50 protein-coding genes, 2 tRNA genes and 1 pseudogene (1 of these 53 running past the window's edge) are annotated in these 57,671 nt (G+C 59.3%); 22 read left to right on the top strand and 31 right to left on the bottom strand.

The features are described 5' to 3' along the window. On the bottom strand, positions 1-660 hold the 5' portion of the coding sequence (xerC, locus tag KBY02_RS24350; RefSeq protein ID WP_129450881.1) for a tyrosine recombinase XerC. The gene continues 306 nt to the left of window position 1, outside the view; the window shows 660 of its 966 coding nt (coding positions 1-660); its start codon is at positions 658-660; its stop codon lies off the left edge, out of view. 223 nt (positions 661-883) lie between these two features. Here xerC and KBY02_RS24345 point away from each other — a divergent pair, with 223 nt between their 5' ends. Then, on the top strand, positions 884-1,348 hold the full coding sequence (locus KBY02_RS24345) for an antitoxin Xre/MbcA/ParS toxin-binding domain-containing protein (RefSeq protein WP_060401043.1): 465 nt from the start codon (positions 884-886) through the stop codon (positions 1,346-1,348). A gap of 5 nt (positions 1,349-1,353) precedes the next feature. On the opposite strand, the gene KBY02_RS24340 is transcribed toward KBY02_RS24345, so the two are convergent. Next, positions 1,354-2,337, bottom strand: coding sequence for an MDR family oxidoreductase (locus KBY02_RS24340; protein WP_003400957.1), 984 nt, complete (start codon positions 2,335-2,337; stop codon positions 1,354-1,356). Positions 2,338-2,386: 49 nt separating this feature from the next. After that, positions 2,387-3,046 carry a TetR/AcrR family transcriptional regulator gene (locus KBY02_RS24335; protein WP_225650826.1) on the bottom strand — a complete coding sequence of 220 codons (660 nt, stop codon included), beginning with the start codon at positions 3,044-3,046 and terminating at the stop codon, positions 2,387-2,389. 135 nt (positions 3,047-3,181) lie between these two features. Between KBY02_RS24335 and KBY02_RS24330 the strand changes: the two genes are divergently transcribed. The 9 genes from KBY02_RS24330 to KBY02_RS24290 all read left to right on the top strand — a co-directional run bounded on the left by KBY02_RS24330 (position 3,182) and on the right by KBY02_RS24290 (position 11,668). Further along, positions 3,182-4,261: an NAD(P)H-dependent flavin oxidoreductase gene (locus KBY02_RS24330; protein ID WP_225650825.1), complete on the top strand. Its 1,080-nt coding sequence runs from the start codon at positions 3,182-3,184 to the stop codon at positions 4,259-4,261. A gap of 101 nt (positions 4,262-4,362) precedes the next feature. Continuing rightward, positions 4,363-5,130 (top strand): molybdate ABC transporter substrate-binding protein, encoded by a 768-nt coding sequence (gene modA / locus KBY02_RS24325; RefSeq protein WP_225650824.1) that lies wholly within the window; start codon positions 4,363-4,365, stop codon positions 5,128-5,130. Continuing rightward, entirely contained in the window at positions 5,131-5,811 is a 681-nt protein-coding gene (gene modB, locus KBY02_RS24320; RefSeq protein WP_054091338.1) for a molybdate ABC transporter permease subunit, read from the top strand. A gap of 3 nt (positions 5,812-5,814) precedes the next feature. Next, positions 5,815-6,903 carry a molybdenum ABC transporter ATP-binding protein gene (gene modC / locus KBY02_RS24315; protein WP_225650823.1) on the top strand — a complete coding sequence of 363 codons (1,089 nt, stop codon included), beginning with the start codon at positions 5,815-5,817 and terminating at the stop codon, positions 6,901-6,903. Between the two features lie 89 nt (positions 6,904-6,992). Further along, positions 6,993-8,063: a DNA topoisomerase IB gene (locus KBY02_RS24310; RefSeq protein ID WP_024660821.1), complete on the top strand. Its 1,071-nt coding sequence runs from the start codon at positions 6,993-6,995 to the stop codon at positions 8,061-8,063. A gap of 167 nt (positions 8,064-8,230) precedes the next feature. Continuing rightward, positions 8,231-8,316, top strand: a tRNA-Leu gene (locus tag KBY02_RS24305). Positions 8,317-8,730: 414 nt separating this feature from the next. Further along, complete coding sequence (locus KBY02_RS24300) at positions 8,731-9,075, top strand: hypothetical protein (protein ID WP_024659482.1); 345 nt, start codon at positions 8,731-8,733, stop codon at positions 9,073-9,075. Between the two features lie 554 nt (positions 9,076-9,629). After that, positions 9,630-10,613 (top strand): DUF1852 domain-containing protein, encoded by a 984-nt coding sequence (locus KBY02_RS24295; protein ID WP_024651074.1) that lies wholly within the window; start codon positions 9,630-9,632, stop codon positions 10,611-10,613. Between the two features lie 23 nt (positions 10,614-10,636). Continuing rightward, on the top strand, positions 10,637-11,668 hold the full coding sequence (locus KBY02_RS24290; protein ID WP_225650822.1) for a methionine synthase: 1,032 nt from the start codon (positions 10,637-10,639) through the stop codon (positions 11,666-11,668). Between the two features lie 158 nt (positions 11,669-11,826). Here the strand turns inward: KBY02_RS24290 and KBY02_RS24285 are convergent, their stop codons facing one another. From KBY02_RS24285 to KBY02_RS24270, 4 genes are all read right to left on the bottom strand, one after another. Beyond that, positions 11,827-12,600 carry a lytic polysaccharide monooxygenase auxiliary activity family 9 protein gene (locus tag KBY02_RS24285; protein ID WP_003400932.1) on the bottom strand — a complete coding sequence of 258 codons (774 nt, stop codon included), beginning with the start codon at positions 12,598-12,600 and terminating at the stop codon, positions 11,827-11,829. Positions 12,601-12,747: 147 nt separating this feature from the next. Beyond that, positions 12,748-13,134 carry a VOC family protein gene (locus KBY02_RS24280; RefSeq protein ID WP_024638614.1) on the bottom strand — a complete coding sequence of 129 codons (387 nt, stop codon included), beginning with the start codon at positions 13,132-13,134 and terminating at the stop codon, positions 12,748-12,750. A gap of 1 nt (position 13,135) precedes the next feature. After that, positions 13,136-14,149 carry an isopenicillin N synthase family dioxygenase gene (locus tag KBY02_RS24275; protein WP_003400928.1) on the bottom strand — a complete coding sequence of 338 codons (1,014 nt, stop codon included), beginning with the start codon at positions 14,147-14,149 and terminating at the stop codon, positions 13,136-13,138. A gap of 227 nt (positions 14,150-14,376) precedes the next feature. Further along, positions 14,377-15,015, bottom strand: coding sequence for a cysteine hydrolase family protein (locus KBY02_RS24270; RefSeq protein WP_024638612.1), 639 nt, complete (start codon positions 15,013-15,015; stop codon positions 14,377-14,379). Between the two features lie 179 nt (positions 15,016-15,194). Between KBY02_RS24270 and KBY02_RS24265 the strand changes: the two genes are divergently transcribed. Next, on the top strand, positions 15,195-15,572 hold the full coding sequence (locus tag KBY02_RS24265) for a YceK/YidQ family lipoprotein (protein WP_225650831.1): 378 nt from the start codon (positions 15,195-15,197) through the stop codon (positions 15,570-15,572). A 100-nt stretch (positions 15,573-15,672) separates the two neighbouring features. Here KBY02_RS24265 and KBY02_RS24260 read toward each other — a convergent pair whose 3' ends face one another. Further along, positions 15,673-15,963 carry a hypothetical protein gene (locus tag KBY02_RS24260; RefSeq protein WP_003400922.1) on the bottom strand — a complete coding sequence of 97 codons (291 nt, stop codon included), beginning with the start codon at positions 15,961-15,963 and terminating at the stop codon, positions 15,673-15,675. 314 nt (positions 15,964-16,277) lie between these two features. On the opposite strand from KBY02_RS24260, the gene KBY02_RS24255 reads away from it, so the two are divergent. Beyond that, on the top strand, positions 16,278-17,084 hold the full coding sequence (locus KBY02_RS24255) for a c-type cytochrome (RefSeq protein ID WP_225650821.1): 807 nt from the start codon (positions 16,278-16,280) through the stop codon (positions 17,082-17,084). A 156-nt stretch (positions 17,085-17,240) separates the two neighbouring features. Here the strand turns inward: KBY02_RS24255 and KBY02_RS24250 are convergent. The 5 genes from KBY02_RS24250 to KBY02_RS24230 all read right to left on the bottom strand — a co-directional run bounded on the left by KBY02_RS24250 (position 17,241) and on the right by KBY02_RS24230 (position 25,130). Next, positions 17,241-17,314, bottom strand: a tRNA-Cys gene (locus KBY02_RS24250). 200 nt (positions 17,315-17,514) lie between these two features. Beyond that, on the bottom strand, positions 17,515-19,254 hold the full coding sequence (locus KBY02_RS24245; protein WP_225650820.1) for a tannase/feruloyl esterase family alpha/beta hydrolase: 1,740 nt from the start codon (positions 19,252-19,254) through the stop codon (positions 17,515-17,517). Positions 19,255-19,372: 118 nt separating this feature from the next. After that, a complete protein-coding gene (locus KBY02_RS24240; protein ID WP_011268044.1) occupies positions 19,373-20,779 on the bottom strand; it encodes an efflux transporter outer membrane subunit in 1,407 nt (468 codons plus the stop codon). Then, the gene (locus tag KBY02_RS24235) at positions 20,779-23,925 is read right to left on the bottom strand and encodes an efflux RND transporter permease subunit (protein WP_225650819.1); all 3,147 of its coding nucleotides are present in this window, start codon (positions 23,923-23,925) and stop codon (positions 20,779-20,781) included. The genes KBY02_RS24240 and KBY02_RS24235 overlap by 1 nt, the downstream gene beginning before the upstream one ends. A gap of 2 nt (positions 23,926-23,927) precedes the next feature. Then, on the bottom strand, positions 23,928-25,130 hold the full coding sequence (locus KBY02_RS24230) for an efflux RND transporter periplasmic adaptor subunit (RefSeq protein ID WP_225650818.1): 1,203 nt from the start codon (positions 25,128-25,130) through the stop codon (positions 23,928-23,930). 144 nt (positions 25,131-25,274) lie between these two features. Here KBY02_RS24230 and baeS point away from each other — a divergent pair, with 144 nt between their 5' ends. Both baeS and KBY02_RS24220 read left to right on the top strand, forming a co-directional pair. Beyond that, positions 25,275-26,666: a sensor histidine kinase efflux regulator BaeS gene (gene baeS, locus KBY02_RS24225; RefSeq protein WP_225650817.1), complete on the top strand. Its 1,392-nt coding sequence runs from the start codon at positions 25,275-25,277 to the stop codon at positions 26,664-26,666. Continuing rightward, a complete protein-coding gene (locus KBY02_RS24220) occupies positions 26,663-27,346 on the top strand; it encodes a response regulator (RefSeq protein WP_024661122.1) in 684 nt (227 codons plus the stop codon). Before baeS ends, KBY02_RS24220 begins: the two co-directional genes overlap by 4 nt. 131 nt (positions 27,347-27,477) lie before the next feature. Here the strand turns inward: KBY02_RS24220 and KBY02_RS24215 are convergent, their stop codons facing one another. Genes KBY02_RS24215 through KBY02_RS24205 form a run of 3 tightly spaced genes read right to left on the bottom strand, consistent with a single transcriptional unit; the run spans position 27,478 to position 30,553 of the window. Then, positions 27,478-28,878, bottom strand: a complete 1,401-nt coding sequence (locus KBY02_RS24215) for an LLM class flavin-dependent oxidoreductase (protein WP_225650816.1) — start codon at positions 28,876-28,878, stop codon at positions 27,478-27,480. Positions 28,879-28,882: 4 nt separating this feature from the next. Then, entirely contained in the window at positions 28,883-29,323 is a 441-nt protein-coding gene (locus KBY02_RS24210) for an acyl-CoA dehydrogenase (RefSeq protein ID WP_225650815.1), read from the bottom strand. A 15-nt stretch (positions 29,324-29,338) separates the two neighbouring features. Further along, positions 29,339-30,553, bottom strand: coding sequence for an SfnB family sulfur acquisition oxidoreductase (locus KBY02_RS24205; protein ID WP_003400903.1), 1,215 nt, complete (start codon positions 30,551-30,553; stop codon positions 29,339-29,341). Between the two features lie 426 nt (positions 30,554-30,979). Here KBY02_RS24205 and KBY02_RS24200 point away from each other — a divergent pair, with 426 nt between their 5' ends. Beyond that, complete coding sequence (locus tag KBY02_RS24200; RefSeq protein WP_148194108.1) at positions 30,980-32,218, top strand: acyl-CoA dehydrogenase family protein; 1,239 nt, start codon at positions 30,980-30,982, stop codon at positions 32,216-32,218. 7 nt (positions 32,219-32,225) lie between these two features. Here KBY02_RS24200 and KBY02_RS24195 read toward each other — a convergent pair whose 3' ends face one another. The 6 genes and pseudogenes from KBY02_RS24195 to KBY02_RS26670 all read right to left on the bottom strand — a co-directional run. Continuing rightward, on the bottom strand, positions 32,226-33,212 hold the full coding sequence (locus tag KBY02_RS24195; protein ID WP_024651084.1) for an ABC transporter permease: 987 nt from the start codon (positions 33,210-33,212) through the stop codon (positions 32,226-32,228). Further along, positions 33,209-34,213, bottom strand: coding sequence for an ABC transporter permease (locus KBY02_RS24190; RefSeq protein WP_011268052.1), 1,005 nt, complete (start codon positions 34,211-34,213; stop codon positions 33,209-33,211). Before KBY02_RS24190 ends, KBY02_RS24195 begins: the two co-directional genes overlap by 4 nt. Further along, positions 34,200-35,771 carry a sugar ABC transporter ATP-binding protein gene (locus tag KBY02_RS24185; protein ID WP_225650814.1) on the bottom strand — a complete coding sequence of 524 codons (1,572 nt, stop codon included), beginning with the start codon at positions 35,769-35,771 and terminating at the stop codon, positions 34,200-34,202. The genes KBY02_RS24190 and KBY02_RS24185 overlap by 14 nt, the downstream gene beginning before the upstream one ends. Before the next feature lie 15 nt (positions 35,772-35,786). Next, positions 35,787-36,791, bottom strand: a complete 1,005-nt coding sequence (locus tag KBY02_RS24180) for a sugar ABC transporter substrate-binding protein (protein ID WP_116830921.1) — start codon at positions 36,789-36,791, stop codon at positions 35,787-35,789. Between the two features lie 244 nt (positions 36,792-37,035). Continuing rightward, positions 37,036-37,743: a methyl-accepting chemotaxis protein gene (locus KBY02_RS26675; protein WP_412548795.1), complete on the bottom strand. Its 708-nt coding sequence runs from the start codon at positions 37,741-37,743 to the stop codon at positions 37,036-37,038. A gap of 393 nt (positions 37,744-38,136) precedes the next feature. After that, positions 38,137-38,664 (bottom strand): annotated as a pseudogene (locus KBY02_RS26670) (MCP four helix bundle domain-containing protein); the annotation flags it as partial. Positions 38,665-38,873: 209 nt separating this feature from the next. On the opposite strand from KBY02_RS26670, the gene KBY02_RS24170 reads away from it, so the two are divergent. Then, entirely contained in the window at positions 38,874-39,305 is a 432-nt protein-coding gene (locus KBY02_RS24170) for a VirK family protein (protein ID WP_011268056.1), read from the top strand. 434 nt (positions 39,306-39,739) lie between these two features. Here the strand turns inward: KBY02_RS24170 and KBY02_RS24165 are convergent, their stop codons facing one another. Continuing rightward, a complete protein-coding gene (locus KBY02_RS24165) occupies positions 39,740-40,192 on the bottom strand; it encodes a DUF3237 family protein (RefSeq protein WP_225650813.1) in 453 nt (150 codons plus the stop codon). A gap of 401 nt (positions 40,193-40,593) precedes the next feature. On the opposite strand from KBY02_RS24165, the gene KBY02_RS24160 reads away from it, so the two are divergent. Beyond that, positions 40,594-41,361, top strand: a complete 768-nt coding sequence (locus KBY02_RS24160; protein ID WP_024643203.1) for a C1 family peptidase — start codon at positions 40,594-40,596, stop codon at positions 41,359-41,361. A gap of 5 nt (positions 41,362-41,366) precedes the next feature. Here the strand turns inward: KBY02_RS24160 and KBY02_RS24155 are convergent, their stop codons facing one another. Further along, positions 41,367-42,566 carry a XylR family transcriptional regulator gene (locus KBY02_RS24155; RefSeq protein ID WP_011268059.1) on the bottom strand — a complete coding sequence of 400 codons (1,200 nt, stop codon included), beginning with the start codon at positions 42,564-42,566 and terminating at the stop codon, positions 41,367-41,369. Between the two features lie 169 nt (positions 42,567-42,735). Here KBY02_RS24155 and xylA point away from each other — a divergent pair, with 169 nt between their 5' ends. The 4 genes from xylA (at position 42,736) to KBY02_RS24135 (ending at position 47,983) form a co-directional block, all read left to right on the top strand. Beyond that, entirely contained in the window at positions 42,736-44,052 is a 1,317-nt protein-coding gene (gene xylA / locus KBY02_RS24150) for a xylose isomerase (RefSeq protein WP_225650812.1), read from the top strand. 133 nt (positions 44,053-44,185) lie between these two features. Continuing rightward, complete coding sequence (gene xylF / locus KBY02_RS24145; protein ID WP_011268060.1) at positions 44,186-45,187, top strand: D-xylose ABC transporter substrate-binding protein; 1,002 nt, start codon at positions 44,186-44,188, stop codon at positions 45,185-45,187. Between the two features lie 102 nt (positions 45,188-45,289). Further along, the gene (gene xylG, locus KBY02_RS24140) at positions 45,290-46,846 is read left to right on the top strand and encodes a D-xylose ABC transporter ATP-binding protein (protein ID WP_011268061.1); all 1,557 of its coding nucleotides are present in this window, start codon (positions 45,290-45,292) and stop codon (positions 46,844-46,846) included. Next, entirely contained in the window at positions 46,847-47,983 is a 1,137-nt protein-coding gene (locus KBY02_RS24135; RefSeq protein ID WP_003400873.1) for a sugar ABC transporter permease, read from the top strand. A gap of 33 nt (positions 47,984-48,016) precedes the next feature. Here the strand turns inward: KBY02_RS24135 and KBY02_RS24130 are convergent, their stop codons facing one another. The 7 genes from KBY02_RS24130 to KBY02_RS24100 form a co-directional block, all read right to left on the bottom strand. Beyond that, positions 48,017-48,451: a RidA family protein gene (locus KBY02_RS24130; protein WP_024638593.1), complete on the bottom strand. Its 435-nt coding sequence runs from the start codon at positions 48,449-48,451 to the stop codon at positions 48,017-48,019. A gap of 69 nt (positions 48,452-48,520) precedes the next feature. Further along, positions 48,521-50,104, bottom strand: coding sequence for a flavin monoamine oxidase family protein (locus KBY02_RS24125; protein ID WP_024651090.1), 1,584 nt, complete (start codon positions 50,102-50,104; stop codon positions 48,521-48,523). A 22-nt stretch (positions 50,105-50,126) separates the two neighbouring features. Continuing rightward, on the bottom strand, positions 50,127-51,056 hold the full coding sequence (locus tag KBY02_RS24120) for an ABC transporter substrate-binding protein (protein ID WP_053275825.1): 930 nt from the start codon (positions 51,054-51,056) through the stop codon (positions 50,127-50,129). Between the two features lie 28 nt (positions 51,057-51,084). After that, positions 51,085-51,870, bottom strand: coding sequence for an amino acid ABC transporter ATP-binding protein (locus tag KBY02_RS24115; protein WP_225650811.1), 786 nt, complete (start codon positions 51,868-51,870; stop codon positions 51,085-51,087). Next, positions 51,863-52,852, bottom strand: a complete 990-nt coding sequence (locus KBY02_RS24110; RefSeq protein WP_003400867.1) for an amino acid ABC transporter permease — start codon at positions 52,850-52,852, stop codon at positions 51,863-51,865. Before KBY02_RS24110 ends, KBY02_RS24115 begins: the two co-directional genes overlap by 8 nt. A gap of 42 nt (positions 52,853-52,894) precedes the next feature. Then, positions 52,895-55,342: a TonB-dependent receptor plug domain-containing protein gene (locus KBY02_RS24105; RefSeq protein WP_225650810.1), complete on the bottom strand. Its 2,448-nt coding sequence runs from the start codon at positions 55,340-55,342 to the stop codon at positions 52,895-52,897. Between the two features lie 571 nt (positions 55,343-55,913). Next, positions 55,914-56,582 carry a DUF3313 domain-containing protein gene (locus KBY02_RS24100; RefSeq protein ID WP_011268068.1) on the bottom strand — a complete coding sequence of 223 codons (669 nt, stop codon included), beginning with the start codon at positions 56,580-56,582 and terminating at the stop codon, positions 55,914-55,916. 496 nt (positions 56,583-57,078) lie between these two features. On the opposite strand from KBY02_RS24100, the gene KBY02_RS24095 reads away from it, so the two are divergent. Next, positions 57,079-57,537 (top strand): thiol-disulfide oxidoreductase DCC family protein, encoded by a 459-nt coding sequence (locus KBY02_RS24095; protein WP_011268069.1) that lies wholly within the window; start codon positions 57,079-57,081, stop codon positions 57,535-57,537. The last annotated feature ends 134 nt before the right edge of the window (positions 57,538-57,671 follow it).

Genomic DNA, 57,671 nt, shown 5'->3' with positions numbered 1-57,671 from the left:
CGACCGGCGCAACGCCAGCCAGTCGTTCAGCGCCTTGAAGGCCCATTCGGGGGCGTATTTGATCAATTGCTTGTTGCCTTTGCCCAGCACCCGCAGGCTGCGCTCGGCGAAGTCGATCTGGGAAAGGTCGAGGTTGACCGACTCGGACTTGCGCATCCCCGAGCCATACAGAATGGCAATGATCGCGGCATCGCGACGCCCTTGCGGCCTGGGGTCGGCAGCACAGGCTTCCATCAGCTCACGAATCAGCGTGCGACGGATGTTGCGGCCCTTGACCAATCGCGTGCCGCTGACCGGTTTGATCGAGCGGATTTTCAGCAGTTGATCGTGGCTGATCAGGTCGTGTCGCCAGGCTTCGTTCATCACGCCGCGAATGGCGTTCACATACAGCGAGGTGGTGTTGGGCGCGTAGTCATCCTGACGCAGCGTTGCGACCAGCGCGGTAACGTGGCCAGGTTGCAGGGTGTGCCAGGGAACATCATGAATATCGACGTCAGCCATGCCCAGCCGGTCTGCTGCATCCTGCAGAACGTAGGTCATGGTCAGGCGGCTTGAAGGTGCCAGGCGATCGAGGTAGAGGCGCAGCGGCTTGTTGACGTCGGGCAGCGAAGGCTGGCTGACGATGCGTGCGTCCTGGTCGGTGTGAGGGTCGTGCGGCATAGGGAGCGACGCCTTTTCTGGTGCAAGCGCGTGCCAACAGCCACGGCGCTTTTCATTCGCATTCAAGCGAGCGACTTTAGCACGAGGGCTCTGGTGCGACACCTGCGCTGCAGCGCACCACCTGCCCCGTCAGGCAACGCCCGGTAACATCCTGCCGCTTGAACGACGCGTCACCTGGGATAGCCTTGGCCGTCCTTTCCGCCATCGAAGGCCGGCACGCACCTTGATTCCGCCCTCTGCCCGCAAAACACCTGGCCGCGGTGACGCGGCGGCCAGTTTCTGGTTGCTGACCCACCAGCTCAGTCAGCGCAGCGAAGCTGAACGCCTGACGAACATTCAGGCGGGCTTTGCACCGCGCTGGATCCGTGCAGTGCGGGACGCGCTGGCCCTTGCCCCCAGGCAAATGGAAGCGCTGTTCAACGCATCGGTTTCAACCCTCGAACGGCGCCAGCGCCAGCAACAGTCACTGGACCTGGTAGCCTCCGAACGCCTAGACCGTGTGGCGATGATTGCCAGCCACGCCCTGCAGGTGTTTGCAACGCCCGAGCGTGCCAGCCAATGGCTGGTTGCCCGCAACACGTCATTCGGCGGTCGCACGCCGTTGCAATTATGCGAAACCGGGCTCGGCACGACGCAGGTGCATCGCGCACTGATCGCGCTTGAGTGTGCCAGTGTCGACGCCCTCTGATTCACTCAACGTGCGGTATCCACCACAATCCGGCCACGAACCTGCCCTGCAATCAATTGCGGCGCGAGGTCGATCACCTCGCTCAAGCCGACTTCACGGCTGATCAGTGGCAGCAACGACATGTCCAGGTCGCTCGCCAGCCTCGACCAGGCTTCCAGCCGATCCGCGCGCGGGCGAGTCACGCTGTCGATACCCGCCAGCGTGACACCGCGCAGAATGAACGGCGCAACCGACCCCGGAAACTCCATGCCCTGCGCCAGGCCACAGGCCGCCACCACACCCCGATAACGAATACCGGCGCACACGTTGGCCAATGTATGGCTGCCGACAGAGTCGACTGCCGCCGCCCATTGCTCCTTGGCCAGCGGTCGCCCAGGCTGCGAGAGGGTTTGCCGGTCAACGATCTGTGCCGCGCCGAGTTGCTGCAGGTAGTCGCTTTCCGAGGCCCTCCCGGTGGAAGCAATGACCCGATAGCCGAGCCTGGCCAGGATGGCGATGGCAAAGCTGCCGACCCCACCATTGGCGCCGGTGACCAGCACATCACCGTGGTCCGGGGTCAAGCCGTGCTTTTCCAATGCCAGGACACTGAGCATCGCGGTGTAGCCCGCCGTGCCGATGGCCATCGCCTGCGCCGGCGTGAAGGCCTCTGGCAAAGGAATGAGCCATTCGCTCTTGAGCCGGGCCTTTTGCGCCAGCCCGCCCCAATGCCCTTCGCCTACGCCCCAGCCATTGAGCAGAACCTTGTCCCCGACCTTGAACTCAGGGGTATCGCTGGCTTCAACCGTACCGGCCAGGTCAATACCCGGGACCATCGGGAAGCTGCGCACGATCGGGCTCTGACCGGTGATCGCCAGCGCGTCCTTGTAGTTGAGCGTGCTGTGCGACACGTCGATCGTCACGTCGCCCGAGGGCAGCCGCGCTTCGTCGATGTCGGTCAGATTGACGTGGTAGCCCGCCTCATCCTTGTCGATCAAGATGCCCTTGAACATATGCGCCTCCAATTTAGACTGATCGTCTTTAAATAGTTCTGAAGAGAAATCATTGCGGCAAACCGCGAAGGTAGCCGGCAAGGAACGTGTTCAATGGTGTAGCGCTTTTAACCAGCCGGGCACGCAGCACTGCGCCCTCCCAGCCGATCCAGAAAAACGCGGCCAGCTCATCGCAATCAGCGTCTGCAGCCAGCTCGCCCATTGATTGCGCAGCCCTCAGACAACCCGCCAGTTTCGACTGCCAGTCCAGCAGCGTCTGTTCCAGTACCTCGCGAAATCCGTCCGGTAACAGACTGATTTCCTGGCCCAGATTGCCGACCATGCAACCGCGTCGATAGTCGTGTCGCGCCATACCGCCCTTGGCGCTCTGCACAAAGCCGACAAGTCGCTCCAGTGGCGAAAGCGCTTCATCCAGCAGCCAGCGGTCCAGCCGCTGCGCAAAATAGCGCGCGTACTCATCCAGCACCGCCCGGCCAAAGGCTTCCTTGCTGGGGAAGTAGTGATAGAACGACCCTTTGGGAATGCCGACTTCCTTGAGGATGTAATCAAGCCCTGTGGCCGAAAAACTCTGTTCGGTGAGCACTTCCAGACCGCGGCGCAGCAGCGCCTCGCGGGTCTCGAGATTATCGCGATCAACCTTTGGCGGCCGGCCGGGACGCCGGGGCCTGGCGAGTGAGGGAGTGGGTAGCGAGGTGGTTGGCTGAGTCATACCCGAATAGTAGACCGATCGTTTTTTATGTCAACCGAGTGGCCCTGCCGGCTTGTCGACGCTCGACGTGGCGTTTGCCATTCCCGCCATTCGCGCGCTCAATGAGCATTGCCTGAATGCCTGCCGGAGAAACACATGAGTCAATGGCCAGATAGCCGCATCACTGAACTGTTTGCCGTCGAACTGCCGCTGTTGCAAGCCCCCATGGCGGGCGCCAGCGGATCGCAGATGGCCATTGCTGTGGCTCAGGCTGGCGGCTTGGGGGCATTGCCCTGCGCCATGCTCACCCCTGAGAAAATCGAACAGGAAGTAGCGACTTTCAGGCAGCAGACCGGTAACGCTCCGCTGAACCTGAATTTCTTCTGCCATCAGCCTCCGGCCCACGATGCCGAGCGCGCCGAACGCTGGAAGCAGTCGCTCAAGCCCTATTACGAGGAATTGGGTGCCGATTTCGATGCGCCGACACCAGTCTCCAACCGCGCGCCCTTCGACAGCGACAGCTGCACATTGATCGAGCGCTTGAGGCCGGAAGTGGTGAGTTTCCATTTCGGCCTTCCGCAGCCATCGTTACTGGATCGGGTCCGGGCCACGGGTGCAAAGATCATCTCGTCAGCCACCACGGTCGAGGAAGCGATCTGGCTGGAGCAACACGGCTGCGACGCGGTGATTGCCATGGGCTACGAAGCAGGCGGCCATCGGGGGCTGTTCCTCAGCGATCAACTGCACACCCAGGTCGGTACCTTTGCATTGGTCCCGCAAATGGCTGACGCCACAAGCATCCCGGTCATCGCCGCAGGAGGTATCGCAGACGGACGCGGTGTCGCGGCAGCATTTATCCTGGGCGCTTCGGCGTTACAGGTCGGGACCGCGTATCTGTTCTGCCCGGAAGCCAGCGTCAGCGCCCTGCACCGTCAAGCGCTGCACGATGCCACGGGCAGCCAGACCGCTCTGACCAACCTCTTCACCGGGCGTCCGGCGCGAGGCATCGTCAATCGGATCATGCGCGAAGCCGGCCCCATCAGCCCGCTCGCCCCGGCGTTTCCGCTGGCGGGCGGTGCCTTGATGCCGCTGCGCGCCCAGGCGGAGAAACTGGGCAGCAGTGACTTCGTGAACCTCTGGGCAGGCCAGGCAGTCGGTATCAAACATCAGCTGGGGGCCACCGAGCTGACGCGGCAACTGGCTGAAAATGCGCTGAAAATTCTGTCTCCGCGATAAAACAGTGCTTTCAGAACGACAGGCTGACGCTATATATTTATCTATATAGCGAAACGCCCTTACCCCGATGGCGTGCGTTTTCATCATCAAGGAGCTGTTTCATGCGAACGACCACGCTGCGCGCCATTCTCAAATTCTCCGTGCTGGCCTTTGCTGCCTCTGCCGCAGCCTATGCGTCTGCCGACGAAGTGCAAGTCGCCGTGGCGGCCAATTTCACCGCGCCGATCCAGGCGATCGCCACTGACTTCGAGAAGGACACCGGCCACAAGCTCGTCGCTGCGTTTGGCGCTACCGGTCAGATCTATACGCAGATCAAAAATGGCGCGCCGTTCGAGGTATTCCTCTCGGCTGACGACACCACGCCGGCAAAACTCGAGCAGGAAGGCGACACCGTCAAGGGTTCGCGCTTCACCTACGCGGTCGGCACACTGGCGTTGTGGTCGGCCAAGGATGGTTACGTCGACAGCAAGGGCCAGGTACTCAAGGCCAATCAGTATCAACATCTGTCCATCGCCAACCCCAAAACCGCCCCCTACGGTCTCGCGGCGACTCAGGTACTGAGCAAACTGGACCTGACCGAGGCCACCAAAGCCAAGATCGTCGAAGGTCAGAGCATTACCCAGGCCTACCAGTTCGTGTCCACCGGCAATGCCGAGCTGGGTTTCGTGGCCCTGTCGCAGATCTACAAGGATGGCAAGCTGACCAGCGGCTCGGCGTGGATCGTACCGGATGACCTGCATGACCCGATCAAGCAGGACGCGGTCATCCTCAACAAAGGCAAGGACAGCGCCGCTGCCAAGGCGCTGGTCGAGTACCTCAAGGGCCCGAAAGCCGCCGCGATCATCAAGTCCTTCGGATACCAGCTGTAAATGCCGCTGGGGAGTGCCGACATCGCGGCGATCTGGCTGACGCTGAAACTGGCGTCGCTGACCACTGTCATCCTGCTGATCATCGGCACGCCCGTTGCGCTGTGGCTGGCGCGCACTGATTCATGGCTAAAGGGGCCGATTGGCGCAGTCGTCGCCCTGCCCCTGGTCTTGCCGCCAACCGTTATCGGTTTTTACCTGTTGTTGCTGCTCGGCCCCAACGGTGCGGTGGGTCAGCTTACGCAAGGCCTGGGACTGGGCACACTGACCTTCAGCTTTGCCGGCCTGGTGATCGGCTCGGTTCTGTACTCGATGCCTTTTGTCGTGCAGCCGCTGCAGAACGCGTTTGCAGCGATCGGCACTCGCCCTCTGGAGGTCGCAGCTACCTTGCGGGCGGGCCCTTGGGACACCTTTTTCCACGTGATTCTGCCCCTGGCCAAGCCGGGCTTTATCACCGCGGCCATCCTCGGGTTCGCGCACACGGTCGGCGAGTTCGGTGTGGTCCTGATGATCGGCGGCAATATTCCCGAGAAAACCCGTGTGGTGTCAGTGCAGATCTTCGATCACGTCGAATCCATGGAGTACGTGCAAGCGCACTGGCTGGCCGGCGCGATGCTGGTCTTTTCCTTTCTGGTGCTGCTGGCGCTGTATTCCAGCGGCAAATCCAGAACGGGATGGAGCTGAGTCATGGCATCGCCGATTGAAGTCCGCCTGCAGATGGCCTACCCGGATTTCACCGTCCGTACCGACCTGAGCCTGCCGGGATCAGGCATTACCGCGCTGTTCGGGCCTTCCGGCTCGGGCAAGACGACCTGCCTGCGCTGCATCGCCGGCCTGGAAAAAGCCGATCAGGGCTTCATCCGCGTTCACGATGAAGTCTGGCAGGACACCGAAAAAGGTATTTTCCTGGCTCCGCACAAGCGGGCGATCGGCTACGTGTTTCAGGAAGCCAGCCTGTTCCCGCATCTGTCGGTGCGCGACAATCTGGAGTTCGGCATGAAACGTATCCCGCGCCAGCAGCGCCGCATTCAACTGCCGCAGGCCAGCGAACTGCTCGGCATCGATCACCTGCTGCAGCGTAACCCTGACAAGCTGTCCGGTGGCGAGCGCCAGCGCGTGGGCATCGCCCGCGCCCTGCTGACCAGCCCGCGGCTGATGCTGCTCGATGAGCCGCTGGCGGCGCTGGACACCCGGCGTAAAAGTGAAATCCTGCCGTACCTGGAGCGCCTGCACCGCGAGCTGGACATCCCCATGCTGTACGTCAGCCATGCTCAGGATGAAGTCGCACGCCTGGCGGACCACCTGGTGCTGCTCGAGGCAGGCACCGTGCTGGCCAGCGGTCCGATCCACGAAACCCTGGCGCGGCTGGACCTTCCTCTGGCGATGGGCAGTGATGCAGGCGTGGTCATCGAAGGCACGGTCAGCGCCTATGATCAGCATTACCAGTTGCTCACCGTAACCCTGCCCGACAGCAAACTGAGCATGCGCGTCGCCCACGCGCAGATGCAGGTCGGCACCCTGCTGCGCATCAAGGTCCAGGCCCGGGATGTCAGCCTCAACCTGCAACCCGATTACCAGAGCAGCATCCTCAACCGCTTGCCGGTCACGGTGATCGAGGAAGCGCTGGCCGACAATTCGGCACACGTTCTGGTGAAGCTGGACGCTGGCGGCACGCCGCTGCTCGCACGCATCACTCGCTATTCCAGCGACCAACTGAACCTGCACAGAGGCCAGTCGCTCTGGGCGCAGATCAAGGCGGTCGCGGTGCTGGCCTGACCTTTCGAAAAAAACAGCCACGCAGCAAATAAACGGCACCACCGTAAAAGCCCGAGGTCAGTGTTTTTAACTGCCTTTGGAACTTAGCCATGCCTGACTCGACTGCCATCAGCCAGCCCGCCAGTGAACTGCATTACGTAGACGACACTCAACCGGGCCTTACGCGCAAGGTACTGCGCGGCAAATTCGCGTACTTTGACACCAAGGGTCAGCGCATCAAGGACGAGTCGGAGATCAAGCGCATCAACGCACTGGCAGTCCCGCCCGCCTACACCGAAGTGTGGATCTGTGCCGATCCGCTGGGCCACCTGCAGGCCACCGGCCGCGATGCCCGCGGGCGCAAGCAGTATCGCTACCATCCGCGCTGGCGCGAAATACGTGATCAGGACAAATACTCGCGGCTGATCGAGTTCGGCCATGCGCTGCCCAAAGTGCGCAAGCAGATCGAAGCACAGCTCGCTCAGCCGGGCATGGGCCGGGAAAAAGTCATGGCGACGGTCATTTCATTGCTGGACGCAACACTGATCCGCATCGGCAACAGCCAGTACGCCAAGGAAAACCGCTCGTACGGCCTGACCACCCTGCGCAACAAGCACGTTGAAGTCAAAGGCGGCCAAATCCTCTTCGAGTTCCGCGGCAAGAGCGGCGTCGAGCATAAAGTCAGCGTCAAGGATCGACGTCTGGCCAACGTGATCAAACGCTGCATGGAACTGCCCGGACAAAACCTCTTCCAGTACCTGGACGAAGACGGCGTGCGCCACGCGGTGACCTCTTCCGACATCAATGCCTACCTGCAAAGCCTCACCGGCTCGGACTTCACCGCCAAGGACTACCGAACCTGGGCTGCCAGTGCGCTGGCACTGGCAACGCTGCAAAAACTGCACTGGGAGCCAGAGGCCGACGCCAAACGGCACATCGTCGACATGGTCAAGGCAGTCTCGAAACAACTGGGCAACACCCCTGCCATCTGCCGAAAATGCTACATCCACCCGGCGGTTCTGGAAGGCTTCCTGCTCGGCAACCTGGCCAAACTCCCCCGCTCCCGACAACGCAAAGGCCTGCGCCTGGAAGAAGTCGCCCTGGCAAGCTACCTGCGAATACTGGCTGACAAGGTCGAGGCCGTGGTGAAGGATACGGTGGTGAAAGACAGCAAAGCCTGAGTCGCCGGATCACGGCACGTCAGCCTTTGCACCAATAAAATTTCGTAGCCTCATGATTTGCCAAGCATTTCTGACAGGCAAAAAAGCAGCGTCTTGTACCGTTCGGGACGCTTTCAAGCTTGCTTCATAGGGGCCGGGTGTATATATTCCCTGCTCTTGGCGCTACCGCCCCGATGGCGAAATTGGTAGACGCAAGGGACTTAAAATCCCTCGTCCTTTGGACGTGCCGGTTCGACCCCGGCTCGGGGCACCACATATATAAAGGGCTTACCGGGCATTTTGCCGGGTAGGCCCTTTTTGTTTTGGTTCGCAAAAACAGTCATGGTCCGCAATTCTCGTTTCAATGCTGCTGCGGTCTTCAGCCCGCAGACACCACTCGCCAAATCTGAAGCACTCCACCAATGCACGCCCTCATAGCAATTGGGGATCACTCTGCGCACATCGAACACGCCGAATTGACCTTGATCTCGAGCAGCGGCCAACGATGTAGAAGGGACAAACGCACGATAGCCGTAATGGCCGCAGCACAGAGCATTGTTTGCCCAATTGAACACGCTCAGCACTCCCCCCCGACGTAATTGCCCTGAGCACTGTCACACCTTCGAGCTTGAATGAGTGATCGGATGCCGGTATTAACAGCGGATCAGAAAGCATATGGGGTTAGCGCATGGAGCAAGGAACGTGCATTTTTGAGTTAGCGGGATTCGCGTTGATTACGCTGGTAGTCGTCATCTTGAGAGTGCGCGGAGGTAGCCAGTGGGAAACCGGAATCAATGCAGACTTCCAGGCGGCGTTGAAGAACCTGCACATCGTCAGCTATGAATTGCTTGTAGACCGAACCATAGCCCCTGGCTCGAACGCGTATGCAGAGGTTTACCGGATATTGCGCGATCAGGACGACCGATACTTTCTGTACATACTGCTTGATGATGCCAAGGGGGTGATGAAGCCACTTACGAAGGAGCGAGCGCTTTTAGCGGTAAAGATGAGTCCCTACCAAAAGCAAACTTGACTTGTGGCGGCACAGGGTTTTCTACAAAAGTACTACCGAAGGTTACTTCACGGCGGATGCTTTAATTGCGGCAGCGTTAGTAGCACTGGAGTGGGTTGTGACGGCATGGATCACCGACATTCGGATGCTCTCGACACCGCATCGCCCACATCGAGCCCATACCAGATAACCCAATGTCAGCCACGTATGCGGCAAGAGCGACGTCATGCCTTTTATAACGCTCTGCGCGACTCACGCGCCGAAGCCATTTGGCCCAATATGAGTGGAGCGTGACAAGGATGATTCTGAAAATCATCGTTGTGTCCGACCAGATATTACCGTGGATGGCCCCCCCTTCCAGAGACCTGCCTACCCTTAGGTCAATCATGAGCGTGACTAATGATTTATTGAAATCAATTCGTTTTTGTTCATGTAGGCAACCGGCCTAAAATCCCTACAGCTCTTCACCGTCAACAGAATAATGGTCGCTGATTGAAGAGACAGACACCGGTCAAAGCTGAAGGGGCAAGAAGCCTGTTCGGGCGTTGCCCCATAAGAAAGGATGCCAAGCCAAGATGAAAAAAGAATTCACATTTTCTGTCAAGTGCACTCGTTTTGATGAGAATTATTCACCCTCAGACACGACACGAGTCACGACGAATTTTGCGAACCTGGCCAGGGGGGAAAGTCGCCAGGAGAATGTGCGTAATACGTTGACGATGATCGACAATCGCTTCAATGCGTTGGTGCACTGGGACAACCCCAAAGGAGATCGTTATACGGTGGATCTGAATATTGTCTCTGCAGAAATGCATATCGATACTGAAGGCAATCACCCTGCTATTCCATTAATTGAGATTTTAAAAACCACGATCATTGATCGAAAAACCGATGAGCGCATTAATGGAATGGCAGGAAATAATTTTTCCTCTTATGTGCGAGACTATGATTTCAGTGTGCGATTGCTGCAGCACAATAAGAGTCAGTCCGGGCTCAGCACGCCAGAAAACTTCGGAGACTTGCACGGAAAACTCTACAAATGTTTCGTCAATTCAAGTAGCTACAAAGCCCATTTCGACAAGCCACCTGTTATCTGCCTGAGTGTATCGAGCGCCAGGACCTACCACCGGACCGGGAATCAGCATCCGGTATTAGGGTTCGAGTACCAGCAGGACGAATACTCGTTGACGGATGAGTACTTCAGGAAGATGGGATTAAAGGTTCGCTATTTCATGCCCCCGAACAGCGTTGCGCCTTTGGCTTTCTATTTTTCAAACGACTTGCTTGGTGACTACACCCCTCTGGAGCTTATTAGCACCATCAGCACGATGGACACTTTTCAGAAAATTTATCGACCTGAGATCTATAACGCGAACTCAACGGCAGGAAAACTCTACCAGCCCAGCTTGCAAAATCAAGATTACTCACTGACTCGCATTGTGTATGACCGCGAGGAACGCAGTCAGCTGGCTATCGAGCAAGGAAAGTTCGCTGAAGAGCACTTTATCAAACCTTACCAGACCGTTCTGGATCAGTGGTCCGCTAGCGACGCCCTTTGATCATCTAAACCAAGGCTATTTTTATGAAAAAGCTGTTGCCTACCTCTACCGCTGGCAGTTTGCCTAAACCTTCCTGGCTTGCACAACCTGAGACGCTCTGGTCACCTTGGAAATTGCAAGGCGAAGCACTGGTTGAAGGCAAGCAGGATGCGTTACGTTTGTCGCTGCAAGAACAACAACTGGCCAATATTGATATCGTCAGCGACGGTGAACAAACGCGCCAGCATTTTGTAACTACATTTATTGAGCATCTCGACGGCGTCGATTTTGAACAGCGCGAGACCGTTAGAATTCGTGACCGCTACGATGCGAGCGTGCCAACGGTCGTGGGCGCTGTCGCTCGCCGAGCGCCGGTTTTTGTTGAAGACGCAAAATTTCTACGCCAGCAAACCAGGCAGCCTATCAAGTGGGCCTTGCCCGGGCCAATGACGATGATTGACACCCTCTACGATGCTCATTACAGAAATCGTAAAAAACTGGCTTGGGAGTTTGCCAAAATTCTCAACCAAGAGGCCAAAGAACTTGAGGCTGCCGGGGTTGATATCATTCAGTTTGATGAGCCTGCATTCAACGTGTTTTTTGATGAGGTGAACGACTGGGGCGTCGCCACCTTGGAAAGGGCAGTTGAAGGGCTTAAATGTGAAACGGCCGTGCATATTTGCTATGGCTACGGCATCAAGGCGAATACCGACTGGAAAAAAACGCTGGGTTCGGAATGGCGGCAGTACGAAGAGGCCTTTCCCAGACTGCAGAATTCCAGCATCGACATCATCTCATTGGAATGTCACAACTCGCGCGTCCCTATGGATCTGCTGGAACTCATCCGAGGCAAGAAAGTGATGGTAGGGGCCATTGATGTGGCAAGCCATACCATTGAAACGCCTGAGGAAGTCGCCAACACGCTGAGGAGAGCGCTTCAATTCGTCGATGCCGACAAACTCTATCCGTGCACCAACTGCGGAATGGCCCCCCTCCCTCGTCATGTCGCCAGCGGCAAGCTGCGCGCGTTAAGTGCGGGGGCAGACATCGTGCGCAAAGAACTCTTGAGCCAGTGATCGGCTACGTACGCAAGTCAGTAGGCGATACTCAGGCCTGGCTTGCACAAAAAAGCCCGGCGCTGAAGCCGGGCTTTCTGATCATCTATTCCTTATGCAGAACAAGCATGGGCAACGCTTCGCTGGACGCTTGCACCCTGCCCTTCACATCTACCGCCTCATTTTCCAGATACGGGCACATCAAAATCGACATCAAACGCCTGATAAAACGCTTTATCGGTTTCGGCGACGATCCAGGCAAGAAGAATGACATGATGTCCGTGTTTATCGCTGGGTAATGTTGCTTTTGTAATCTCTGCGGGCTGAAGCTCATCCCGGTGTTTATCAAAAGGACTCAACGGCGAGATATCGCTCCACATCAATCCGTCTTGACCGTCCGCTTTGAAGTGGTTATCACTGACGTAGTTCTTTCCCTGGAAGGCTTCCCGCGTAATGGGTTTGCTTTCATCCCAGCCGTCTTTGGTAATAAACCACCGGTAGCCGCGTGTGACATGTACGGCATGGTACGCCCATCTAACTTCAAACTCGTCTCCACCCGCAACGCTCAACCGAGGCCACTTTTCAGCCGCACCATGACCTTTTTGCGTTATTTCCTCAATGATCCCGACATCCGTCAGGTTCAAGCATTTACGCCGATCATCTTGCCCCCCGCTCAGTATGAGTCCGTCTGGTGGCGGGTTGGCAAGCGGCGGCGCTGACGCAGGCGGATCGAGATTAATAGGCTCATCGACGCCAGGGAAGTCGTGCGCAAGACCAAATGTCTCGTCTGGAAAGTTTTTGCCTCCTTCCATAGCGACCACCTCCCACTCCAGCAACAGCCCTTTGGATATGGCATAAGAACCACGGGATTCGGGACTGGTTACCATACCGTGTCTGGGTTGTGCGCTAGCAGATTCATTCATGTCCATATCCTCAATTATTGAATCAGGCATGCCTTGCCTGTTGCACAATTGAAGACCTGCTTTCACGGACGGGATAGCTAGCAGTTCAGCCAGTAGATTTTTCGATAAATGTCTGAAACAGAGGAGCCTGTCTGGCCGCGCCAGCCCCCTCTCCACTCCATGCTCGACAGCAACTTTTCAGCGCATCACGTTAATGCGAAAGACATTCTGCTCGGGGTCCAGCAGCACGGCCTGATACCAGTTGTAATAGGTCAAGTACGGTTCCTTGACCAGTGTTGCGCCCTGCGCCACCGCCAGCGGCACCAGTCGGTCCACCTCGGCCTGGTCGGACACGTCGATGTTGAGCAAGAACCTGCCCCCCGTGCTGCCTGCAAACGCCTCCAGGCCAAGCAGCTCGTACGCATCCAGTGCGTTGAAACCAATACAGGACTTGCCGGTGTCCAGTCCGCGAAAGATCGGTGACCTGATGGCCTCGATTTCGCGAAAGCCGAACAGGTTCGAGTAGAAGGTGCTCAGGCGGACGATGTCCTGCGCGAACACGTTGACGTATGAAAGTGTGCTCATGTCAGGCCACCTTGCTGCCGCCAAAAGTGGTCTGCTTGACGAACTTGGACAGCAAATGATCGCCTGATGTAACCGGCGCATGCCGAGGCTTGGCGCCAGGCTGCAGGCAACCTGGCAGGCATTGAATCAACGTGTCGTAGTTCGGTTGGTGGAAGAACACCAGAGACTGTCGGCGGTTGTCCTGCTCGCTGGTCATCGGCGGGTTGACCACTCGATGCAGTGTGGAAATCCACTGGTCGTTGGTCCACTGCATCATCAGGTCGCCAATGTTGACCACAAAACCATTCTCGACATACGGCACATCGACCCACTCGCCCTGACGATTACGTACTTGCAAGCCGCCCAGCGCGTTATCAGGGCGAACTATAGTCAGACTGCCGTAGTCGGTATGCGCACTGGCGCGTAACTGGCCAGCCTCGACTTCAGTCTTGATATCCGGATAACTCAGGCTGCGGAACATACTGATATGCCGGTCGATCTTGTCATCGAAAAAACACTCATCCAGTTCCAATGCCAGGGCAAACAGGCGCATCAACGATTGAGCCAATTCGCTCATGGCATCGAAATAGGCCTGGTAAGCCTCCTTGAATCCGGGCAGCAGGTCTTGCGCAGGCCAGACATTCGGTGCGAAGTGCGACCCGGCCTGGGCATTGTGATAATAATCTTCATCCGGCACATCGCTCGGCCCGATGGAGAAAGACTCCTTGAGATCCCCCGGCGCACTTTCCTCCAGAGAATAGGAAAGGCTCTCCTCGGCCACCGCGCTGTAACCACGCACCATTTCCGGGCTGGGCCGATCAACCTTGCGCTTTTCCGCCAGCGGCAAATCAAAAAATTGCCGGGTCAAACACGAGACCCTTTCGATAAGTTCTCCGGGAATCTGGTGCTCGGTGATGACCAGAAACCCGATATCCCGACACGCCTGATTGACTGCCCTGGCTACGGCAGCCTTGCCGTCCGGGTCTTCTGAAAAATAGGGAGCCAGGTTGATAATGGGCACATAGTGCAGAGTCATACGGCTGTTTCCTCTCGCTGAAACGCTGCTGGAAAGGCTCACCGACAAGGGTGAAGGTCAGCGAGGCAGGAGCAGAAAGCATGCCACTGGAAGAATTCATCGTTCATACAAGCAGTTAGCTGTTTCGACGGTCAAAGCCGGATCAAACGGTCTGAAACAGAACGCATGGTTTGAATGCACAGGTATGACAAAACGGGCCAGGATTGCGCACATTCGCCCCGCTTTTTTCAGGCGCTTGCAATACGCTGGATGACGTCGGCGGTCGTCGTTACTTCACCGAACTCATAGGCAATCGTCGTCAGGGATATTCGCTGAACTTCTTCAGCTGAAACAGCGCCGAACCCGACGTCCGGGTAGTCCATCGCAGCATTGGCGTCGCTCAGCGCGATGACTTTGTACTCACGATGCACGCCGTCTCTGATCGTGGTTTCACAACACACATTGGTGACCGTACCGCAGACGATGATGGTGTCGACATCCCGCGCACGCAGCACAGTGTCCAGGTCCGTGTTATGAAAGCCGCTGTAAAACAGCTTGTCGACAATCACATCACCGGGCCGAGGCGCGAGTGCTTCGATGACCTCAACGCCCGGATCATGCCGTGCCAGTATCTGGTCCACATTCGGATAAAGATCGCGCATGCGCCCGGTGTCAGAACCATCGCCGCGCACGATATGGCGAAGATAAGCCACCGTCACTCGAGCAGACCGTGCGGTTTGCAGCAGCATCTGGATAGGCTGGACGATGTCCGCAGTACTTTTTACGTACAACGCCCCGCTGGGCTCACAAAATACCTTTTGCATGTCTACAACGATGACCGCCGTTCTGAGCGGATTGATCGGCCAGCGGACAAGGGGTTTGCTCATGGGACTTACCTCGATTGAGCCTGACAGGCTGGGTAGCCATGCCAAGCAATAATCGTGCTGTCTGTCTCCAGAGCATCTGCAAGGAAGAACTGTGCACCGTTCACGCGGCATTACAACGTATGTGCCTCATGCGCCTGAACCGCCGTCCTAAACGCATCGAAAATACAAGGAACGTTGTTATGAAGCCAAGTTTCGTAGAGCAAAAACCGTCAGGCAGGTTTCATCGAAAAACCCATGGCATGCTACTGCTGGCACTTGCCTTGACGGGGTGCGGAACAATCAACACCACGTTTAGACCCGATTCCGTCGCAGGTGAAAAGCTCACTGACTGGAAATCAAATTGCTCCCCTATTCCGCGCGTTTACAGCGGGGTTATGCTCGATTTCTGTGAATTGAACGCCGAGCCCAAACAGAGTAGCGCTTATCAGAAGACCAATGCGCCTGAGTGGGTTTTACTGGACATGGGCTTATCAGGCATCGCGGATACGTTGCTCCTGCCCTACACGATTTACCAGCAAAACCAATACGGCTACATCAACGCAAGCCGCTTTAAATAGCGGCTGAGCCAGGTTTTGGAACCCCTCGCGTTCCACTCCCCGACAAGAGCAAAGTACACGGGTACCCCACTCGTCCATTGCGTAAAGCATCAACGAAAGCTCAGGAAAGCTTGAAGGCCTTCAGCGCCTGCTTGGCATTCGCGATCAGGTCAGGCGTCATTGGCTTGCCCTGCCTGTCCAGAAGTACCGGGGTGCATGCGCATCGACAGCGCACGCGGTTATCCCCCTCTGCCCACCAATCGAGCATCTGCTGCCCCGTGAACAACTCGCCATGTCGTTCGATATGCTGCTCCCGACTGGTGGGCGTCAGGGCGGACAGGTGCATGAATTTCACCTGCATCCCGAGGCGCTCTGAATCAGCGATGTCGTTCTGCAACTTGCGAATCCGCATTTCATGAAGTTCTGAATCAGAAATTCTACCGACCAAGGCTGAGCCCTCGTTAAGACACACATAAAATTAATAGACCACTCCAGCAACTCACGCCAGCTTTCAATCGCCTATCAAGCCAGTTTCAGCGGATAACGATCGCACGGTAGGGGTAATTCCCGAGCGAATTACCCTTGCTATGACCACGGGCAGAATGCGAACAAAGAGCCTGTAGCCCTGTTCAGGCTTCGCATAGCCTTCAAAATGAGCAAGCCCGCTTTTCACGTCCGTGTGGTCGTGCCAGACTTCTCGCCGTTCACGATAAGGAGCGAGATCCTTTGAAAGCACTTATTTTAGTCGGAGCTCTGTTGCTGAGCGGGCCGGTGTCCGCGGCTCAACTGGACCTGCAGTTGGGGCAGAACAGTCGCACCTGGCAAACGGAAGATTTGCTTACCCATCCTCAACTGCAAGTCATTACCGTTAAAAATGATGTTGCTTACAAGAAGGACATGGTCTATCGCGCCGTGCCTCTGACTGCGCTGCTGACAGGAGTCAAGCCCGGCGACCACCTGCAGGCAGTCGCTTTGGACGGGTTTGCCGCAGAGCTGGCCGCTGCACCCTTACTCAACGATAAAGGCACACGGGCCTGGCTGGCGATTGAAGACCCTGCCCATCCGTGGCCCCCTTTGGCCGCTGACAAGCCCAGTGCAGGGCCTTTCTACCTGGTATGGACGGACCCTCAGGCTGGAAATATCAGCCCGGAGCAATGGCCATTTGAAGTGGCCAGCATCAAGCGCATGGCTCCCGTTGCCGAGCGCTTCCCTGCTCTGTTGCCGGATCCTGCGCTCAAGATTGATGATCCGGTCAATCAAGGGTTCGCGCTATTTCAGAAAAACTGTCTGGCTTGTCATCGTTTGAACGGCGCGGGGGACGCACAATTTGGGCCTGATCTGAATATTCCCTACAACCCGACCGAGTATCTGGGAATGGACTTCCTCAAGCTCTACATTCGCAACCCTCAGGATTTGCGTCAGTGGCCGCAGGCGAAGATGCCGGCGTTTTCGGAAGCGGTTTTGCCGGATGCAGACTTGCAGATGCTGATGGCCTATCTGCAACATATGGCTGGACGCAAGATAAAGCCTTGATACCGGCGGGCCACTTCAGCCAGGAGATAACGAAGTGCGTGCAGCGCAGGGTCAGGGCCGTTGCGCAGCCTTCAACATGAGGAGATTTCGGAACTCCTCACTTTTCAGCGCCCAATAAAAAACCCCGCAGACGTTAATCTGCGGGGCTTTGAATAGTGGAGGCCGAGGTCGGAATCGAACCGGCGTAGGCGGATTTGCAATCCGCTGCATAACCATTTTGCTACTCGGCCTCAAACGAAAGATGCTTCACTTGAACATCAAACGTATTTTGATTTCGCGGGAAACCTGTATTTCTTTGGCTTCCAACCCATTGAATCTAAAGGATTTTTTTCAATTCCTCGCTCAGGAATGGACGCAATTCTGTACTGGTTCGCATGCCATGTCAAGAACGAGGAGAAAATAATTCGCCTACGCTGTACCCGTGCAATCGTTACTGCGACTGACGTTCCAGGGGCGTATAGGGTTTGAAGAACCCGCTGCCCATCCATTGCGGTGTTTTTTCCGTAGTCAGCGGCTGGGCGCGCTGGTAGCTGTTTGCGTTTTTCGCGTAGCCCTTGTGGTCGTACTCGGCCATGAACGGGTACGGGAAGACCTTGCGGGTGCGTCCGCGATTGCCCACGTTTTCCTTGACCATGGACGCCGGCAGCGACTGTGCCAGCGGTCTCTGCCTGTTGCCGGCCTTGTCGGGGCCTGCCTGTCGGACAACGATGGCATCCGGGGCCCGGCTTTTTTCGACCCAGGCCATGATCGGCGTCAGCAGATCGACCAGGCTTGGCCCTTCCCCGCCGCCGCAGTGATAGACGCCGGGCAGCATGTACAGCCTCGAGAATGCCTCGGTGCGGGTCTTGCCCATCTCGGCCTCAAGCGCCTCGTGATACGCCAGGGTGTTGAGCGGTGAGACGTTCGGGTCAGCCCAGCCGTGCCAGAGGATCAGCTTGCCGCCGCGGCTGGCGAATGGCGAAAGATCGGGGTTGGTAGCGTCGTACAGCGCATGCAGCGGGCGCAGTTGGTCAAAGGTTTTTTTGTCGAAGTCCAGCGCGTTCAAATCGAAACTTGCAGGCGGGTTCTTCTCGAACACGACATTGCGAATGGCCTCCAGCGCGGCCTTTTCGCCGTACACCGTCTGATCGGCGCTGACCGGCACGAACACGCCAGCCCAGGCCAGTTCCGAGCCCGGCTGCGGGCCGCCCAGGGTCAGCCGCTCGCCACTGGCGGCGTCTTTCGGGCCTTCGTAAAAGCGTCTGACCGTGGCCACCTCCGCTGCGCTCAGGCACGTGGCGGGGTCGGCAGATGCCTTGCATTGCAACGCCGCGGGGTCGAAGTGGCAGATACGCGGATCCGCTATGAGGCCATCGATCTGCCCGTCCAGCAGATCGCATTGGTCGAGTACGGCCTTGTGCAACAACGGCAATCGTGAAGCGAGCAGAATCGGCTTGCCGTCCGCGCCGCGGTTGGAGCGCGCCATCCAGCCGTGATACAGGGTTTTCTGCACTTGAAAGTTGAGCGCCGGGGCTCCGGCAATGATGCCGTCGAAATCGTCAGGGTATCGCTGTGCTTCGATCAACGCCTCGCGGCCGCCGTCCGAGCAGCCACTGAAGTAGGCGTATTCTGCTTTGCGGCCATAGAACGCGGCGATCAGTTTCTTCGAGGCCAGCGCAGTGAGGTGCACACCACGATGGGCGAAATCGGCACGCCTTTGCGGGTCGTCGCCAAAATGCTCGTCTGCCGCCCGATGGCCCATGTCGGTGGAGGCCACCGCGAATACGCCAGCACTCAGGGATGTGCAGCCATCAGCGGCGCGCACGGTCGAGTTGACGTTGCCACACAATCCGCCGCAGCCGACTTGCAGATAGCGCTGCTCCCAGGTGCCGGTTGGCAGCTCGAGCCTGAAGTTGATCTCGGGCGCCAGCCGCGCTTCCACGGCACACACCGCAACACCGTCACGCGTCGATTCACTGGCCGCCAGCACACGACTGCCCTGCCCGCCGATATCACTGAGTTCCACGCTGCTTAGTGCAGCACAGCTGCTGACCGGTTTGACCACTGCAAGCCGGGACGTGTTGTCGGTGGTTGCAGAAGATGCCATACGGGCCAGAGCCGGTGTCTGAATGCTGAGTGAAGTGACCAGCAGCAACAAGGCGTGGGCGTACTTCGGCTGGGAGGGTTTCATGAGAACTCCTGTTCATGAAGGATCAAAACCACAGTGCGAACCCATAAATGGCCGCACTGTGCGTAAGGGTAAAACGTTTAAGCCTGGCGATTATTCAAAAGCCAGTAGAAAAAAACCATCACCGATTCCATCCGCCGCCCATGACCTTGTAGAGCGTGACGCGGTTGCTCTGCTCTGTGAGGCGCAGGGAAATCAGGTCCTGCTCGGCACTGTAGAGCGAGCGTTGCGACTCGAGCGCCTCCAGATAACTCTGCGATCCGCCGCGGTACAGGGCGTCGGCCAGTTCGTAGCTTCTGCGGCTGGCATCGGTGTAGGCCTGCTGCGCGGCAAGCCGCTCATCCAGCGTGCTGCGCACCGCCAAGGCATCGGCCACTTCCTTGAATGCGGTCTGGATCGTCTGCTGATAGGTCTGAATCTGGATCTGGTTCTCGACCTTGGCCGAGTCCAGCGTGGCCCGATTGGCGCCGCCATCGAAAATCGGCACGCTGATACTTGGCGCAAAGCTCCACGCGCCGGTTCCGGACTTGAACAGGCCTGACAGGCTGGTGCTGGAAGAGCCTGCACTGGCAGTCAGGGTGATACTGGGGAAGAACGCCGCACGCGCTGCACCGATATCAATGTTCGCGGCTTTAAGTGTGTGTTCGGCACTCAGCACGTCCGGGCGGCGTTGCAGGAGGCTGGAAGGCAGGCCGTCCGGCACCTGCACCAATTGCGCCACCGACTGCGTGTCGGCATTGGGCAGCAGTTCCTCCGGCAGATCGCTGCCGACCAGCAGGCGCAAGGCGTTACGGTCCTGAAGAATCTGGCTTTTATATTGCGCGACATCGCCCCTCGCCGATTCGACCGTTGTCTGCGCCTGAGCCACTTCCAGCCCGGAAGAACCGCCCAGCGCATGGCTGCTTCTGGTCAGGTCGTAGCTTTTCTGCTGGCTGGCCAACGTGTCTTCGGCGAGTTTCAGAAGCTGGTTGTCGGCGGCCAGGGTCAGCCAGCCGGTCGCCACTTCGGCGATCAGGCTGATCTGCGTGCTGCGCCGGGTTTCGGTCAACGCCAGATAATCCTCAAGCGCTTCGTCCTGAAGGTTCTGGATACGCCCGAACACATCCAGCTCATAGCTGCTCAAGCCCAACTGCGCGCTGTACTCGTGGCTGATCGACGGCTTGCCGGTCATCGAGGTCGATGACGGCGTGCGTGTATGCGTGCCGCTGCCACTGGCATCAATGGTCGGCAGGCTCGCCGCCCGCTCGATGCGATATTGCGCCTGCGCTTTCTCGACGTTGAGGCTGGCCAGGCGCAGGTCGCGGTTATTCACCAGCGCCAGGGTCTGCAGGCGCACCAGGCGGTTATCGATGAAAAAATTCTGCCATTCGATGTCCGTGGGCACGCTGCCCGACGCAGCCGGTTGGCCAGCAGTACCCGGCAGCCATTGGCTTGAGACCGGCGCTTCAGGGCGCTGATAGTCCGGGGCCAGGTTGACGCAGCCCGCAAGCAGCGCCGTGACAGCCAGCGAAGGCCAGAAAAGACGCATCATGCTTCACCTGTAGATGTGGGTTGAGCCGCCGGAGCATTGCCTGACGAACGACTGAAGCGGCGACGCACTTCCACGAAGAACAGCGGCACCAGGAAAATCCCCAGCACGGTGGCACTGAACATGCCGCCCAGTACGCCCGTGCCGATCGCGTTACGCCCGGCCGAGCCGGCACCGCTGCTGAGGGCCAGCGGCAGCACACCGAACATGAACGCCAGCGAAGTCATCAGAATCGGACGCAGTCGTTGCCGGGCGGCAAGAAGGGTCGCTTCATGCAGGCTTTTGCCCTGTTCCTGAAGATGTTTGGCGAACTCGACGATCAGGATCGCGTTTTTCGCCGCCAGTCCCACCGTAGTCAGCAAGCCCACCTGAAAGTACACGTCATTGCTCAAGCCACTGATCCGCGTCGCCAGTACCGCGCCGACCACACCCAGCGGCACCACGAGCATGACCGAGAACGGCACCGACCAGCTCTCGTACAAGGCTGCCAGACAGAGAAACACGAACAGCACTGAAATGGCGTAGAGCATTGGCGCCTGGGAGCCGGACAGGCGCAGTTGGTAGGACTGCCCGGTCCACTCGTAACCGATGCCTTCGGGAAGTTGCTTGATGATGGCTTCAACGGCATCCATTGCCGTGCCCGAGCTGACACCTGGCGCAGGATCGCCCACCACTTCAAGTGACGAGCTGCCGTTGTAACGCTCCAGCAACGGCGAACCATAGCTCCAGCTGCTGCTGGCGAACGACGAGAACGGGACCATTTCGTCATTGCTGTTACGTACGAACCAATGGTCCAGATCGGCTGATTGCATGCGCGAAGCAGCCTCGCCCTGCACATAGACTTTCTTCACTCGCCCCTGATTGAGGAAGTCATTGATGTAGCTGCCGCCCAGCGCAGTGGACAGGGTCGAGTTGATGTCACTGGTGGACAGGCTCAGCGCTCCGGCCTTGCGGTCGTCGATGGTCACTTTCAACTGCGGAGTGTCGTCCAGGCCGTTGCTGCGCACGCCCAGCATGCTCGAGTCCTTTCTCGCCAGCTCGATAAACTGCTCGCGTGCCGCCACCAGTGCCTCATGCCCCACACCGTCAAGGTCCTTGAGTTGCACGTCGAACCCCGAACTCTGCCCCAGGCCACGTACCGCAGGCGGCTGCATGACAAACACGCTGGCGTCGCCGATGCTCGCCAGGGCCAGCGTCGCGCGCTGTGCCACCTGCGCCGCACCCTGCTCCTTGCCGGAACGCTCGCTCCAGTCCTTGAGCTTGATGAACGCCCTGGCGGTGTTCTGACTGTTACCGCCCATCCCCAGCCCGGAAATACTGATCAACGCCTCGACTTCCGGCTGTTTGAGCATGTAAGCCTCGAACTGCCTCATTACCGCCTGTGTACGGCTGTCGGTAGCGCCCACCGGCAGCTGGATCTGCGCCATCAGCGCGCCCTGGTCTTCATCCGGCAAAAACGACGTGGGCAGGCTGACGTAACCCACCGCCATGACCACCAGCACCAGCGCATATACCAGCAGCCCCTTTACGCGATGTTCGATGACTCCGCTCACGCCTCGCTGATAGCGGTCGGCACTGCGGTCGAACGTGCGGTTGAACCAGCCGAAAAAGCCACCCCGTTTTGCATGCAGTTGCGCATCCGAGGCTTTGAGCATCGTTGCGCACAACGCCGGCGTCAGGGTCATTGCAACCAGCACCGAAAGCAGCATGGCCGAAACGATGGTCACCGAAAACTGCCGGTAGATAATCCCGGTGGAACCGCTGAAAAAGGCCATCGGAATGAACACGGCGCTCAGCACCAGCGCGATACCGATCAGCGCGCTGGTGATTTCATCCATTGATTTGCGGGTCGCCTCCAGCGGGCTCAGGTGCTCTTCGCCCATGACCCGCTCGACGTTTTCCACCACCACAATGGCATCGTCGACCAGCAGGCCGATGGCCAGGACCATCGCGAACATGGTCAGGGTGTTGATTGAATAGCCGAACAGCGCCAGCACGCCGAACGTGCCCAGCAGCACCACCGGCACGGTAATCGCCGGAATCAGCGTGGCACGCAGGTTCTGCATGAACAGAAACATGATCAGCACCACCAACGCGATCGCCTCACCCAGCGACTTCACCACCTCCTTGATCGACAGGCTCACGAATGGCGTGGTGTCATAGGCAATGACTGTTTTCAGCTGCATTTGCGCGGGGTAGAACGGTTCCAGTTCCTTGAGTTTGGCCTTGATCGCTTCGCCAACACTCAGCGCGTTTGCACCTGACGCCAGTTGAATACCCATTGCGGCCGCCGGCCGGCCATTGAGCGCCGAGTTGATGTCATAGCTTTCGCTGCCCAACTCCACCCGCGCCACATCGCGCAAGAGCACAACAGCGCCGTCACTGGAAGATTTGACGACCACGTTCTCGAACTGCTCGGGCGTCTGCAGCTTGCTGCGGGCGCTGATGGTCGCATTCAGTTGCTGACCTTCAACTGCGGGCAAGGCCCCCAACTGACCTGCCGAGACCTCGGTGTTCTGCGCCTCCAGGGCCGAGCTGATGTCGGAGGGCATCAGCGAATACTTTTCCAGCTTGGCCGGGTCCAGCCAGATACGCATCGCGTACCCCGAACCCAGGGTCTGCACGTCGCCGACACCATCCACACGGCTCAGTTGATCGAGCAGCGTGCTGGAAATGTAATCACCAATCTGCGTGCCGGTGATGCTTTCGTTGTCGGAGGCCAGAGCGACCAGCATAAGGAAGTCGGAACTGCCCTTGGTCACCGTCAAGCCTTCACTCTGCACGCTTTGCGGCAGGCGCGATTCGGCCTGCTGCAACTTGTTCTGCACCTGCATCTGCGCCACATCAGGGTCGGTGCCTGCGGCGAAGGTCAGGCTGATGCTCGCACTGCCCGCAGAGCTGCTGGAGGCGGACATGTAAGTCAGCCGGTCCAGCCCCTTCATCTGCTGCTCGATGACCTGCGTGACGGAGTCTTCGACGGTCTTGGCCGATGCGCCAGTGTAGGTGGCGGAGATTTTTACCGTCGGCGGCGCGATATCGGGGTATTGCTCAAGGGGCAGCTGGCTGATGGACAGCCCGCCGGCGAACATGATGCAGATGGCAATGACCCAGGCGAAGATGGGCCGATCGATGAAGAAACGAGCCATGTTCAGCCCTCCTTCACGGTAGCGGCAGTAGCCGACGCGCCAGGCGCTGGCGAATCGGCGTTGTCAGCGTTCTGCACGCTCACCTCGGTGCCGACCGGGGTTTTCTGCCCGCCTTCGACCACCACCTGATCATTGGCCTTGAGCCCGCTGCTCACCCACCACTGGTTGCCCACCGTGCGGTCGACGCTGATCACCCGCTGCTCGATCTTGCCGTCAACCACCAGCAACACCGTGGTCTGGCCACTGGCACTGCGGGTCACGGCCTTTTGCGGTATCAGGATGGCATTCTGATCCTGCGCCTGTTCCAGCACCGCCACCACGTAAATGCCGGGCAGCAACAGCCGTTCTGGGTTGGCAAAGCTGGCACGCAGCGTCACGGTGCCGGTGCCTTCATTGACGCTGACGCCGCTGAATTGCAGGCGGCCATCCTGGTTGTAGGTGCTGCCGTCATCCAGCTTGAGGGTGATTCGGGCTTCCCCGTCGCTGTTGGTTTGCAGCTTGCCGCTGGCCAGGTCGCGCTTGAGACGCAGCAACTCGGTGGTGGACTGGGTGACATCGACGTAAATCGGGTCGAGCTGCTGAACCGTGGTCAGCGCGGTGTCCTGCTGGGCCACCACCAATGCACCGGGGGTCACGGTCGAGGTCTCGATGCGGCCGCTGATGGGCGCGGTAATCCGTGTGTAGGCCAGATTGATGCGTGCGGTCTGCACATCGGCCTCCGCCACTTTCACCTCGGCGGCGGCAGTCAGCAGGCTGGCCTCGGCGTCTTCTTTATCCTGCTGGCTGATGGCGTCGATCTTGGCCAACTGCACATCGCGTTTGGCGGTGGCCTGTGCGGACTTGAGCGTGGCACGGGACTTGGCGAGCGTGGCCTGCGATTCTGCCAGAGCCGCCTGGTAGGTCGCGCTGTCGAGTTGGTACAACGGCTGACCAGCCTTGATTTCGGCACCTTCGACGAACAGTCGCTGCTGCACGATGCCGCTGACCTGGGGCCGTATCTCGGCAACCATGAACGCTTTGGTGCGCCCCGCCAGCTCGGTGGTCAGCGACTGACTGCGCGGTTTTACGGTGACCACCGACACGCTCGGTTTCTCCGCAGCAGGCGGCGAATTGCCGTCCGAACAACCGCTCAGAAGACCGATAAGGGCTGCGTAGATGACAAAGGTCAAAGTCATCAGGTATTTGGCGAAAATCTTGCTCGACATGATTGCCTCAGGACGTTGTGGCGAAAGCCTGACGTCAGAGTGCGAGGCAAATGTGCAGGAAAATTGAAGATTGCCGCGTTGACTTGAAACTTGCTGTCACGAAGGCCTAAATGGACGCCGTCTTCACGTAAAACCCGGGCCTTCATGAAATCGAGCATCTCCACCAAACTGTTTGTCGCGGTACTGGCCAGCGTGCTGTCAGTAATCCTGATCATGGGCCTGACCGCGAACTGGAGTTTTGCCCGCGGCTTTCTGGGCTACCTCAACGAACAGGCCATGCAACGCATGTCGCCGGTCCTGCCGCGGTTGGCCGCTGCCTATGCACGCGAAGGCAGTTGGGAATTCATGCGTGACAACAAGGATCGCTGGTTCGAAGTGATGCGCCCGGAACCGGCACAGGATTTCGCCATCCCCGGGCTGGCGACACCGCCTACTTCCGACTTGACCGGCGCGGTGTTCCGGATCGCGCTGCTGGATGCGCAGAAGAACCTGGTGATGGGATTCCCAGGGGTCCATGACGATGAATTCATGCGCCCGGTGGAAGTCGACGGCAACGTCGTTGGCTGGATGGCGGTCACGCCCTTTCAAAGTGTCAGCGAAGCCGGTGGCGAGCGCTTTCAGCAGTACCAGTTGCGCGCCAGCCTGGCGATGGGTGTGCTGTCACTGCTGCTGGCGGTGCTGATTGCCTGGTGGATCGCGCGCACCCTGCTCGACCCGGTCAAGCGGGTGGCCGCAGCAACCCATCGCCTCGCCGCAGGTGAATACGCCAGCCGCGTGGCGGTGTCCTCCAACGACGAGGTGGGTCAACTGGCGCGCGACTTCAACCAGCTGGCGTACACCCTGGAACGCAATGAGAAGATGCGCCGCGAATTCATGGCCGATGTGTCCCATGAGCTGCGCACCCCGCTGTCGGTCTTGCGTGGCGAACTGGAAGCCATCGAGGATGGCGTGCGCACACTGGATCAGGCATCGATGAAGTCCCTGCAGGGCGAAGTCGGCATGCTCAGCAAGCTGGTGGATGATCTGTATGAGCTGTCCCTGGCGGATGTGGGCGCCCTGACCTACCGCAAGGTCGACTGTGACCTGGCGGAGCTGCTGACGAATATCACTGACATGTTCGAAGAGCGTTGCGCAGCCCGTCAGTTGCATTTGCAGTTGGATCTTGCTGGCGGAGCTCTGCCGGTGCATGCAGACCCAGGGCGCCTGCAGCAATTGATCGGCAACCTTCTGGAAAACTCGGTGCGCTACACCGATGCCGGGGGGACAGTGCATGTGCGTGCCGCTCTGCAGGGCGATGAGGTGCGCGTCGATGTGATGGATTCCGGACCCGGCGTCGACCCGCAGCAATTGCCCAGACTGTTCGAACGCTTCTATCGCGGTGAAACCTCGCGTAACCGCGCCAGCGGCGGTGCGGGTCTGGGGTTGGCGATCTGTCACAGCATCGCCCTCGCCCACGGCGGCACCCTGAGCGCCGACCACTCGCCCACAGGCGGCCTCTGGCTGACCCTGTGCCTGCCAGGACACCTGCGCCCATGACCGCTGCCAGCCTCGAAACACCGATTCTCATTGTCGAAGATGAGCCCAAGCTGGCGTCGCTGATGCGCGACTACCTGATCGCGGCCGGCTATTCGACACACTGCCTGAGTAACGGGCTGGACGTTGTGCCTGCTGTCAGAGCGAACGCGCCACAACTGATCCTGCTCGACATCATGCTGCCTGGCCGCGATGGCATGGACATCTGCAAGGAACTGCGCAGCTTCAGCGATGTGCCCATTGTCATGATCACCGCACGCGTCGAGGAAATCGACCGGTTGCTGGGCCTGGACCTCGGTGCCGACGACTATATCTGCAAACCGTTCAGCCCACGGGAGATGGTCGCTCGCGTCAAAGCCATCCTGCGTCGGAGCTCTTCCAGCGAGCCGCACCCGCCCAAGGGTTTGCAGGTGGACGAAGCGCATTACCAGGCCTCGTTCAACGGGGTCACCCTGGACCTGACCCCGGTGGAACTGCGTCTGCTGGCGACCTTTGCCCGCTCACCGGGCCGGGTCTTCTCCCGTGACCACTTGCTGGACAGGCTCTACTCGGATCACCGCGTAGTGACCGACCGCACCGTGGACAGCCACATCCGCAACCTGCGCCGCAAACTGGAACAGGCCTGCCCGGGTCAGGACCCGATCCAGTCGCTGTACGGGGTGGGTTACAAGCTGGAGTTGTGACCGGTGCTGTGCGCAGCATGGGTACGATAGTTACAGGACGATCGTTCCTTACGCTCCAGTGGAATGCCTGTCGTGACGCTCCGCGTCAAGAATCTACGCCGCGCCGCCTGCGCGACGACAGTCATCACATTTCAGGCACTCTCCGTCTGCCGGTTGCGATGCAGCGCAGCCAGGTCGCGGAATCCGGCACCCGGATGCCCTGCTTCCAGGCGTGGCCCGTCGCCAAACAGCTTCTCGCGCAACGTGCCCTTGGCGTATTCGGTCTTGTAGACGCCGCGCTTCTGGAGCTCCGGCACCAACAGCTCGACCGCATCGATGAAGGTTTCATGGGTCAGTGCGTAAGCCAGGTTGAATCCATCGACGTCGGTTTCTTCAACCCACTCCTGCAATAGGTCGGCCACGGTTTCCGGGCTGCCGACAAACAGCGGGCCGAAGCCACCGATTCCGACCCAATCGGCCAGTGCCTGCGGCGTCCATATCGTGTTCGGGTCTGCCGTGGAAAAGGTCTCGACGGCCGACTGAATGGCATTGGTGTGAACGTGGCGCAGGGGTTCGTCGGGCTTGAACTGGCTGAAGTCGATACCGGTCCAGCCGGAAATCAAGGCCATTGCGCCCTCATAACTGACCCAGCTTTTGTATTCCTCGAATTTGGCCCTGGCCTTGACATCCGTCTCGCCGAGGATCACCGTCTGCAAATTGAAAATCAGCACCTTGGACGGGTCGCGGCCAGCCTCTGCGGTGCGCCGGCGGATATCGGCCACGGTCTTTCTCAGCAGCACTTTCGAGGGCGCTGCAACGAAAACGCATTCGGCGTGCTCGGCGGCGAACTGCTTGCCGCGGCTTGAAGCGCCGGCCTGATAGAGCACAGGCGTGCGTTGCGGCGACGGCTCGCACAGGTGGATACCGGGCACCTGGAAGTGTTTGCCGACATGGCGAATCTCGTGAATCTTGCTCGGATCACTGAATACACGGCGCTCCCGGTCACGCAGAATCGCGCCGTCTTCCCAACTGCCTTCCCAGAGTTTGTAACAAACCTCCAGATACTCCTCTGCGTAGTCGTAACGCGCGTCGTGTTCGGTAAGGGTTTTCTGGCCCAGGTTCTTCGCGCCGCTTTCCAGATACGAGGTGACGATATTCCAGCCTGCGCGCCCCTTGGTCAGGTGATCCAGCGTCGACAGGCGACGGGCAAACGGATAGGGATGTTCGAACGACAGCGACGCCGTCAGGCCGAAGCCCAGGTGCTCGGTCACCAGCGCCATGGGCGGGATGAGCTGCAACGGGTCATTGACCGGCACCTGGGTGGCCTGGCGAATCGCCGCCTCGCCGTTGCCGCGATACACGTCATAAATGCCCAGCACATCGGCAATGAACAACCCATCGAACTTGCCGCGCTCGAGGATTTTCGCCAGATCGGTCCAGTATTCGAGGTCCTTGTACTGCCAGGAGCGGTCGCGCGGATGCGCCCAGAGGCCCGGCGATTGATGGCCGACGCAGTTCATGTCAAACGCGTTGAGGCGGATTTGGCGGGACATACACTTACTCCTGAAGCTGTGGCGGAACCACGCCGTTGAGGCGTTGATTGCCGATAACCTGATAGTGCCAGCGCAGCGGCTCGCGACCGGCCGGGGCTGACAATGACGGGCGCTGCCCGGTCAATTCGTATTGAATATTGCCCACCGCCTGCAAAGCCTCGGCGCTGGCAATGACCGCTTCGCTGCTGGCGATCAGGCGTTTCTCGGCCGAACCGTCCAGCCGCCGGGCGCGCTCCAGCAGCGCGGCGGCGACGTCCAGACGAATCTGCAGATCCCCGACCTTGCTGATCACGTAGGGCTCATCGATGATGCGCTGCAGGCCACTGAGCGACCACGGCCGACCATGCTCACGCAGGTAATCGAGGGTGTCTTGCAGGCCCTGGCGCGCCTGATCGAGGTCTTCGGTGGCGACCGCCAGTTGTGCGGTAATTGCGGGATGCGTCATGGGCGTACTCCTTGATCAGTTCCAGGCGTGACGTGGCGGTGCGATACCGTTGAGCACCTGATTGCCGATCAGGTGGTATTTCCAGCGCGCCGGGTCATGCAGCGTGTGGGTCCGCGCGTTGCGCCAGTAACGGTCCAGATTGAGTTTGCCGGGCACCGAGCGGGTGCCGGCCAGTTCGAACAGCTGGCTGCTGGCGAGCAAGGCAATCTGCGCCGACAGCACCTTGGCCTGGGCGACGATCACCGAGGCCTGTGCGACGCTGGCCTCACTGGGTTCGGCCAGGGCATGGTCGATGGCCTGCCCGGCTTTGGCGAGGATCGCGTCGGTGCCGTGCAAGCGCCACTGCAAATCGCCGATGGCGGCAATACTGAACGGGTCCTGCCAGCCGAAATCCTGCTTGCTGTCGATCCATGGGCGGGCCAGCCGTGCGTGCTTCAGGGTTTCCTCGAACGCGCCGTGAGCAATGCCGGTGTCCACCGCCGCCTGAATGATCTGCGAAATCGGCCCATTGGCCGTCGGTTCGTCGAAAGCGCGATGCGCCGGGATCACCGCACTCGAGGGTACGCGAACGGCCTTTAACACCGCCCCGCCACTGGCCGTGGTGCGCTGCCCGAAACCGTCCCAGTTATCGATGATGGTCAAGCCCGGGTTGTCGCGCTCGACGAAGGCGATGAACGCCTGATTCTGCTCGTTGACGCCGGAAACCGGCACGATGTGCGCGAACAGGGCGCCGGTGCAGTAGAACTTTTCGCCGTCCAGCACTGCGTGCTCACCCTCGAGGCGAATCCGGGTCTGAAAGGCGCCGGCGTTCTTGCTTTTCGACTCGGAGAACGCATTGCCGAAGCGGTAGCCGGCCAGCGCCTTGCCGAAGTAGTAGCGCTTCTGCGCCTCGGTGCCGGTCTGCAAGAGAATATCGAGCACGCCCAGATGGTTCTGCGGGATTTGCCCGAGTGACGGGTCGGCGGCAGAAATGAGCTTGATCACTTCCGCGACGGTGACATAGGAAACGCCCGCACCGCCGTAGGCCTTGGGTACGGTAATGGCCCACAGGCCGCTGGCGGAGAACTCATCCAGCTCGGCGACTGGCAGACGCCGTTCGCGATCACGCACTGAAGCTTCTTCAGCGAAGCGACCGGCCAGTGCCCTGGCCACTTCAATGGCTTCGGCGTCCGAGCCAATGACGTGCGCTGCGGGAGGTGCGGCAGTTGCAAGGGAGGAAGGGAAACTCATGGACAGGCTCCTGCTCGTTGGCGACAGGTTGAAAACACTCAACACGCTTGACCCTGAACACTGCACAGCCCGTGCCTAAAAATATTTACCTTTAAAAGCAATAAGTTGCGAAGCAATCCACATGAATAGCCGCACCCTGCAGCGCAAAATGTTCGAACGCTGTTGCTGGCCGAACAGCGGCGCACTCGCAGCGCATCCAGCGCAGACACAGGTATTTCAGGACTCATGAGCTGCAGGCGTGGCTGACGACGCGGTGGGATTTGCCAGCCAGCAGTCATGCCACTGTTGGCTGATCAACAAGAAAACCATCGCCCCACAAATAAATCATTAAAATCAGTCAGTTACATTCAGGCACAAAGCATGCAAAGAGTCCGACGAAACTTCCACCGGCCCGTGTGCCGATGTCTTCGCGCTCAGGAGTACTGCATGACTCAAATAACCGGCTCGAACCCGCTCTCGCTGGGGACCGATTACGAAACCCTGGCCAACCGATTTCGCCCGATCTTCCGTGAGATCGGCGCTGGCAGCGTCGAACGCGAAAAAGCCCGCGCCCTGCCCCATGAACCGATTGCCTGGCTGCAGAAAGCCGGTTTCGGCGCTGTGCGTGTGCCTGTCGAATATGGCGGTGCAGGTGCTTCGATCAGCCAGCTGTTTCAACTGCTGATCGAGCTGGCCGAAGCCGATTCGAACATTCCGCAAGCCCTGCGTGCGCACTTCGCCTTTGTCGAGGACCGTCTGAATGCACCGCCCGGCGCTGACCGTGACCAATGGTTTGCACGCTTTGTCGCCGGGGATCTGGTGGGTAACGGCTGGACCGAAGTCGGCGCGGTGAAAATCGGCGATGTGATGACCAAGGTCAGCCCGCAAGGCGATGGTTTCGTGCTCAACGGCACCAAGTACTACAGCACCGGCAGCATCTTTGCCGACTGGATCGACGTCTATGCCCAGCGCTCCGATACTGGCGCCGATGTGATCGCGGTGGTCGACGCCAGACATGCCGGCGTGCGTCACAGTGATGACTGGGACGGGTTCGGCCAGCGCACCACCGGCAGCGGCACCTCGGTCTACGACAACGTGCCGCTGCCGGCCACACACGTCATACCGTTCGAGCAACGCTTCAAATACCAGACCGCGTTTTATCAACTGGTGCTGCTGGCGGTGCTGGCCGGTATCGGTCGAGCCGTCGAACGCGACATCGCTCAGGAAGTGCGCGATCGCAAACGTGTCTTCAGCCATGGCAACGCCGGGAGCGTCAGCCAGGACTCACAAGTGCAGCAAGTAGTCGGTCAGATCGCTGCCCAGGTCTATGCCGCCGAGGCCGCAACGCTGCGCTCCGCCGAGCCGTTGCAGCGTGCCTACGTGGCGCGCTTCGGCAATGACCCACAACGGGAAAAAGACGCCAATATCGCCGCCGAAATCGAAACCGCCAAGGCCCAGGTGATCGTCTCGGAACTGGTGCTGCGCGCTGCCAGCGATCTGTTCAACGCACTAGGCGCTTCAGGTGTCAGCGTCAACAAGGCGCTGGACCGCCACTGGCGCAATGCGCGCACAGCCGCCTCGCACAATCCGCTGATCTACAAGGCGCGCATTGTCGGTGACTGGCGCATCAACGGCACCGAGCCTCCGTTTGTCTGGCAGATCGGCAGCGGTAAAGGCAACGCGTAAGGAGCACTTACGCCGCGTTACGCAGCAGGTGGCGACTGGTGAAACTGAACGCTAGCACCAGAAAGATCAGCGCCCCGGTCGCAACCTGCTGCCAATAGAAGTTCCAGCCGATCAACAACAGGCCATTGGCGATCACGTTGATGAACAGCACACCCAAAAGTGTGCCCGGAATATTCGGACGCCCTTGACGGCTGAGCGTCGTACCGATGAACACGGCGCCGATGGCATTGATCAGGTAAGCGTTGCCTGACATCGGTACGTAGGCGTTGACCGTAGAGCTGAGCAGGATACCCGCCACCGCACAGGCCAGCGCGCTGGCGAAAAACACCTGCATGGCAATGCGTCGCGTGGGCAAGCCCGAGTAATACGCCAGTTGCGGCTGCGTGCCCAGGGCAAGGATTTCCCGCCCCAGACGTCCGCGCGCCAGGATCAGCCCGTAAAGCGCTGCCAGCACGCCGACCACCAGCAGCGGCAATGGCACGCCGAGGATCAGCACAGCGCTGATACCCGGCAACGCGCCCTGAGCGATATAGATCGGCTGGCCACCGTCGGATAACAACTGCTGCACGCTGGTACCGATAAACAGCGTCCCCAGTGTCGCCAGGAACGGCGAAATACGCAGCCCGGCGATCAGCATCGCGTTGAACGCCCCGGCGATGCCCCCTGCCAGCATAGCCACCGCAACGGCCGCGCCCAGACCATGACCGCCATTCAGGGTGACCACGAAACCCAGGCTGGCAAAGTCCAGCGCCGTGCCCACCGACAGATCGATACCGCCAGCCGCAACAGCCCAGGTCATGCCGATCGCCACGATGGCCAGCAACACAAAGTTGTTCAGCACCAGACTCGACAGATTGCCCCAACTCAGAAAGCCCGGTGCATTGATCGCGAAAAACAGCAGGATGATCAGCACCAACAGCGGCAGGACCGCTGGCAACAGGCGCGGCAGCACCTTGATCAGCGTCGAAGAGGTCGTCAGGGTCAGCGTATTCATTGTTCACCCTCCCGGCGGCCGAATGCCCCGGAAAATGCCACCACCAGCAGAATCAACACGCCTTGCACGCCGTTGACCCAGAAGCTGGAAATGTTCAGCAATTGAAAGCCGTTGATCAGAAAGCCCAGCAGCAGCGTCGCCAACAGGGTGCCGGGAATATTGGCAGTCAGACGCCGCGAGAACACCACGCCGAGAAAGGCGATAGCCACCACTGACAGCAGCATGTCACCGGAACCGGTCGTGCTGCCGCTGAAAAACGCTGCGGAGCAGAATGCAGCCAGCGCAGCGCAGCCACCGGCAATCAGGTAACTGGCAAACACATAGCGCCGCAGATTCAACCCGGCAGCCTCGGCTGCTTGCGGGTATTCGCCAATGGCGTAAAGACGCAGGCCGAACGCGCTGTGCTGAATCAACAGCCACAACACCGTCGCGACACCCAGCAGCACCCAGGCTAACGCCGGAACACCCAGCCAGACGCCAGACGCAAGGCTGTCCAGCAATGCCGAGTCGGTCGCCAGCACAGTGTTCTGGGTCAGCACCAGCTCCAGACCGGCAATCAGGTTCATGCTCGCCAGCGTCGCCAGTAACGGCGGCAAACGTAAAAACACCACCGCCAGACCGTTGAACGCGCCGACCAGCAGGCCGCAGCCGAGCGTCAGGCCAATCGCTTGCCAGGCATCGAACCCGGCGTTGTTCAGGCTGCTGTAAACGGCCGCACACAGACCGAGATTGGCCGCCAGCGACAGGTCCAGGCCGCCACTGACCACATTGGAACCACCACCGATGACCACACAGGTCAGGCCCAGCGCGAGTATGCCGAGCGTTGCTGACTGGGCGAACACATTGCTGATGTTGCCAAGGCTGAGAAAGTTCGGCGCACTGACGGCAAAGCCGAGCAGAATCGCCAGAAACACCAGCAACGAACCGCGCTGCGCCAGTTGCACGAGCCAGCGTTGCGCTGGATCGTCAGCCTGCGCAACGGATAGATCAAGCGCGGACATAATGGGCCTCCGGAGGGAATGATTGGCTGTCATGGTCGCTTTCAGTGGCGCCCGTGGCGCAGGCCAGCAACTGGTCGCTGTCTGTGCTCAATGAGTCGAATTCGCCTGCAACGCGTCCTCTGTGCAGGACCACAATGCGCTGAGTGATGCCGATCAGTTCCGGCAAGTCCGACGACAGCACCAGCACCGCCGCGCCGCCCTCGGCAAGCTTGGTAATCAACCGGTAGATTTCCACCTTGGCGCCGATGTCGACACCCACGCTGGGCTCGTCCAGCAGGTATAACGTCGAATGGCGGCTCAGCCATTTGCCCAGCGCAACCTTCTGCTGGTTGCCACCGCTGAGCGCGTGCACCGGCGCATCATGGCCTGAGGTCTTGATTGCCAGTTCATCGATCAGCTGTTGGCTTTCCCCGGCCTGCGCCGCAGCGTCGAGCAATCCCCAGCGGCTGAAGCGCCTCAGGCTGGCCAGGGTGATGTTCTCCAGCACCGAAAGCGCCGGTGCCACGCCGTGTGTGCGGCGCTCCTCGGGGACCAGCGCGATGCCATGGTGTACTGCGTCACGCGGTGATTTCAGCTGCAACCGCTGACCGTTCAAGAGCAATTCGCCGCGATCCGGCTTGAGCAGCCCGAACAGGCTCTTGAGCAGCTCCTTGGCACCCGAGCCGACCAGCCCGGTCAGGCCCAGTACTTCGCCACGCCGCACACTCAGGTCAACGCCGTCGTAGAAGCGCCCTGCCCCCAGTCCGCGCAGTTGAAGCACGGGCGCGCCGGGTAATGTCCGGGCACGGAAATATTGCTCGCCTACCTCGCGATTGACCATCAGCCGGGCGATCTGCGCGGTGCTGGTGAGAGCCGGATCGAGCACCGCCACATCGCGTCCGTTACGCAGCACGGTGACCTGATCACACAGCGATTCGATCTCCTGCAAATAGTGGGAAATGTAGACAGTGGTCAGCCCTTCATCGCGCAGGCGGCGGACGATGTCCAGCAAGCGGTCCACCTCCTGCTTGACCAGTGACACACTCGGCTCGTCGAACACCAGCACCTTCGGTCTGGCCAGCAACGCACGAGTGACCTGCAGTATCTGCCGCTGGGCGCTGTCCAGATCGCGTACCAGCGCCCCGGCGGGCAGGCGCATGGCAAAGTAATCGTCCAGAAGCCTTGCCGCTTCGCGCTCCTGGGCGCGGCGATCGAGGAAGGGGCCACGCTTGATTTCCTGCCCGAAAAACAAGGCCTCGCCGACACTGAAGCTGCCCGGCAGCAGTCGCTCCTGATGAATGAAGTGCACGCCTGCGGCTTCGACCTGACGCGGCGTGAAACTCTCGAACGGCTGGCCATGAATACTCAAGCGGCCGGCATCGGCACGATGAATACCGGCGAGAACCTTGATCAGGGTCGACTTGCCTGCCCCGTTTTCACCCACCAGCCCGTGAATCGTTCCGGCCTCGACCCGCAGGTTGACGCCATCCAGCGCCTGGGTGGCGCCAAAGCGCTTGCTGATACCCTTCAAGTGCAAGGCTGGTGGCACCGCCGCAACGTCTGTAATCGCTGATCCCATGATCGATCTCCCGCGTCAGTTATCGCCTCTGAGCTTTTGCACATCCGGCAGATTGGCGGCCGTGGTCAGCAAGGTGGGCACTTGGGTCTCCTTTGGCAGATCGTGCTGCCCGGCCAGGTAACGGGCGACGTTCTGCACCGCAGTCTTGCCGATCAATGCAGGCTGCTGGGCAACCACAGCACCCACCGGCGAATCTTCGCGGCGCATCAGCTCGAGCACCTCCGGCGTGCCGTCGACGCCGTAGGTCTTGATTTCGGTTCTGCCGGCGTCGATCAGCGCCTTGCTGGCGCCAAGCTGGGGAATGTCCCACGCGGCCCAGATCGCCGAAACACTGCCTTTGGGGTACTTGTTGAGCAACGCCGAGACTTGCGAATAGGCGTCCTGGACCGTGTTGGGAATGACATCGCGCAACTCCGGCTCGATGATTTTCAGCTGCGGATGATCCTTGAGCGCCAACTTGAGCTGGTCATAACGAATGGCACAGACCGGTACGCCATAAAAGCCATTGAACACCAGCACGTTACCCTGGCCACCTGCGTCCTTGATCAGTTGCCCGGCCAGCGCCTTGCCAGTGGCAACGTTGTCGGAGGTTGTGTTGTTGAGACTGTATTGCGATGGCGCATCAATGGTGAACAGCGGAATCCCCGCTTTGCTGATGCGCTTGAGCCAGGGGTCGATAACGCTGAGAGTGCCGAGGGTCTGGATCACTGCATCGGGCTTTTGCGTGACCACGGTCTGCAATTGATTGACCAGGTTCTTGTCGTTACGACCGGCATCGAGCGTGATGGGCGTGCCGCCCAGGCGCTTGACCTCATCCACTTGCGCCTGGAAGGCCTTGATATCGAAGTAGTGACTGGTGCCGGTCATGCTGATCGCAATGCGTTTGCCCGCCAGCGAAGGCACGTCGCTGTCCTCGGCATACGCGGTTGCGACCAGGCTGGTGGCCAACAGGCTCAGCACCAGGGTGCGCCCTATTGCATGCAGGCGGTTGGTCTTGGGGGTCGGGACGGCATCAGGCATTCGGGTGGCTCCGCTGGCTCAGGAAAACAATCCTGATCGGCAGTGCACAGGTCATGCCCAAAGCCTTGTGCGCCGCTTGGCGGTGGCGTGAAGCCCTGCGCCAGGCGCTTTCAAGCTGTTGCGCCAGATGGCGTTTGCGCGGAGTGGCCTGGCTTTGCCGGCGTCAACGCCGAACACATTGTCGATTCACTGTTGCACGGACAACAGCGAATCGATGCGGGAACAGGCCTGCTATCGGCGCGTGTTATCCGAGCTTGAACTGCCCCAGGGTGATCGTCAGGTCACTCGCCAGCTCGGCCAGCGACTGGCTGGCGCTGCCGGTCTGGCTGGTGCGCACCGCCGATTGTGCCGACAAGTCACGGATGCGCACCAGGTTGCGGTCCACTTCCCGCGCAACCAGTGCCTGCTCCTCGGAGGCGCTGGCGATCACCGTATTGCGCTCATCGATAACCATCACCGAGCTGGCGATGCTGGCCAGCACGGCATTGGCCGACTCAGCCTGTTGTTTGGTGCGTTGCGCCTGTTCGGTACTGACTTCAAGCGCAAGCAGGGTACTTTTGGTGCCCTGCTGGATGTGCCCGACCATGGTTTCGATCTCGCGCGTCGATTCGCTGGTGCGGTGGGCCAGTGCGCGCACCTCGTCGGCGACCACGGCAAAACCCCGTCCGGCATCGCCCGCGCGTGCCGCTTCAATGGCAGCGTTGAGGGCCAGCAGGTTGGTCTGCTCGGACACCGCGCGAATGACATCCAGCACCTTGGTGATATCCAGCGTGCGGGTTGCCAGCGCCTGCGCCTCGACCGACGCCGTGCCCACATTTCGGGTCAGCTCAAGGATCGATTTGACGGTTTGATTGAGCTCTTCCTGACCTTCGCGGGCCGACACCGAAGAGGCTCTGGATTCCACCGAAGTGGTCACCGCATTACGCGCGACTTCATCGACCGCCTGACTCATCTCGGTGACCGCGGTGGCGGCCATTTCTATTTCGCTGTTCTGCACCACCAGATCGGCGTTGCTGTTGACCATCAAGGCGCTCATTTCTTCCGTGGCCGACGCCAACTGGTGAGCGGCATCGCCCACCTGACTCAGGGTCTGGCTCAGATTGCCGCGCATGCGCTCCATCGATTGCAGCAACAGGGCCGCTTCATCAGTGCCCTCACGGTTGATTGCGCTGGGACGCAGGTCGCCCGCGGCAATGGTTTCCGAGCTGTGCAGCGCCTGACTGATCGGCACTGCCAGACTTTTGGTCAGACGCCAGGCAAGCAATACGGTCAGCAACACCGTCAGAAACATGACCCCCTGAGTGACGATCAGGGCGTTTTCATACACCGACGTCGCTGCTGCGCTGGATTCGGCTTCGGAGTCATCATTGATCTTTTCCAGCTTGCCAAGGGCCGTTTCCATACCTTCCGCCATGACCTTCATCTCGCCCCAGACCAGCGCCCTTCCGGCCTCCGCCTGATTCTCGTTGATCAGCGTATAGACCTTCTCGGCACGCTCGATGTAGCCCTGATAAGTGCTCTTCAGCCCCTCGACGAGCGCGCGCTCGTCATCCTCGGTGATCAGCGGGTCGTAGGCCTCTACGGCCTTTTGGAACCCGGCCTTCCTGTCAAGGAACTCGGTGTGAGCCAGAGTCACCTGCGCCATATCATGAGCGGCAAGCATTTTGGCCACCGTCGTGCGGGTTTTCTCGACCGCCAGGGCAATATCGTCACCCAGCGCAATCCCGGGAAGCGCATCGTTTTCTATTTCAAGCGATTGCTCACGAATACCGTGCAATTGCTGAATGCTGAAAATACCAAGCCCGAACACCAGCACCACCATCAACGCAAAGCAGGCGGAGGTCCGCGCGGCTATTTTCAGCTGTCTCAGCATCTTCAATCCCCTTCCCGTGACCGGTGAATAAATTAACTCCGTCATGTCTATCGGCAGAACAGGGCAAAGGATGAAGATGCTCTGAACAGAGAGGTGCCACTGCTATCGTGGGCCCAACTGAATCGAAGCTTATGGTAGGTTTCGCGACGCTCGATAATCGCGAGATGGACGGGTCTTTTCCCCCTTCAGACTGACTTCCTGGAGCTGCCATGAAACATTCCTACGCCGCTGCACTGCTTGCTCTTTCAATGCCAGGCCTCGCTCACGCAGGCGACGCGCTACCCACCTACTCTGCCATTACCCAGGCATTGAATACCGGAGAATCGGTCGCCGTGGTGATCGACCTGGGACAATGCAAATCCTCGATCGCCGGTGCCGAGCCGTCCAAAACCAAAGGCGGCAAACGCATCGATGCCTACCGCATCACCCCCGACGGCACCCTGGCGTTTTCGGACACTCATTTCAGCCTCGATCGCGATAACAAGCCCATCGAGCAATTCATTCGCTATCAGGTACGCTCGAACGGCACAGCCACATTCAGCATGACCACGCTGAATGTTCCTGGCTATCAACAAGTGGGTACGCCGGTGAGTTATGAGTGTGCGATCAGCAAAGGACTGAGCTTTTTTGTCAGCCAGTAAGGTTCACGCCTTAACCGAATAAACCAGATAGATATTCGGCGTGAGCGACAGACCCTCCTCACGCCTTTAACAGTAACGCTCGAGCTGCTTGTCGGGAGACAACATTTCGAGCACTTCAAATCCGTGTGAACTGGCGACTTCGACAAAATGATCGGGATGTAATGAACATGCTTCAACGGCCCCGGATGAACCCTTTTCACGATGCTTTGCTTGTGCTGCCGAGTACCCTGAGCAACCAGCTCCCACCCGCTAAGGCCTGACAAGGCCCCCCCTCTTCCGGGTGCAAACGAATCAAGCCCTGCTTCTATACATCAATAGAGAAAATAATTTAAATTTCGTTGCGCCGGGCCCGACAGGTGTCGACGACAAGGGTTGCGCCTCGATAAACAAAGCCAACACGTGCTTTCACATCTGCCCGCTTCTGTGAAGGCTCTTTATATCTCGTTAACCTGAAAAATACTGACACGCATGCTGTCATCCCCGGCCTGTATATTTACTCTGCCGACGTACAGGTTTCTCTGCAGGTCATCATGCGCACCGGAAGCAACGCTGAACTGCTTGCTGCACGTGCACCGACAGCGCGATTCGTCCAATGGTGCGCGGTCCGCTTCATCGAAGGCCACGAGCCCCTCTCCAACGACATCTATCTTTATTCCATCGTCAGTCAGCAAGGTGTAGTACAGGCTGAATCGTGCAAGGCTGTCATCCTGGGGCACGAGAAAAAGACTGCCTCCCGGAAGAACCTGCCCCTGCAATCCATCGCCGTTAAATTCTCCTCCCAGTATCTCACCGCTGCTGCGCTGGCCCCGCTGCGGGTTGCAAAGCGCTTGCGGCTTATCGATACGCAGGCGAGCAGTCAGTACTTCATGCAGTTGCATCGTCTCCATCCCCTACCCCCTTATCTTGCATGCGACGAGTGACGTTTCGCCCATAACTGTACCAAGGAGTATGTTTTAGCCCGTGCACCGCACGCTGTCAATTTAAATGTACCCATTGGTACGCTTATCAGGTGCAGGACAGGTTCCGCCCAAGCGGTATCGTTTCGCCACTTCCGATAAAAACCCTGGTCCGTGCCATGCGCAAAAAGAGGTGTAAGTGCATTGCATAAGGCCATGTAATGAACTGATTAAAATGGTTTTTACTCAACTAACACCCCTGGCCAACCAAGCCTGCCTGGCCAACTCATAGCACACTAGGTACTAAATGAATTTTAATCCAACGCCTATCAAAAACCTGCTTACATGAGCGATATCAATTTTCCTGACCGTGCCTTACAAGGAGAAACGGAATGACCTATACCGTCAAACAGTATGGATGGATTCGCGATCTGCCTGATCATCGCGATCATCTGTATGCCGCCCCGCCCACCGCACTGGCGGCGCTTCCACACATGGTTGACCTGCGCCCCCATTGCCCGCCTGTATACGATCAGGGCCAACTGGGCAGTTGCACCGCAAACGGTATTGCCGGAGCGATTCAGTTTGATCGCATGAAGCAAAAGCTGACGCCAGCATTCGAACCCTCGCGGTTGTTTATCTATTACAACGAACGGGTTATTGAACATACCGTCGATTCGGACAGCGGCGCGATGATCCGGCACGGCATTAAAAGTGTTGCGAAGCAAGGTGATTGCCCTGAAGAAGAGTGGCCTTATGATATTGAAAAGTTCGCTGTCAAACCTCCGGCAGCCTGCTACAAGGATGCAAGAAAGTACAAGGCGGTGTCTTATCAGAAAGTTGCGCAAAACCTCAACCAGATGAAAGGCTGCCTGGCGGCAGGTTATCCGTTTGTCATTGGTTTTTCCGTCTACGAGAGCTTTGAAAGCAAGAAAGTTGCCAAGACCGGGCATGCCCCAATGCCGGGTCCTCACGAAAAAATGCTGGGAGGGCACTGCGTATTGGCAGTGGGCTACAACGATGCCCATCAGCATTTCATCTTGCGCAACTCATGGGGCGCTGGCTGGGGCATGGAAGGCTACTTCACCCTGCCCTACAGTTATCTGCTGGATGAAAATCTGTCTACCGACTTCTGGACGATCAGGGTCGTGGCTGCCTGACCTTGTCAGGCACTTGAGCATTGCACGGCCGCATTGGCACCCTGCTGGTACTCTCGCGGCGTGCAGCCGAACTCGCGACGAAACACGGTGTGCAGGTATTGCGCAGACCGAAAACCACAATCACGGGCGATTTCGGCAATGGCCAGCCCGGTGTTTTCCAGTCCGTTCGCAGCGGCGGCCAGTTTGAAACGCAGGATCTCGTCATGCACGCTACAGCCCCTTACGCGGCGAAAGTGTGACTCCAGTGACGAGCGCGAAACGCCCACGTAGGCGGCGACCTGTGCAGTCTTGATCCCTTGGCACGCGTACTGCCGGATAAACAGCAGCGCTTGCATCACATAGGGGTCACCCAAGGGCTGATGCAGACTCGAAGCCTGCACGTTGACAGTATCCGGCGGTATCAGAATGTGCGTACCCGAGGACGGCATGCCGTGCAGCATCTGGTGCAGCAGACGTGCGGCGGTGCGACCCATGGTGTCGGTGCCCTGAACGACCGAACTCAGTGGCACGCGAGTGAGGGTCCTGGTCAACGGATCATTGTCGATGCCGATCAGCGCCACCTGTTCGGGGACGGCAATTCCGGCGGTCAGGCAGGCCTGCAATAGCTGACGAGCGCGGGCGTCGGTCACGGCGATGATGCCGATCGGCTTGGGCAGGCTTTGCAGCCAGGCGATCTGCTGTTCTACGGCGCTGTCCCAGAGCGGCGCGCTGGTGCCCAGGCCACGATAGATCTCGGCGTGCAGGCCGTCGCGCTGCAGCAGGCGGCGAAAGGCCTGCTCGCGCTCCTGAGCCCAGCGATTGGCTTGCGCTTCAGGCAGGCTGAAGCAGGCAAAGCGCGTCAGCCCGGCCTCGATCAGGTGCTCGTAAGCCGCCTTGATCAAGGCGTGATTGTCAGTCGCAACATAAGGAATGCCCTTCGGGTAGGCGCGCTCGTCCTGATAGGACCCACCCACCGCTACCACCGGCAGTTTGATCCCGGCCAGTGCCTCGCCGATCAGCGGGTCATCGAAATCGGCAATGATCCCGTCGCCCTGCCAGCGCTCGATGCCTTTCAGGCGACAGAGGAAATCCTCCTCCAGGAACAGGTCCCAGGACACCCGGGTGCTGCTGAGGTAGTTGCCGATACCGCTGATGATGCCGCGGTCATAAATCTTGCTGCCGTTGAACAACAGCGCGATACGGTGAACGGGAGGTACGGTTTTCATTGTTTTTATGCCGATTCGATAAGCACGACGCCGTTGGCCACAGACTAGGCCGCTGACCGGCGAATCTCAACACTCAAAATCGCACTGTGCGTTGACGATTTTCATAATCAGCGCACGCGGGGCCGTTGCTAGTATCCAGACACCGCCAAGAACAATAAGGAAAACGCTCATGCCGTACTTCCCCGACGTCGACAGGGTTCGCTACGAAGGCCCTGACAGCGACTCGCCTCTCGCCTTTCGCCACTATGACGCCGACAAGCTGGTCCTCGGTAAACCCATGCGCGAGCACTTGCGCATGGCGGCCTGCTACTGGCACACCTTCGTATGGCCGGGCGCCGACATGTTCGGTGTCGGCACCTTCAAGCGCCCCTGGCAAGGGTCCGGTGACCCGATGGAACTGGCCATCGGCAAGGCCGAAGCGGCGTTCGAGTTCTTCTCCAAGCTCGGCATCGACTACTACAGCTTCCACGACACCGATGTGGCACCGGAAGGCGCCTCACTGAAGGAGTATCGCCACAACTTCGCGCACATGGTCGATCACCTGGAACGCCATCAGCAACAGAGCGGCATAAAACTGCTGTGGGGCACGGCCAACTGCTTCAGCAACCCGCGCTTCGCCGCAGGCGCTGCCAGTAACCCGGACCCGGAAGTCTTTGCCTATGCCGCGACCCAGGTGTTCAGCGCGATGAATGCCACCCAGCGTCTCAAAGGGTCCAGCTACGTGTTGTGGGGCGGTCGTGAAGGCTACGAAACCCTGCTCAATACGGACCTCAAGCGTGAACGCGAACAGCTCGGTCGCTTCATGCGCATGGTCGTTGAACACAAGCACAAGATCGGTTTCAAGGGTGACTTGCTGATCGAGCCCAAGCCACAGGAGCCGACCAAGCATCAGTACGATTACGACAGCGCCACGGTGTTCGGTTTTCTGCAGCAATACGGCCTGGAAAACGAGATCAAGGTCAATATCGAGGCCAACCACGCCACGCTGGCCGGGCACAGCTTCCACCACGAAATCGCCACGGCGGTCTCGCTGGGGATCTTCGGCAGCATCGACGCCAACCGTGGCGACCCACAGAACGGCTGGGACACGGACCAGTTCCCCAACAGCGTCGAAGAGATGACCCTCGCCACCTACGAGATCCTCAAGGCTGGTGGCTTCACCAATGGCGGCTTCAATTTCGACTCGAAAGTGCGTCGCCAGAGCCTCGACGATATCGATCTGTTCCACGGCCACGTCGCCGCGATGGACGTCCTCGCCCTGGCGCTGGAGCGTGCCGCCGCCATGCTGCAGAACGATAAACTCCAGCACTTCAAGGATCAGCGCTACGCCGGCTGGCAGCAGCCTTTCGGGCAATCGGTACTGGCAGGCGAATTCAGCCTTGCCTCGCTCGCCGAACACGCCTTCGCCAACGAACTGAACCCGCAGGCCGTCAGTGGCCGTCAGGAACTGCTTGAAGGCGTGGTCAACCGCTTTATCTACGCCTGACAGGCTTGGCTGGACGTCGCCGTGACATTCAGGCGACAAATCTTCATACGCGACGTCCGGCAACGCTCTACAGTTCTATCGGTATCACCCACAGTCAAGCAGTGTCTCAAACAACAATAAAAGGACGCACCCTATGAACACCCTCAAAAGTACGCTGCTCGCCAGCGCGCTGGCCTTGCTGTCCCTGCCGGTGATGGCTGACTCTGCGCACCCGAAAATAGGTTTTTCCATTGATGACCTGCGTCTGGAACGCTGGTCACGCGACCGTGATTACTTCGTTGCGGCGGCGGAAAAGCTCGACGCCAAGGTCTTCGTGCAATCAGCGGATGCCAATGAACAGAAACAGATCTCGCAGATAGAAAACCTCATCTCTCGCGGCGTCGATGTGATCGTCATCGTGCCGTTCAACGCCACCGTGCTGACCAACGCCGTTGCCGAGGCCAAGAAGGCCGGGATCAAGGTGGTGTCGTATGACCGGCTGATCCTCAATGCCGATATCGACGCGTACATTTCCTTCGATAACGAAAAAGTCGGCGAGATGCAGGCCAACGGCGTGCTGAAAGCAGCGCCCAAGGGCAATTACTTCCTGCTGGGCGGCGCGCCCACCGACAACAACGCCAAGATTCTGCGCGAAGGCCAGATGAAGGCGCTGCAACCGGCTATCGACAGAGGTGATATCAAGATCGTCGGCCAGCAGTGGGTAAAGGAGTGGAACCCTACCGAAGCCCTGAGCATTGTTGAAAACGCCCTGACGCGTAATAACAACAAGATCGATGGCATCGTCGCCTCCAACGACGCCACTGCCGGCGGCGCGATTCAGGCCCTCGCCGCACAGAAACTGGCCGGCAAAGTCCCTATCTCGGGTCAGGACGCGGACCTCGCGGCGGTCAAGCGGGTCATCGATGGCACGCAGACCATGACTGTCTACAAGCCGCTGAAACTGATTGCCACGGAAGCCGCCAAGCTCTCTGTGCAACTGGCACGCAATGAGAAACCCGATTTCAGCTCGAAATACGACAACGGCAGCAAACAAGTCGACACCATCCTGCTGACGCCTACAGCGTTGACCAAGGACAACATCGACCTGCTGGAGAAAGACGGGTTCTATACCAAGGCGCAGATTGACGGGCAATGAGCCTCGATCGTTGATACGTCGCTGAAAGCCAGAGCACGACCCTGCGGTTTAGCCGGGTCGCCGCTCAGGGCAAGCCTTCACACCTTCGTAGAGCCCTGCGCCATGTCTGACTACCTGTTGCAAATGAACGGCATCGTCAAATCCTTTGGCGGTGTAAAAGCGCTCAACGGCATCGATATCACAGTGAAGCCCGGCGAGTGCGTCGGCCTGTGCGGCGAGAACGGCGCGGGCAAATCCACCTTGATGAAAGTCCTGTCGGCGGTCTATCCCTACGGCACCTGGGAGGGCGAAATCCTGTGGGACGGCCAACCGCTCAAGGCACAGTCGATCAGTGAAACGGAAGCGGCCGGGATCGTCATCATCCATCAGGAACTGACGCTGGTCCCGGACCTGTCGGTGGCCGAAAACATTTTTATGGGCCACGAGCTGACGCTCCCCGGCGGGCGCATGAATTACCCGGCCATGATGCACCGCGCCGAGTCGCTGATGCGTGAACTCAAAGTGCCTGACATGAACGTGGCGCTGCCGGTTTCGCAGTATGGCGGCGGCTACCAGCAACTGGTGGAAATCGCCAAGGCGCTGAACAAGAAGGCGCGCCTGTTGATTCTCGACGAGCCCTCCTCGGCCCTGACCCGCTCCGAAATCGAGGTGTTGCTGGACATCATTCACGACCTGAAGGCCAAGGGGGTCGCGTGCGTGTACATCTCGCACAAACTCGATGAGGTGGCCGCCGTGTGCGACACCGTTTCCGTCATCCGCGACGGCAAACATATCGCCACCACTGCAATGGCGGACATGGACATTCCAAAGATCATCACCCAGATGGTCGGACGCGAAATGAGCAACCTCTACCCCACCGAGCCGCATGATGTCGGCGAGGTGATTTTCGAAGCGCGGCATATCACCTGCTACGACGTCGATAACCCCAGGCGCAAGCGCGTCGACGACGTGTCATTCCTCCTCAGGCGCGGGGAAATCCTCGGCATCGCCGGGCTGGTGGGCGCGGGCCGTACCGAACTGGTATCCGCCCTGTTCGGCGCCTACCCCGGTCGGTACAGCGGTGAAGTGTGGCTGAATGGCCAGGCGATCGACACGCGCACGCCGCTCAAATCGATCCGCGCCGGCGTGTGCATGGTCCCTGAAGACCGCAAGCGCCAGGGCATCATTCCGGACCTGGGCGTCGGCCAGAACATCACCCTCGCGGTCCTCGACAGCTACTCGAACATGACCCGCATCGACGCTGAAGCCGAACTGGGCAGTATCGACCGGGAAATCTCGCGCATGCACCTCAAGACCGCCAGCCCGTTTTTGCCAATCACCAGCCTGTCAGGCGGCAATCAGCAGAAAGCCGTGCTGGCGAAGATGCTGCTCACCCGCCCGCGCGTTCTGATTCTCGACGAGCCTACCCGCGGCGTCGATGTCGGTGCCAAGTACGAGATCTACAAGCTGATGGGCGCGCTGGCAGCCGAGGGCGTGTCGATCATCATGGTGTCTTCGGAGCTGGCCGAAGTGCTGGGCGTGTCCGACCGTGTGCTGGTGATTGGCGACGGCCAGTTGCGCGGCGACTTCATCAACCATGACCTGACTCAGGAGCAGGTCCTCGCCGCTGCACTCAGCCACTCCGATGCCCCTCACAATAATGCCCGGAAGACCGCGTAGATGAACCAGGTCAAACAATTCTTTACCCGCTACAAAATGCTCGCGCTGGTGATTGCCATCGCCGTTATCTGGCTGTTCTTCAGCTGGCAGACCGAGGGCGGCTTCCTCACCCCGCGCAACTTGTCCAACCTGCTGCGCCAGATGTCCATTACCGGGATTCTGGCCTGCGGCATGGTGCTGGTGATCATCAGCGGCGAGATTGACCTGTCGGTAGGCTCATTGCTTGGCCTGCTCGGTGGCCTGGCGGCGATTCTGGATGTGGTTTACCACGTTCCGCTGCTGGCGAACCTGAGTGTGGTGGCCCTGTGCGGCCTGATGATCGGCCTCGCCAATGGCTACATGACTGCCTACCTGCGGATCCCCTCGTTCATCGTCGGGCTGGGTGGCATGCTGGCGTTTCGTGGCGTCCTGCTGGGGATCACCGGCGGCACGACCATCGCCCCGGTGTCACCGTCGCTGGTCTATATCGGCCAAGGTTACCTGCCGCACGCGGTGGGCACCGGACTCGGGATTCTGCTGCTGGCGCTGACGCTGTTCCTGACCTGGAAACAACGGCGCAACAGAGCACTGCACGGCCTGGCAGCGCATTCGCTGATTCGTGATGTGTTGCGTGTGGTGTTGATCGGCGCCGTGCTGGGCGGCTTTGTCTATGTGCTCAACAGCTACGACGGAATCCCCGTTCCAGTGTTGCTGTTGCTGGTCCTGCTCGGCGTATTCAGCTACGTCACCAGCCAGACGGTATTCGGACGCCGCGTCTACGCCGTCGGCAGCAACATGGAGGCCACGCGCCTGTCCGGCATCAACGTACAGGCCGTGAAGCTATGGATCTTCGGCATCATGGGCGTGATGTGCGCGTTCGCCGGGCTGGTCAATACAGCACGCCTGGCCGCCGGCTCACCCTCGGCAGGCAACATGGGCGAACTCGACGCCATCGCCGCATGCTTCATCGGCGGCACATCGATGCGCGGTGGTTCAGGCACTGTCTACGGCGCCCTGCTCGGCGCACTGGTGATTACCAGTCTCGACAACGGCATGTCGATGCTCGACGTCGACAGTTACTGGCAGATGATCGTCAAGGGCGGCATTCTGGTATTGGCGGTGTGGGTGGACGTGAGTACCCGCGCCGGGCGGCGCTGATCGCTGCCCGACACGCGAGCTGACAGCGCGCGATCAAGCCGGTCTGGCCGCTATCGCTTCGACCTCGATCAACGCGCCGGGCAATGGCAGCGCCACCACCTGCAACGCCGTGCGCGCGGGTTTGAGAGGTTGTTCCGGCGTGCCGAAAAATTGCGTGTAACCGGCCTGCAGCCCGGCAAAATCCAGCTTGCCGGCGGTTTCCTCGGCACCGACCAGAAATACCCGCAACTGTACGATATCGCCCAGATCGAGGTCCTGTTGCTGAAGGATTCTGCGCAGTTTGTTGAATACCGAAACGGTCTGTACTTCGGTGTTGCCATAGGCTGCCGGCGTACCCGCCGGAGCCTTCGGGTCGGCGAGGTCAGGCAAGGTGCCGCTGACGAATACCAGGCTGGTCGAGGCTGGCACTGTCACGGTTTGCGAGATCGGAAAATCGCCGACGCTGGTGCGTTGAATGCTGTCGCTCATGGTGTCTCTCCTTCAATGGATATTCAGGAATAAGGGTTACGTAAAACGACGGGGTCGTGCAGTTGCACGTCATGACGCGGCAAGGGTCGAAATCTGCCGCACTTGCCTCACTCGCTCGGCCAGTTGCGCCACCACATGTCGCGCCGAGTTGGCCGCCGACTCCTGCCAGATGCCGACTCCGCTTTGCACCAGCCCGTCACCGGCGAAGTACACACGACCATGGGGCTCGTCCAGCAACGCACTGGCAGCGGCCGGAAAATGTTCGCGTTGCAACCAAGGGCCTTCGCTGTAAGGGATCTGCTCCCAGGACACGGCCAGCGGGTTGCGCAACTGCCGCGAATACCCCGGATGCAGCAGCTCTACCGCTTCTCTGGAAGCAGCGTATTGTGTGTCGAACGGTTGCGCACCGAACGCAGCGGCCCCCTCCCCGGTGACATAACCCGCCACCAGCAGACCTTCACGGGTGTTCAAATCGTTACTGGGATACCACAACAGCCGCGCCGGATGGTCGATCCAGGACAACCCGCCGTAGATGCGGTAGTCGGTTTCCCAAAAACGCGGAGATTGCCAGGCCACCTTGGTCGCCTGATCGTTGCGGGTGCTGAGCAAGGCCGCCTTGACCGGGTCACTGAAATCGGTGTCCAGTCTGGCCAGCAAGGGCAGTGGCAGGGTTGACACCAGATAGTCGGCGCGCACCACATGCTCGCGACCGCTGTATCTGTCGTGATAGGTAACTGCCACGCCGTCTTCCAGTTGACGAATCTGCCGTACCTTCGCGCCCAGTTGCACCTGGTCGGTGAGGCGCTGGTAAAAGGCGTCGGTGATCCGGTCCATGCCACCGACCGGTTGAAACATGGTCGCGGAAAACTCGGGAAACTCGGTGTGCAGCAGTGCGCCCCACAATTCGGGGTGCAGCAAGCGATCCAGCGCCACCGGTTGCGCACTGGTCGGCAAGGCTCCCGGATGAGAAAGTGACGTCCGATGGCCGGAGCGCAGGCTGCCCTCGTACGCCAGCTCCTGCGAAAGGTCGCCATACACCTGCAAGAACGCCAACAGCCGCTGACGCTCTTCGCCGCTCAACACATCGTCCAGCGCGTCGCGCTGCACCGCCCTGGCCAGCAAACCGGAAAGATGGCCACGGGCATCATTGATCGCCTGGCCGACAGTGAACGCGGGGCGTTGCAGGTCCGGGCGTACCTGTGCTCCATGGCTGCTGTTGACCAGTACTTCAAGCGGCACACCCAGTTCACTGCAGTAGTCGAGCAACGTCCGATGCTGGCTGGGAATGCGCGCCGGACCGGCATTGAAATACACCCCTGAATCGAAGTTTGCGGTCTGTGAGCGGCCGTCCTTGTACTCCACCCGATCGCCGTTGCGCAGCGTCCAGTTACGGCCACCCACTCGATCACGGGCTTCCAGCACTTGCACGGCAAAACCTGCGCGCTTCAGTTCCAGTGCCGTGACCAGCCCGGCAATGCCTGCCCCCAGCACCAGCACGCGAGTGCCCTGCCCCAGACCGTCGCCGAGTTTCAGAGGCTGTGGCCGTCGATGCGATGAAGGCCCCAGCCCCAGTACCGCAAGCGCATCCTTGACGGCGGTCTCGCCGCCCACGGCAGCGATACTGGAAAGCGCTTCACGTCGTGTCAGTCCCATATCGTTTGCTCCCTTCAACGCGTCAGTCCGGCAAGCCGGGCGGGTTGATCAACGACTTGTCGACGCGCTCCACATCCAGCCCCCAGCGTTTGAGCACCTGCTCGTACTGGCCGCCGGCAATCGCTCCTTCCAGGGCGGTGTGAATAGGCCTGACCAGGCCGTTGTCCTTGCGCGTGGTCACGGCGATATCCGCCTGCAGCGGCCAGCCGCCATTGACCGTGCCTACCCGCTTGATGCCGCCGGTAATCGCGGCCGAATAGGCATATATCGAATTGGGCCCGAACAGCGCATCACTGCGACCCGACTGAATGGCAAGTTGTGCGGCCGCCTGATCATCGAAGTACTGCAACAGCGCAGGCTTGATACCGGCCTTTTCGTTCGCTTCGTTCCACGCCAGCAGAACCTTTTCCTGATTGGTGCCGGAGCCGACGATAATTTTCAGCCCGGCAATGTCCGACGCCTGTTTTATCTCGCTTATTTTGCTGTTGGCTTTCACGTAGAAGCCCAGGACGTCCTGACGGTAAGTGGCGAAATCGAAGCGTTTCTTGCGCGCTTCAGTGACTGTGACATTGCTGATCACCGCGTCGTATTTTCCCGAACTGACGCCCAGCGGCCAGTCTTCCCAACTGGTCTGCACCACGTTCAATTGCAGGCCCAGGCTGTCCGCCACCAGTTGCGCGGTATCGGCCTCGCTGCCGATAGTGGTTTTGTCGTCGTTGGCCAGCAGCGCCAACGGTGGCCCCGCAACACCGGAGACGGCCACGGTGAATTTGCCAGGCTGGACGAACTTGAAGCCAGCCGGGATCTGTGCGATGGCCGCCTCGTTACGCGGCACATGAATGCGTGGCCGGTCGGGGCTCAGATCGACCGGTTGCGCGGTCGACGCCAAAGTACTGTGGGCGACGCTGACGGCTAGCGTCAGCAGGGCCACACGGGCGGTATTGATGAACATCAGCAGTCACTCCTTGATAGCGGGAAAGTCATAGCACCTTGCCGAGAAAGGCAGCCGTGCGAGGATGTCGAGGTTGGTGGAACACTTGTTCCGGCGGCCCCTGCTCAATCAGTCGGCCCTCGCAGAGAAACACGACATGGTCTGCCACCTCACGGGCGAAGCCGATTTCATGAGTGACCACCACCAGCGTGACGCCCAGCTGCGTCAGGCCCTTGATGACGTCCAGCACCTCGCCGACCAGCTCGGGGTCAAGGGCTGAGGTGGGCTCATCGAACAGCAGGACCTTGGGGTCCAGCGCAAGCGCGCGGGCGATGGCGACACGCTGTTGCTGCCCCCCGGAAAGCTGGCACGGGTACGCATCTGTCTTGTCTGCCAGACCAACCCTGGCCAGCAGTTCACTTGCCCTGGCCCGGGCCTCGGACTTGCTCCAGCGTTTGTGGGCCAAAGGCGCCTCGGCGATGTTTTCCCAGGCAGTGAGGTGCGCGAACAGGTTGAAATTCTGGAACACGAAGCCGACCTCGATCCGCCGCTTGAGAATCTCGCGCTCCTTGAGTTCATAGAGCAGGTCGCCCTTGCGACGATAGCCAACGTAATCACCGTCGATGGTGATGTACCCGCTGTCGATCTTTTCCAGGTGGTTGATGGTGCGCAGCAGCGTGGACTTGCCGGAACCGGAAGGACCGAGTATCACCGTGACCTTGCCCGGTTCGATGCTCAGGTCGATGTCCTTGAGCACCTGCTGGCTGCCAAAGCGCTTGCCCACGCCCTGAATCTGAATGCGCCCTGCGCGCACTGGCGTGGAGGCCTCACCCATGGTGCTTCTCCCCGGACGCGCTGCCCTTGAGCCAGCCGCGCAGGCGCTGCAAGGGTGTCGGCGGCAGTACACGTGCCGAGCCACGGGCAAAGTGGCGTTCGACGTAATACTGGGCACTGGTCAGCACCGTAGTGATGATCAGGTACCAGACGGTAGCCACGATCAGCAACGGAATCACTGCCTGGGTACGGTTGTAGATGACCTGCACGGTGTAGAACAGCTCCGGCAAGGCCAGCACGTAAACAATGGATGTTCCCTTGACCAGACCGATGATCTCGTTAAAACCCGAAGGCAGAATCGAGCGCAACGCCTGGGGCAGAATGATCCGGAAAATCCGCCGCGACGCAGGCAGGCCAAGTGCCGCAGCAGCTTCATGCTGACCGGCATCGACACCGATCAGCCCGCCACGAATGATTTCTGCGGTATAGGCCGACTGCATCAGGCTCAAGCCCAGTACCGCAACGGTGAACTGACTGAGCACGTCCACCGTCGACCACTCGGCGAAGACCAGTTGGGTGAACGGCACCCCGAGTACGATGTGGTCGTACAGGTAGGCGAAGTTGTAGAGGATGATCAACACCAACAGCGCAGGCATCGAGCGGAAAAACCAGATGTAGCCCCAGGCCAGTGCCGCCAGCAGCGGCGAGCCGGACAGGCGCGCCAACGCCAGCGCCGTGCCGAGAATGATGCTGAACAGCGTGCTGAGCAACGTCAACAGAAGCGTCTGCGCAAGGCCGCGCAGCACCGATGGCGAGAAGAACCACTGGCCGAAGACGCCCCACTCCCAGCGCGGGTTGGTCGCCAGCGAGTGCACAATGGCCAGCAGCACAAGCGCCGCGAATATCGACCCGATCCAGCGACCGGGATGCCGGGCGGGAACGACCTGCAACGCCTTTATCGGCGGCGGTGCTACGCGGCTCTGAGGAAGCGGATAATGACTGGGCTCATCAATGAAGTCATAGGGTTTGGCGACAATGGGCATGGTGGTTCCTCGCACGCAATATTGAGTTGTCAGGTGCTGGCCTTAAAAGGCGTAAGTCAGCCGGGTGTAGTAATAGCCGCCAGTAAAACCGTAGGGCGAATAGGTGCCGTAGCTGCTGACCATGGTGCTGCTGGGAATCCCCTGCTTTTTGGGATAGACGTCGAACAGGTTCTTGGCCCCGACGGCGACGTTGAGGTTTTTGCTGAGGTTGTAGCCAAGGTCCAGATCGGTGATCCATTTGGTGCCGTACACCCGGTCCAGATCACGATTGGCTGAGGAATTGACCTCCTTGTAAGCGCCGTAGCGGGTCAGCGCCAGATTCAGGTTGAAGCGCTCGATACTCCAGTCACCGCCCAGAATCAGCTTGGTGCGCGGCTGCACACCGGTGATCAGATTGCGCGCTTCGCGGTCCATCAGTTCATAGGACGTACCGAGAATCGAGGTGGATTCCTTGTAGCTGAGGATCTTCGTCTGGTTCCAGTTGAACGCCGCCGTCCACTTCAATGCCCCGTACGGCCCCAGGTCCTGACTGTAATTGCTGACCAGGTCCAACCCCTTGGTACGGGTGTCGGCACCGTTGATGAAGTACTGGCCACCCGACGTCGAGTCGATGCCATTGTTGAGCAGCACCTGCGTGACCTCATCGCCCAGCAAGGTGCCGGTCAGCGTGATGCGGTCACGCAGATTAATCACGTAGGCGTCGGCGCTCAGCGTGAGGCGCTCGGTCGGTGTGAGCGTGAAACCCAGGCTGAAGTTGGTCGAGCGCTCCGGTTTGAGGTCCTCCGCGCCCAGCGCCTTCGCGGCCCCCGACCCGGTCGGCAACACGCCGTAGTTGATGGACTGATAGACCCCGTCCACCACGCCATACGTGGTCGAGCGTGCACTGAACAGGCTGTTGGCCAGAGACGGCGCACGGAAGCCATTGCTGACAGTGGCACGTACGGCGAATTGGGGAGTGAAATCGTAACGCGTGGTCAGCTTGCCGCTGCGGGTCGCGCCCACGCCCTGATTGTAATGCTCGTAGCGAAATGCGCTGCCAACGTACCAGTCCGGTACAGGGTTGAAGCCCACGTCGACATAACTGGCGACACTGTTACGCGAGGCGCTGTTTTCTTCGTCAGGGGAAATACCGTTGGTGACTTGCGCTCCGGAAGACGCGCAGTGGCCCGGCGCAATGCAGTAGCCGCCATTGGCATAGGATTCATAGTCACCGGCCTGCACCTCGTACGTCTCACGCCGATGCTCGAGGCCATAGGACACATCCAGAGGCTTTTGCAGACCGATGTCGAAGCCGCGCTTAAAGTCCAGATTGGTGGTCAGTTCGGTGGATATCCACGTGCCGGAAGTAAAGCGGTTGGGTGTGGCTTCACCCAGGGACGGGTTCTGATTGTGCGTAGTGCCCTGCTCGGCTTCGTTGCGCCCATAAGTGCTGGACAGGTCCCAATCCCATTCGCCGACGGCGCCCTTGCCGCCCAATGCTGCCTGAACATCGTCTTCATCGATGTACCAGGTCGGCGTGTATCCCGCCGGATATCCGTTAGGCCCGGTGGTAATGGTATTGGTGATGGTCGGCAGACGAAAATTCTGCCCCTGCTCGGCCTTACGACGTGAATACGTGGTGAAGGAATACAGGCTCAGACTGCCATCGACGGGCAGTTCGGCGTTGTACCCCAGGGTCAGCAGATTAGTCTTTGGCGTGCCGTAGCCGCCATACGTGGACTTGCCCGCCAGGTCATAGGCCTGCTCGTAACTGTAACCATTGGCGCTGGCCTTGTTGTCATCATTCTGGCTGCGGGCGTCCAGCGCCAGTTGCACAATGCCCCCGTCGCCGATCTCGAACCCCTTGTTGAGGCTTTGCTGCACAGTCTGCTTCTTGCCGTCATAGCCGAGCCCGGCATTGGTCACCGAGGTACCACTGGTGTCAGCCTTGAGGATGACGTTGATGACCCCTGCAATCGCATCGGAACCGTATTGGGCCGCTGCGCCATCGCGCAGGACTTCAACATGGTCGATGGCGCTGATGGGGATCAGGTCCAGGTCCGCAGGGGCAGCCCCGGTATTGATGCCGTTGATGTTCAGGGTGGCGCTGGTGTGACGGCGTTTGCCATTGACCAGCACCAGCACTTCGGCGGCGCTCAGACCCCGCAAGTTGGGCGCACGGGCAATGCCGCTGGCGTCCCAGCCGGTTTTTTCCGGCAGGGTCAGCGATGGAATCACAGCGCTCAGGGCTTCCATCAGTCCGGGCTTGCCGGTGCTCTGTAACTGTCTGGCGCTGACCACATCGATCGGCACCGGGCTGCTGGTGACCGTGCGTTGCTCGGCACCGCGATTACCGGTGACCACCACAGTGGACAAGGTACGCGGGTCGTCGGTGTTGTTTTCCTGGGCTCTTATGGTCCCTGACAGCAACATGCCCCCTATCGCCAAGGCCAATGGGCAGTAGCCCATTGCAGCAGTCGATACCCGGGCACGTTGTAAGGCTTGTTTCATACCCACTCCAGACATGGCTGTCATCGCAGCCACACATCCAAATCGCGAAATCGGACACTCCCGCTGTCTTGAGGACGGCGCGGCATGCACGGTTTTAAAAGTGATCAACGACATGCAGGAAAACCTGCGGCCGGGTTTGGCACTTAGCGGTCTGAACGAACTAGCTGTGAGGCGAGTAGTCGGTGCGGAGCAGTGGCAAGGCGACGCGCCTGTCAATGACAGGGCGAGAGAAGTAAAGGCAACGGCAGGATTGAACAGGCAACATACGTTGAACTCCCTTCCAACGATTCTGCACCGGGGTCAGCGTTTCAGCGCCCCTGTCACACTGCGCAGGCTGGCGGCATGACACACAGAATCTTGATCACGATTGGTACCATCCGAGGTAAGGGGTAGGCTGTTGAAACCAAACATAACGAAATCAATTTCGAAAATATAATTCTATTTGGTCATAAGCTAATATTATTATTTATGATATAAATTAAATATAATTATTTAAAAATAACATTTTCTGCATGAGAAATTTTCCAGATCGAAAAGCCCGGTTATCAAGCCGGGCTTCACGCCACATTGCCTACTTCGAGAGCAGAAGCTCGACCAGCTCGTCCGCCCCTCTCGAAATGCCGGCCTGCGCCGCCGACAGACTTCCGAAGGTTGAGCCGATGTCATAGACCTTCGGATACTGCCGGGTGACATAGGACGCCAGCAGTTGCGAAGTGGACGCGTCGTAGATCTCGACGGCATAACTCACGGAGCCGGTAAAAGTCCCCTTACGATCTCGGGCCGCCTGAAACAGGTTATAAGAGCCCATGCCGATATCGAATCTGGAGAACGTCGACAGCCCGGCGACAGTGGTCTCGGCCCCGGTCAGCGTGAGGCGAATCCTCAACGTACCGCGCCCCGGCGTGGCGGTGAATCGAAAGTGTCGCCCCAAGGCCTCGGAGAACTTGACCGTCATGTCGTTGGCCAGGGTTATGCGGTCCTTGCGCTCCAGCCCGGAAAACTGGGCATCCACTCCCGTGTAAATCACCACGGGCTCAAGCATGATTTGATCGTATTTATTCCAGTTGACTGCGGTGGTGTATTTAAACGGTATACGCCCGGTACTGTCCTGCTCGTTAGGCCGCATTTCGAGCGAGGACTCTATGCCCGAGTAAGGGGACGGTTCGTGGCTGGCACACCCCGCGGCCAGAAATCCCAACAACAGAAGCACGGACACCTTCATCTGTTTAACGTAGTGCATGGGCAATTCTCCAGCGTGATCAGGTTATTGATATTCAAACGCTCACCGTCCATCAGGCACGCCTGCAGGCAACGCGCTTGAACAGCATTGTTTGTAGTGAAAATCTCTCAGTTACCTGTTGCGGGCTATCCACAAACGGCGATACCGCATTGCACGGCATTCAATCGTTCGCTATCTGTTGGCACTGAAAGATGACTCATTCCGTTTGGGCTTTGCCGTCGCTCGTAGCGAAACCGGCAACGCCAAAACTGTACCAAGGTGTATACTTTTAGACGTTTGCAGAGCGCTCGTCAATCTAAAATGTACACATCGGTATACTTTTGATGGCTTCGAGATCATTGACCTGGAAAGACAGGGAGCGTGTCAGGTAAGTGGGAGCTAAACCCCCCTTGGATCGGTAGTACTCGAAACCCAAGGCCCGGATGACCGCCACCGCCCATTGTCAGCAAGGTCTTTTGAGCATAAGGTGTAAAAAACCTATACAAGACTACTAGCGATGTACAAGAAAGTTGAATGGCCGCTGACGCTTTACTTTGATGGTGACTGCCCGCTCTGCGCTCGAGAAGTCAGAACCCTGCGCGCCCATGCAAAGCCTGAGCGGCTTTTGTTCGTGGATATCCGTGATGACGCCTTTGACGCCACTTCACTGGGATTCACACTTGAGGATATGGAGTCGTTACTGCACGCCAGATTCAGCGATGACACGTGGATCAAGGGTCTGGACGCGACACTCTGGAGTTGGCGAGCGGCCGGGCTGGGTGCATGGGTCGCGCCGCTGTCATGGCGATTCATGAGGCCAGTGTTTAACCTGGGCTACCGGCTTTTCTGCCGCTCGCGCCCTTACCTTGCCTGGCTGCCCCACCCTGACGGCAGCCGCCGTTGCAGTAGCAACAGCTGTGCGGTCCCGGGCGCAAAACCTGCTTCGGCCAAGCGGACGTCCACTACAGAGAAGTAAACCGGGAATGCATACCGCAGAAACGAAAAAAGACGCCTAGCAGACTGTGTGAAAACGCACTGAAGGCAAGCCCAACAAACGCCCCGACTTGTTCGGGGCGTTTGTTTTTGTGTGGGCAACAGTCGAAAAAAAGC

It is taken from the genome of Pseudomonas sp. P129 (assembly GCF_020312195.1).
GTDB classification, from domain to species: domain Bacteria; phylum Pseudomonadota; class Gammaproteobacteria; order Pseudomonadales; family Pseudomonadaceae; genus Aquipseudomonas; species Aquipseudomonas fragariae.
Note: the sequence above shows the minus strand (reverse complement) of the source record. Positions and strands in the feature narration are given on the sequence as shown.

Bases quoted from the DNA above. Each gene is read 5' to 3' on its own strand.
- modB (WP_054091338.1), top strand. From the start codon at position 5,131: ATGCCGCTGGGGAGTGCCGACATCGCGGCGATCTGGCTGACGCTGAAA.
- KBY02_RS24260 (WP_003400922.1), bottom strand. From the start codon at position 15,963: ATGCGGATTCGCAAGTTGCAGAACGACATCGCTGATTCAGAGCGCCTC.
- xylA (WP_225650812.1), top strand. From the start codon at position 42,736: ATGCCGTACTTCCCCGACGTCGACAGGGTTCGCTACGAAGGCCCTGAC.
- modA (WP_225650824.1), top strand. From the start codon at position 4,363: ATGCGAACGACCACGCTGCGCGCCATTCTCAAATTCTCCGTGCTGGCC.
- KBY02_RS24110 (WP_003400867.1), bottom strand. From the start codon at position 52,852: ATGCCCATTGTCGCCAAACCCTATGACTTCATTGATGAGCCCAGTCAT.
- KBY02_RS24220 (WP_024661122.1), top strand. From the start codon at position 26,663: ATGACCGCTGCCAGCCTCGAAACACCGATTCTCATTGTCGAAGATGAG.
- KBY02_RS24300 (WP_024659482.1), top strand. From the start codon at position 8,731: ATGGAGCAAGGAACGTGCATTTTTGAGTTAGCGGGATTCGCGTTGATT.
- KBY02_RS24210 (WP_225650815.1), bottom strand. From the start codon at position 29,323: ATGACGCATCCCGCAATTACCGCACAACTGGCGGTCGCCACCGAAGAC.
- KBY02_RS24180 (WP_116830921.1), bottom strand. From the start codon at position 36,791: ATGCCTGATGCCGTCCCGACCCCCAAGACCAACCGCCTGCATGCAATA.
- KBY02_RS24290 (WP_225650822.1), top strand. From the start codon at position 10,637: ATGAAAAAGCTGTTGCCTACCTCTACCGCTGGCAGTTTGCCTAAACCT.
- KBY02_RS24285 (WP_003400932.1), bottom strand. From the start codon at position 12,600: ATGCCTGATTCAATAATTGAGGATATGGACATGAATGAATCTGCTAGC.
- KBY02_RS24105 (WP_225650810.1), bottom strand. From the start codon at position 55,342: ATGAAACAAGCCTTACAACGTGCCCGGGTATCGACTGCTGCAATGGGC.
- KBY02_RS24165 (WP_225650813.1), bottom strand. From the start codon at position 40,192: ATGGAGACGATGCAACTGCATGAAGTACTGACTGCTCGCCTGCGTATC.
- KBY02_RS24280 (WP_024638614.1), bottom strand. From the start codon at position 13,134: ATGAGCACACTTTCATACGTCAACGTGTTCGCGCAGGACATCGTCCGC.
- KBY02_RS24215 (WP_225650816.1), bottom strand. From the start codon at position 28,878: ATGTCCCGCCAAATCCGCCTCAACGCGTTTGACATGAACTGCGTCGGC.
- KBY02_RS24190 (WP_011268052.1), bottom strand. From the start codon at position 34,213: ATGTCCGCGCTTGATCTATCCGTTGCGCAGGCTGACGATCCAGCGCAA.
- KBY02_RS24125 (WP_024651090.1), bottom strand. From the start codon at position 50,104: ATGGGACTGACACGACGTGAAGCGCTTTCCAGTATCGCTGCCGTGGGC.
- KBY02_RS24265 (WP_225650831.1), top strand. From the start codon at position 15,195: ATGAAGCCAAGTTTCGTAGAGCAAAAACCGTCAGGCAGGTTTCATCGA.
- KBY02_RS24205 (WP_003400903.1), bottom strand. From the start codon at position 30,553: ATGAGTTTCCCTTCCTCCCTTGCAACTGCCGCACCTCCCGCAGCGCAC.
- KBY02_RS24230 (WP_225650818.1), bottom strand. From the start codon at position 25,130: ATGTCGAGCAAGATTTTCGCCAAATACCTGATGACTTTGACCTTTGTC.
- KBY02_RS24310 (WP_024660821.1), top strand. From the start codon at position 6,993: ATGCCTGACTCGACTGCCATCAGCCAGCCCGCCAGTGAACTGCATTAC.
- KBY02_RS24155 (WP_011268059.1), bottom strand. From the start codon at position 42,566: ATGAAAACCGTACCTCCCGTTCACCGTATCGCGCTGTTGTTCAACGGC.
- baeS (WP_225650817.1), top strand. From the start codon at position 25,275: ATGAAATCGAGCATCTCCACCAAACTGTTTGTCGCGGTACTGGCCAGC.
- KBY02_RS24275 (WP_003400928.1), bottom strand. From the start codon at position 14,149: ATGACTCTGCACTATGTGCCCATTATCAACCTGGCTCCCTATTTTTCA.
- KBY02_RS24335 (WP_225650826.1), bottom strand. From the start codon at position 3,046: ATGACTCAGCCAACCACCTCGCTACCCACTCCCTCACTCGCCAGGCCC.
- KBY02_RS24185 (WP_225650814.1), bottom strand. From the start codon at position 35,771: ATGGGATCAGCGATTACAGACGTTGCGGCGGTGCCACCAGCCTTGCAC.
- xylF (WP_011268060.1), top strand. From the start codon at position 44,186: ATGAACACCCTCAAAAGTACGCTGCTCGCCAGCGCGCTGGCCTTGCTG.
- KBY02_RS26675 (WP_412548795.1), bottom strand. From the start codon at position 37,743: ATGAGTCAGGCGGTCGATGAAGTCGCGCGTAATGCGGTGACCACTTCG.
- KBY02_RS24095 (WP_011268069.1), top strand. From the start codon at position 57,079: ATGTACAAGAAAGTTGAATGGCCGCTGACGCTTTACTTTGATGGTGAC.
- modC (WP_225650823.1), top strand. From the start codon at position 5,815: ATGGCATCGCCGATTGAAGTCCGCCTGCAGATGGCCTACCCGGATTTC.
- KBY02_RS24200 (WP_148194108.1), top strand. From the start codon at position 30,980: ATGACTCAAATAACCGGCTCGAACCCGCTCTCGCTGGGGACCGATTAC.
- KBY02_RS24340 (WP_003400957.1), bottom strand. From the start codon at position 2,337: ATGTTCAAGGGCATCTTGATCGACAAGGATGAGGCGGGCTACCACGTC.
- KBY02_RS24135 (WP_003400873.1), top strand. From the start codon at position 46,847: ATGAACCAGGTCAAACAATTCTTTACCCGCTACAAAATGCTCGCGCTG.
- KBY02_RS24115 (WP_225650811.1), bottom strand. From the start codon at position 51,870: ATGGGTGAGGCCTCCACGCCAGTGCGCGCAGGGCGCATTCAGATTCAG.
- KBY02_RS24330 (WP_225650825.1), top strand. From the start codon at position 3,182: ATGAGTCAATGGCCAGATAGCCGCATCACTGAACTGTTTGCCGTCGAA.
- xylG (WP_011268061.1), top strand. From the start codon at position 45,290: ATGTCTGACTACCTGTTGCAAATGAACGGCATCGTCAAATCCTTTGGC.
- KBY02_RS24295 (WP_024651074.1), top strand. From the start codon at position 9,630: ATGAAAAAAGAATTCACATTTTCTGTCAAGTGCACTCGTTTTGATGAG.
- KBY02_RS24245 (WP_225650820.1), bottom strand. From the start codon at position 19,254: ATGAAACCCTCCCAGCCGAAGTACGCCCACGCCTTGTTGCTGCTGGTC.
- KBY02_RS24195 (WP_024651084.1), bottom strand. From the start codon at position 33,212: ATGAATACGCTGACCCTGACGACCTCTTCGACGCTGATCAAGGTGCTG.
- KBY02_RS24120 (WP_053275825.1), bottom strand. From the start codon at position 51,056: ATGTTCATCAATACCGCCCGTGTGGCCCTGCTGACGCTAGCCGTCAGC.
- KBY02_RS24240 (WP_011268044.1), bottom strand. From the start codon at position 20,779: ATGCGTCTTTTCTGGCCTTCGCTGGCTGTCACGGCGCTGCTTGCGGGC.
- KBY02_RS24100 (WP_011268068.1), bottom strand. From the start codon at position 56,582: ATGCACTACGTTAAACAGATGAAGGTGTCCGTGCTTCTGTTGTTGGGA.
- KBY02_RS24160 (WP_024643203.1), top strand. From the start codon at position 40,594: ATGACCTATACCGTCAAACAGTATGGATGGATTCGCGATCTGCCTGAT.
- KBY02_RS24130 (WP_024638593.1), bottom strand. From the start codon at position 48,451: ATGAGCGACAGCATTCAACGCACCAGCGTCGGCGATTTTCCGATCTCG.
- KBY02_RS24270 (WP_024638612.1), bottom strand. From the start codon at position 15,015: ATGAGCAAACCCCTTGTCCGCTGGCCGATCAATCCGCTCAGAACGGCG.
- KBY02_RS24170 (WP_011268056.1), top strand. From the start codon at position 38,874: ATGAAACATTCCTACGCCGCTGCACTGCTTGCTCTTTCAATGCCAGGC.
- KBY02_RS24235 (WP_225650819.1), bottom strand. From the start codon at position 23,925: ATGGCTCGTTTCTTCATCGATCGGCCCATCTTCGCCTGGGTCATTGCC.